This is a genomic window from Pseudomonas sp. 10S5, assembly GCF_035019745.1.
Lineage (GTDB): Bacteria > Pseudomonadota > Gammaproteobacteria > Pseudomonadales > Pseudomonadaceae > Aquipseudomonas.
The window spans coordinates 288,357-340,036 of record NZ_JASJVL010000004.1; the positions used below are offsets into that span (position 1 = coordinate 288,357).

40 protein-coding genes and 2 pseudogenes (1 of these 42 only partly in view) are annotated in these 51,680 nt (G+C 53.8%); 24 read left to right on the forward strand and 18 right to left on the reverse strand.

Annotated features, from left to right (window positions below; all coding sequences use genetic code 11):
- On the forward strand, positions 1-1,067 hold the 3' portion of the coding sequence (locus tag QN378_RS06165; RefSeq protein ID WP_322203428.1) for a glycoside hydrolase family 15 protein. 754 nt of this gene lie to the left of the window's left edge; the window shows 1,067 of its 1,821 coding nt (coding positions 755-1,821); the start codon falls outside the window, past its left edge; its stop codon occupies positions 1,065-1,067.
- A 17-nt stretch (positions 1,068-1,084) separates the two neighbouring features.
- Here the strand turns inward: QN378_RS06165 and alkB are convergent, their stop codons facing one another.
- From alkB to QN378_RS06180, 3 genes are all read right to left on the reverse strand, one after another.
- On the reverse strand, positions 1,085-1,765 hold the full coding sequence (gene alkB, locus QN378_RS06170) for a DNA oxidative demethylase AlkB (RefSeq protein ID WP_322203429.1): 681 nt from the start codon (positions 1,763-1,765) through the stop codon (positions 1,085-1,087).
- A 97-nt stretch (positions 1,766-1,862) separates the two neighbouring features.
- Positions 1,863-2,042 carry a hypothetical protein gene (locus tag QN378_RS06175; RefSeq protein ID WP_322203430.1) on the reverse strand — a complete coding sequence of 60 codons (180 nt, stop codon included), beginning with the start codon at positions 2,040-2,042 and terminating at the stop codon, positions 1,863-1,865.
- A 31-nt stretch (positions 2,043-2,073) separates the two neighbouring features.
- Complete coding sequence (locus QN378_RS06180) at positions 2,074-2,379, reverse strand: DUF1883 domain-containing protein (RefSeq protein ID WP_322203431.1); 306 nt, start codon at positions 2,377-2,379, stop codon at positions 2,074-2,076.
- A gap of 164 nt (positions 2,380-2,543) precedes the next feature.
- Between QN378_RS06180 and QN378_RS06185 the strand changes: the two genes are divergently transcribed.
- On the forward strand, positions 2,544-2,897 hold the full coding sequence (locus tag QN378_RS06185; RefSeq protein ID WP_322203433.1) for a hypothetical protein: 354 nt from the start codon (positions 2,544-2,546) through the stop codon (positions 2,895-2,897).
- Positions 2,898-2,930: 33 nt separating this feature from the next.
- The gene (locus QN378_RS06190; protein WP_322203435.1) at positions 2,931-3,161 is read left to right on the forward strand and encodes a hypothetical protein; all 231 of its coding nucleotides are present in this window, start codon (positions 2,931-2,933) and stop codon (positions 3,159-3,161) included.
- A gap of 73 nt (positions 3,162-3,234) precedes the next feature.
- On the opposite strand, the gene QN378_RS06195 is transcribed toward QN378_RS06190, so the two are convergent.
- Positions 3,235-3,516: a hypothetical protein gene (locus tag QN378_RS06195; protein WP_323546205.1), complete on the reverse strand. Its 282-nt coding sequence runs from the start codon at positions 3,514-3,516 to the stop codon at positions 3,235-3,237.
- Between the two features lie 110 nt (positions 3,517-3,626).
- The gene (locus QN378_RS06200; RefSeq protein ID WP_322203438.1) at positions 3,627-3,818 is read right to left on the reverse strand and encodes a hypothetical protein; all 192 of its coding nucleotides are present in this window, start codon (positions 3,816-3,818) and stop codon (positions 3,627-3,629) included.
- Positions 3,819-4,110: 292 nt separating this feature from the next.
- Between QN378_RS06200 and galU the strand changes: the two genes are divergently transcribed.
- The 3 genes from galU (at position 4,111) to QN378_RS06215 (ending at position 10,134) form a co-directional block, all read left to right on the forward strand.
- Positions 4,111-4,950, forward strand: coding sequence for a UTP--glucose-1-phosphate uridylyltransferase GalU (galU, locus tag QN378_RS06205; RefSeq protein WP_322206863.1), 840 nt, complete (start codon positions 4,111-4,113; stop codon positions 4,948-4,950).
- 119 nt (positions 4,951-5,069) lie between these two features.
- Positions 5,070-6,428: a glutathione-disulfide reductase gene (gene gorA / locus QN378_RS06210; RefSeq protein ID WP_322203439.1), complete on the forward strand. Its 1,359-nt coding sequence runs from the start codon at positions 5,070-5,072 to the stop codon at positions 6,426-6,428.
- 85 nt (positions 6,429-6,513) lie between these two features.
- On the forward strand, positions 6,514-10,134 hold the full coding sequence (locus QN378_RS06215) for a GAF domain-containing protein (RefSeq protein ID WP_322203441.1): 3,621 nt from the start codon (positions 6,514-6,516) through the stop codon (positions 10,132-10,134).
- A gap of 37 nt (positions 10,135-10,171) precedes the next feature.
- Here QN378_RS06215 and QN378_RS06220 read toward each other — a convergent pair whose 3' ends face one another.
- Positions 10,172-11,146, reverse strand: coding sequence for a DNA-binding protein (locus QN378_RS06220; protein ID WP_322203443.1), 975 nt, complete (start codon positions 11,144-11,146; stop codon positions 10,172-10,174).
- 175 nt (positions 11,147-11,321) lie between these two features.
- On the opposite strand from QN378_RS06220, the gene QN378_RS06225 reads away from it, so the two are divergent.
- The 4 genes from QN378_RS06225 to QN378_RS06240 all read left to right on the forward strand — a co-directional run bounded on the left by QN378_RS06225 (position 11,322) and on the right by QN378_RS06240 (position 15,331).
- Positions 11,322-12,281: a site-specific integrase gene (locus QN378_RS06225; RefSeq protein WP_322203445.1), complete on the forward strand. Its 960-nt coding sequence runs from the start codon at positions 11,322-11,324 to the stop codon at positions 12,279-12,281.
- A gap of 100 nt (positions 12,282-12,381) precedes the next feature.
- Complete coding sequence (ahpC, locus tag QN378_RS06230) at positions 12,382-12,945, forward strand: alkyl hydroperoxide reductase subunit C (protein ID WP_322203447.1); 564 nt, start codon at positions 12,382-12,384, stop codon at positions 12,943-12,945.
- A 135-nt stretch (positions 12,946-13,080) separates the two neighbouring features.
- A complete protein-coding gene (ahpF, locus tag QN378_RS06235) occupies positions 13,081-14,643 on the forward strand; it encodes an alkyl hydroperoxide reductase subunit F (RefSeq protein ID WP_323546201.1) in 1,563 nt (520 codons plus the stop codon).
- A gap of 166 nt (positions 14,644-14,809) precedes the next feature.
- Positions 14,810-15,331: a DUF3833 domain-containing protein gene (locus QN378_RS06240; protein WP_322203451.1), complete on the forward strand. Its 522-nt coding sequence runs from the start codon at positions 14,810-14,812 to the stop codon at positions 15,329-15,331.
- A 76-nt stretch (positions 15,332-15,407) separates the two neighbouring features.
- On the opposite strand, the gene gloA is transcribed toward QN378_RS06240, so the two are convergent.
- On the reverse strand, positions 15,408-15,929 hold the full coding sequence (gloA, locus tag QN378_RS06245; RefSeq protein WP_322203453.1) for a lactoylglutathione lyase: 522 nt from the start codon (positions 15,927-15,929) through the stop codon (positions 15,408-15,410).
- 166 nt (positions 15,930-16,095) lie between these two features.
- Here gloA and QN378_RS06250 point away from each other — a divergent pair, with 166 nt between their 5' ends.
- A complete protein-coding gene (locus tag QN378_RS06250; protein ID WP_322203455.1) occupies positions 16,096-16,647 on the forward strand; it encodes a DUF4946 domain-containing protein in 552 nt (183 codons plus the stop codon).
- A 542-nt stretch (positions 16,648-17,189) separates the two neighbouring features.
- On the opposite strand, the gene QN378_RS06255 is transcribed toward QN378_RS06250, so the two are convergent.
- The 6 genes from QN378_RS06255 to QN378_RS06280 form a co-directional block, all read right to left on the reverse strand.
- Positions 17,190-17,552 (reverse strand): histone-like nucleoid-structuring protein, MvaT/MvaU family, encoded by a 363-nt coding sequence (locus QN378_RS06255; protein ID WP_322203457.1) that lies wholly within the window; start codon positions 17,550-17,552, stop codon positions 17,190-17,192.
- Between the two features lie 370 nt (positions 17,553-17,922).
- A complete protein-coding gene (locus tag QN378_RS06260; protein ID WP_323546195.1) occupies positions 17,923-19,026 on the reverse strand; it encodes a tetratricopeptide repeat protein in 1,104 nt (367 codons plus the stop codon).
- Between the two features lie 150 nt (positions 19,027-19,176).
- Entirely contained in the window at positions 19,177-20,580 is a 1,404-nt protein-coding gene (locus tag QN378_RS06265) for a TolC family protein (protein WP_322203461.1), read from the reverse strand.
- A complete protein-coding gene (locus QN378_RS06270) occupies positions 20,577-23,768 on the reverse strand; it encodes an efflux RND transporter permease subunit (RefSeq protein ID WP_322203463.1) in 3,192 nt (1,063 codons plus the stop codon). Before QN378_RS06270 ends, QN378_RS06265 begins: the two co-directional genes overlap by 4 nt.
- A gap of 10 nt (positions 23,769-23,778) precedes the next feature.
- On the reverse strand, positions 23,779-25,011 hold the full coding sequence (gene mexE / locus QN378_RS06275; RefSeq protein ID WP_322203465.1) for a multidrug efflux RND transporter periplasmic adaptor subunit MexE: 1,233 nt from the start codon (positions 25,009-25,011) through the stop codon (positions 23,779-23,781).
- A 120-nt stretch (positions 25,012-25,131) separates the two neighbouring features.
- Positions 25,132-26,049: a LysR family transcriptional regulator gene (locus QN378_RS06280; RefSeq protein ID WP_322203466.1), complete on the reverse strand. Its 918-nt coding sequence runs from the start codon at positions 26,047-26,049 to the stop codon at positions 25,132-25,134.
- Between the two features lie 478 nt (positions 26,050-26,527).
- Between QN378_RS06280 and QN378_RS06285 the strand changes: the two genes are divergently transcribed.
- The 5 genes from QN378_RS06285 to pgm all read left to right on the forward strand — a co-directional run bounded on the left by QN378_RS06285 (position 26,528) and on the right by pgm (position 35,186).
- Complete coding sequence (locus QN378_RS06285; protein ID WP_322203468.1) at positions 26,528-27,550, forward strand: zinc-dependent alcohol dehydrogenase family protein; 1,023 nt, start codon at positions 26,528-26,530, stop codon at positions 27,548-27,550.
- 487 nt (positions 27,551-28,037) lie between these two features.
- The gene (locus tag QN378_RS06290) at positions 28,038-29,534 is read left to right on the forward strand and encodes a hypothetical protein (RefSeq protein ID WP_322203469.1); all 1,497 of its coding nucleotides are present in this window, start codon (positions 28,038-28,040) and stop codon (positions 29,532-29,534) included.
- Positions 29,535-29,599: 65 nt separating this feature from the next.
- The gene (locus tag QN378_RS06295) at positions 29,600-30,988 is read left to right on the forward strand and encodes a PLP-dependent aminotransferase family protein (RefSeq protein WP_322203470.1); all 1,389 of its coding nucleotides are present in this window, start codon (positions 29,600-29,602) and stop codon (positions 30,986-30,988) included.
- 126 nt (positions 30,989-31,114) lie between these two features.
- Entirely contained in the window at positions 31,115-33,391 is a 2,277-nt protein-coding gene (locus QN378_RS06300) for an ATP-dependent DNA helicase (RefSeq protein ID WP_322203472.1), read from the forward strand.
- A gap of 151 nt (positions 33,392-33,542) precedes the next feature.
- The gene (pgm, locus tag QN378_RS06305; RefSeq protein ID WP_322203474.1) at positions 33,543-35,186 is read left to right on the forward strand and encodes a phosphoglucomutase (alpha-D-glucose-1,6-bisphosphate-dependent); all 1,644 of its coding nucleotides are present in this window, start codon (positions 33,543-33,545) and stop codon (positions 35,184-35,186) included.
- 65 nt (positions 35,187-35,251) lie between these two features.
- Here pgm and QN378_RS06310 read toward each other — a convergent pair whose 3' ends face one another.
- On the reverse strand, positions 35,252-35,947 hold the full coding sequence (locus QN378_RS06310; RefSeq protein ID WP_322203476.1) for a pirin family protein: 696 nt from the start codon (positions 35,945-35,947) through the stop codon (positions 35,252-35,254).
- Positions 35,948-36,310: 363 nt separating this feature from the next.
- Between QN378_RS06310 and QN378_RS06315 the strand changes: the two genes are divergently transcribed.
- Positions 36,311-38,707 (forward strand): UvrD-helicase domain-containing protein, encoded by a 2,397-nt coding sequence (locus tag QN378_RS06315; protein ID WP_323546458.1) that lies wholly within the window; start codon positions 36,311-36,313, stop codon positions 38,705-38,707.
- 23 nt (positions 38,708-38,730) lie between these two features.
- Here the strand turns inward: QN378_RS06315 and QN378_RS06320 are convergent, their stop codons facing one another.
- Positions 38,731-38,988, reverse strand: coding sequence for a DUF1652 domain-containing protein (locus QN378_RS06320; RefSeq protein WP_322203478.1), 258 nt, complete (start codon positions 38,986-38,988; stop codon positions 38,731-38,733).
- Positions 38,989-39,657: 669 nt separating this feature from the next.
- Between QN378_RS06320 and QN378_RS23535 the strand changes: the two are divergent.
- The 6 genes and pseudogenes from QN378_RS23535 to QN378_RS06345 all read left to right on the forward strand — a co-directional run.
- Positions 39,658-40,137, forward strand: a pseudogene (locus QN378_RS23535) (MCP four helix bundle domain-containing protein); the annotation flags it as partial.
- A 36-nt stretch (positions 40,138-40,173) separates the two neighbouring features.
- A complete protein-coding gene (locus QN378_RS06325) occupies positions 40,174-41,268 on the forward strand; it encodes a methyl-accepting chemotaxis protein (protein ID WP_407074049.1) in 1,095 nt (364 codons plus the stop codon).
- A gap of 174 nt (positions 41,269-41,442) precedes the next feature.
- Positions 41,443-42,069, forward strand: a complete 627-nt coding sequence (gene lexA, locus QN378_RS06330; RefSeq protein WP_322203481.1) for a transcriptional repressor LexA — start codon at positions 41,443-41,445, stop codon at positions 42,067-42,069.
- On the forward strand, positions 42,069-42,692 hold the full coding sequence (imuA, locus tag QN378_RS06335) for a translesion DNA synthesis-associated protein ImuA (RefSeq protein ID WP_322203483.1): 624 nt from the start codon (positions 42,069-42,071) through the stop codon (positions 42,690-42,692). Before lexA ends, imuA begins: the two co-directional genes overlap by 1 nt.
- A 7-nt stretch (positions 42,693-42,699) precedes the next feature.
- On the forward strand, positions 42,700-44,115 hold the full coding sequence (locus QN378_RS06340) for a DNA polymerase Y family protein (protein ID WP_322203485.1): 1,416 nt from the start codon (positions 42,700-42,702) through the stop codon (positions 44,113-44,115).
- Positions 44,103-47,201 (forward strand): error-prone DNA polymerase, encoded by a 3,099-nt coding sequence (locus QN378_RS06345; RefSeq protein WP_322203486.1) that lies wholly within the window; start codon positions 44,103-44,105, stop codon positions 47,199-47,201. The genes QN378_RS06340 and QN378_RS06345 overlap by 13 nt, the downstream gene beginning before the upstream one ends.
- Positions 47,202-47,359: 158 nt before the next feature.
- Here the strand turns inward: QN378_RS06345 and QN378_RS06350 are convergent, their stop codons facing one another.
- A complete protein-coding gene (locus tag QN378_RS06350; RefSeq protein WP_322203487.1) occupies positions 47,360-47,671 on the reverse strand; it encodes a pentapeptide MXKDX repeat protein in 312 nt (103 codons plus the stop codon).
- A gap of 143 nt (positions 47,672-47,814) precedes the next feature.
- Positions 47,815-48,420, reverse strand: a pseudogene (locus tag QN378_RS23540) (GMC family oxidoreductase N-terminal domain-containing protein); the annotation flags it as partial.
- A 338-nt stretch (positions 48,421-48,758) separates the two neighbouring features.
- On the opposite strand from QN378_RS23540, the gene QN378_RS06365 reads away from it, so the two are divergent.
- The gene (locus tag QN378_RS06365) at positions 48,759-50,339 is read left to right on the forward strand and encodes a glycosyltransferase family 39 protein (protein ID WP_322203494.1); all 1,581 of its coding nucleotides are present in this window, start codon (positions 48,759-48,761) and stop codon (positions 50,337-50,339) included.
- Between the two features lie 97 nt (positions 50,340-50,436).
- On the opposite strand, the gene QN378_RS06370 is transcribed toward QN378_RS06365, so the two are convergent.
- Entirely contained in the window at positions 50,437-51,516 is a 1,080-nt protein-coding gene (locus QN378_RS06370) for an alkene reductase (protein ID WP_322203496.1), read from the reverse strand.
- Positions 51,517-51,680 lie beyond the last annotated feature (164 nt).

Here is a 51,680-nt window from a genome sequence, read left to right on the forward strand (position 1 = left end):
GTGAGCGCAACTGGGATTACCGATTCTGTTGGCTGCGTGACGCTACCATGACCTTATTGGCGCTCATGAACCTTGGTTACTACGAAGAGGCCGATGCCTGGCGCAGCTGGCTGTTACGCGCAGTGGCGGGCAACCCAGAGCAGATCCAGATCATGTACGGCCTGGGTGGTGAACGACGACTGCCAGAGTACGAGCTGCCATGGCTGGCGGGCTACGAAAACTCGGCTCCAGTACGTATCGGCAATGCGGCGGCCACACAAGTGCAGCTGGATGTCTTTGGCGAAGTGGCCGACGCCATGGTCCAGGCCTCGAAAGGTGGTCTGCCCAGGCCGCCGCGCAGCGCTGCGATCATCAAGGTGATCATGCCGTTTCTGGAGACTGTCTGGCACCGTCCGGATAAAGGGATTTGGGAGATGCGTGCTGAGCCTCGGCATTTTACCCACTCCAAAGTCATGGCCTGGGTCGCCTTCGACCGAAATTCACACCTTGCTGAACAGTCTGCTGAAAACGATGAAGACCGTGCCCTGGCAGTCCATTACCGGGCCATCGCTGACGAGATTCATGCTGATGTGTGCCTTAACGGTTTCGATACCCAGCTAGGCAGCTTCGTGCAAACCTATGGTTCAACGTCATTGGACGCGAGCCTGTTGCAGATTGCCTTGACGGGTTTTTTGCCCGCCAACGATCCCAGAGTCTTGGGTACAGTGGCCGCCATCGAGAAGGCCCTGTTGCAGGAGGGTTTATTGCTGCGCTATGACGCTGATCGCACCGTGGATGGAGTGTCGGGCCACGAAGGGACATTCCTCGTGTGTTCGTTCTGGCTGGCCGACGTTTATGTACTTCTGGGCCGCTACGAAGACGCTGTTGCGTTGTTCGAGCGGCTATGCGGACTATGCAACGATGTGGGCCTGCTCGCCGAGCAATATGATCCGCGAGGAAAACGGATGCTGGGCAATTTTCCCCAAGCGTTCAGCCATATTGGCATCATCAATACCGCGCTGAATTTGCATCGCTCAGCGTGTCCGGCGGTGTCGAGGGCCAATGGTCGTAGCGAAACTGCAGCCTGATAGCCAGTAGCGATTAATTACTCGGCTTTACGAAAGGTAAAGTTGATGCGTTGATCGCCTAGCAAGGGGTGGTGGGCTAATTTAAGCGGTAGCACACCGTGATAGCGCAGCCGGTCTTCGCCCCCCCACACAACAACGTCGCCATGGAATAGAGAAATTCGCTGGGCTTTGGCGCTCCGCTCCGGTCCACCGAATAGAAAGGTCGCTGCAATACCCAATGAAACCGAAACGACTGGCCACTGGTAGCTGCGTTCGTTTTTATCTTGATGCAAAGACATTTTCGCGCCGGGCACATAGCGATTGACTAAACAAGCATCGGGGGTGAATCCGGCAAAGCCACATTCCGTCGCTGCAGCCTGAGCCAATTGCATGAATACTTCAGGTAGTGCTGGCCAAGGATTGCCAGTTTCTGGATCGGTTCGGGTATACCGATAACCGTTGCGATCGGTGACCCAGCCAACGTCGCCGCAGTTGCTCAACGCGACCGACATGGTAAAACCACCGGGGGTCGTCATGTGCCTAAAAGGGCATTGCTCGACAACGTGCTGCAACGCCGTTAGCAGTTGGTCTATCAACGGAAGCGCAAAGCCTCTCAGCACAAATGACCGTGGACCAATAGGCTCCGTGCGGGGAGATTGAGCGACATCTTCGGCAAACAGACTTAATGTATGGGGTTCTGAATCGATGCGCTTGAGCATTTCTATCCCCCTGCGAAGCATCCAATACACAGCCCCTGATGGCCGCATCTGTCGACAGTGATCAATAAACGCCCAAGCCTGTGATCGAACCCAGCGCCTAAAGCGCTTTGCTGACTTTTACATCGGTAACCTTATCGTCGCTACCGCTGTGCATCTTTTCAAGGGTGGCGGTGGCTTCTTGCGCAGAAGCTGATTGCAATTGGGCAAACTCAAAACGGCGTTCACCGTTGAGTTTGTAGCTGATGGCATATTTAGTGGTAGGCGTAGGTTTGCTCACTAGCAGTTCCTTTCAGACGGCATTTAACCTGTCAACTCAACCGCGTAGCCGAGCGACGAACGATTTTGATGGTGTGAGTAAACTCGGGCTTGCGTCCGCCACCGGAGTCGGCTTTGCGGCCAGCAGTGTCAATTGTGATATTCCAAAAGCCGGTGCTCGGTGCTGCTATTTTTGCTGGAAATCGGTCAAAAGCGCCGCCGTGATAGGTGTGACGACCGCCGTTTTTAAAACTGCGAAAATTGGCATCGTTCATTAAGCGGATGTTACAGAGCTGGGAGCACTCGATAACGACAATGTCGTCTTCGTTCAAGTGCTCGCGCTGATGTACAAATTTCATGGTGTCTCCGAAAAGGCTTTTTCTACAAAATCAAAAAGATAGCATGGGAGCGGCGGCATTTATCGGTCGTGAGTGGTTTTATTACGGTTATACCCGATAAAAGTGCCTAAATAGGGATCTATTCGGTCATAAGCGTGTCGTAGATCTTTTAGTGGAGTGATTTTATGAAAATAGCGGTGGCGATTTTGGCACTTGCAATGACAGGCTGCGCAACGGTTGCAGACCTTGAGCATTCTCTCCCGACCTTGAGTGTTATTTCCGGCAAAAGCCCCCAGGCTTATGCCGACTGCGTAGCTCACAAGCTAATCGACAGCCGTAAACCGCCTTTGGTTGAACCTCATCATGACGGTTTGCGTATGATTATCGCGCAGAAGTTCAGCTCTGACCCTGCTGCGGTGTTATTGATTGAGAGCCGCAGCAACAATGGCAGCTCCATCAAGCTCTATGAGCACTTTTCTAACGTGCCAATACGGCCAAAAGATGTCCAAAACGCCGCTACTGCCTGCATTTCCGGTTGATGGTCAGCAAACACCCAAATTGATGGAGCGGTAATGAAGCGCGAAGAAGTAAAGCAGCACCATACCGAAGGCCATATTTCGGCTACACACATCATTCAAAACCCAGCAGTAGTCGGCGAGTGGATCGTTTTTTTCAAGAAGAGCGAAGGCAGAAGTTTTTTTTTGGTGGATGACAGTGATGAGGTCGAATCTTTCAGCCAGTTGGACGACCTGGTATTAATCGTTCGTGGATTGGGAATCAAGTTTGCAGAGATCCACCTCTAGCAGTGTGTGCCACTGCACAACGCGGCTTGTGAACTTCATAAGCTCGCCCTATTCAGCGCGCCGCCAGTATTAGTTATTTACACAGCACCACCAAGCTACGGCTTTTATAGTTGCCGACGTCTACCCCAAGGGTCTTATCGCTTTCTTTGGGTTGTGGGGTGCCGTCAGTTGCAACAATGTTATAGCCTTTGTCAGGGCAAGAAATGTCGGCTTTTTGGTAGCAACTGTCCCATGACATCGCTTCACCCGAGCAGTCAATACTGACGCCTTGTTGGCCGTTATTTAGGTAGGTATTTGAGGCTGTAGCGCAACCGGCGATTCCCAATACTGCGACAACCCACAAAATTTTATTCATGATTTCTGTGCTTCACAGTTAAGACGCCGGTGAGTGAGAGGAAACTCAGTAGGGATGGTTCGATCATCCAATGATGTGATCGTTGTTCCTCGCCACAGCGGGTTTTGTCTTTAGGATTTCGGACCTGAGCGACGACGAGTGTGAGCCTTGGGCTGGTCTTGCAATACAGCCGCCACTTCGATTGCAGCGCTTTCAGAATCGAACGGCCCGGCGATTGCTTCGCCGGTGGCGTCCGATACCCACCACTGACCATCTTGAAGTTTATTGATCAGGTACCCGTTTACATTCTTGACTTCAGACATCGTTAAATCCCGCTCATTGGTTCAAACGGCACATAATAGGGCGCATGCCGATACGCTGCACATAAATCCCACGGAGTCGTTGGTGCTCAGCTAGGCTTGGCCGAGCTAATACCATCCATCCGGGCTGCTGTCGGTCAAGGGCTGTCTACCGCGCAATGGAACTATCGTGCCCTAAATCTCTCTATCTACGCAGAGGACGGCCAGTAAGGCATTGTAAGGTGCTCTGTGCCTGATTAGACTGCGCCGCAATCAGCTACAGCCTTTTTTATTAGGGAATTATATGAGCCAGAATGTGATCAAGAAATGCTTGTTCCCAGCAGCCGGATACGGCACGCGCTTTTTGCCAGCGACAAAAGCCATGCCCAAGGAAATGCTGCCAGTGGTTAACAAGCCGCTGATCCAGTACGGCGTTGAAGAGGCACTTGATGCTGGCTTGAAAGAGATATCCATCGTTACCGGTCGTGGCAAGCGTGCTTTAGAAGACCACTTCGATATTAGCTATGAGCTTGAGCATCAGATCAAAGGTACCGACAAAGAAAAATATTTAGTCGGTATTCGTCGAATTTTAGATGAGTGCAGTTTTTCCTACACTCGCCAAACCGAAATGAAAGGTCTTGGCCACGCGATCCTCAGCGGTCGCCCTTTGATTGGTGACGAACCGTTCGCCGTAGTATTGGCAGATGACCTTTGTGTAAACCTTAACGGTGATGGTGTTTTGACCCAAATGGTCAAGCTCTACAACAAATACCGTTGCTGCATCGTTGCCATCCAAGAAGTACCGGCTGATGAAACTCAGAAGTACGGAGTTATCGCGGGGGAAGAAATTCACCCGGGCCTTTACCGTGTCAGCCACATGGTTGAAAAACCAAAGCCTGAAGACGCTCCTTCAAATCTGGCCATTATCGGGCGTTACATCCTGACTCCTGACATCTTCAAAATGATCGAAGACACCCCGCCTGGTAAAGGCGGCGAAATCCAGATCACTGACGCGCTGATGAAGATGGCGGAAGAGGGCAACGTACTGGCTTACAAATTCAAAGGTCAGCGTTTTGACTGTGGCGGCGCCGAAGGCTATATCGACGCGACTAATTTCTGTTTTGAAAATTTCTACAAAACCGGCAAAGCCTACTGAGTTTTTGCCTTATTTTTTGTAGGACAAAGCCACCGCTAGGTGGCTTTGTCGTTTATGGCTGTTGGCGCTGACCCAACTCGCCGAAGCGGTTATGCTGTGTGCCTGATAAGGAGACAGCAATGGCCTACGACTTCGACCTTTTTGTAATTGGTGCCGGTTCCGGCGGTGTAAGGGCTGCACGTTTTGCTGCGGGTTATGGTGCACGAGTGGCGATTGCTGAGAGCCGCTACTTGGGAGGCACGTGTGTCAACGTCGGTTGCGTGCCGAAAAAATTTCTAGTTTACGGGGCGCATTTCTCCGAGGACTTCGAACACGCCAAAAGTTACGGCTGGTCTGCCGGTGAGGCTGAATTCGATTGGTCAACCCTGATCAGCAACAAAGATCGTGAGATTCACCGTCTCAATGAAATTTATCGAAGTCTGTTGACCAACAGCGGCGTTACCTTGTACGAAGGACACGCCAAACTAGTCGATCCACACCGGGTCGAGATCAACGGTCAAACGTACAGTGCTGAACATATTTTGATTGCGACCGGCGGCTGGCCGCAGGTGCCGGAATTTCCTGGTAGCGATTTGGCAATTACATCCCAGGATGCGTTTTTTCTCAACAAACTCCCTAAACGTATTGTGGTCGTCGGTGGCGGCTACATTGCTGTGGAGTTTGCGTCGATCTTCCATGGCTTGGGGGCTGACGTGACCCAGTTGTATCGCGGCGAACTGTTCTTGCGCGGTTTTGATGGCGCTGTTCGCGTTCATCTGAAAGAGGAGCTGGTGAAGCGCGGTATTGATCTGCAATTCAATTCTGATATTGAGCGTATCGACCAAAATGAAGATGGCGCTTTGCGCGTCACGCTTAAAGACGGACGCCTGCTGACTACCGACTGCGTGTTCTACGCGACAGGTCGTCGTCCGATGCTGGATAACCTTGGCCTCGAAAACGTCAAGGTAAAACTGAACAAAGCTGGGTACATCGAGGTTGATGAGCTTTATCAGACCAGCGAACCCTCTATCTTGGCGCTTGGTGACATCATCGGCGGTGTGCAACTGACTCCCGTGGCACTGGCTGAAGGCACCGCGTTGGCGCGTCGACTGTTTAAGCCTGAGCAGTATCGCCCGGTAGACTACCGTCATATCCCAACGGCAGTTTTCAGCCTGCCGAACATAGGTACTGTGGGGTTGACCGAAGAAGACGCTAAGAAAGCTGGTCACACGGTGGTGGTATTCGAAAGCCGCTTCCGCCCCATGAAGTTGTCGCTTACCCAGGATCAAGAGCGCACGCTGATGAAGTTGGTGGTCGATGCTGATACAGATCGGGTGCTCGGTTGTCACATGGTCGGGCCCGAGGCGGGGGAAATCATCCAAGGATTGGCCATTGCGTTGAAAGCGGGTGCAACCAAGCAGATTTTCGACGACACCATTGGCGTGCACCCAACTGCAGCCGAGGAATTTGTCACGCTACGTACACCTGTAGGCGGCTGACCTTCAGTGACCAGCAGGGCGTCACTTGATCGCCAGGGAAGGGGTCGAGGTATATCCAGAAATTTTCAGGACGCGGACACATTTCTTGAACAATCACAACGTTTCGACGTCAACGCCCTGGTGCGAGCAGGATCGGCTTGCCGCCCTTGCTCGACTGGACATACTTGACACTCCCCCAGAGCTGACGTTTGAAGAGCTTGCCAGCCTCGCCGCGTATCTATGTGACGCACCTATGGCGCAAATCAACCTGATCGACATTGATCGGCAATGGTCCCTTGCGCAGTTTGGTTTGGCCGAGGGTGATCAACCCCTTGAATATTCGTTGTGTGCCCATGCCATACGGCAGCCTGATGGGATGATCATTGATGATTTGGCGGCCGACCCACGGTTCGCCACTCATCCGCAGGTTGTTGGAGGTGCTCGGTTACGATTTTATGCCAGCGCGTTGTTGATGTCGCTCGACGGTCCTTTGGGCGCGTTGTGCGTGCTTGATGTGCATCCTCGGCACCTGTCCAAGCGCCAGGTAGCCGCATTGGCAACTTTAGCGAACCAGGTCGTCAGTCAGCTAGAGTTGCGTCGTGCATTGGTGGCTCAGCGCGAAAGCGAGGCTCGGCACCGCCAGCAACAGGCGCGTCAGGCGTTTTTACTGCAACTTAGCGACCGACTGCACGACGCAGTTCGCGCTGAGGACGTCGTATTTAATCTTGGGGATAGTCTGGGGTCTACTCTTGAAATTCAGCGCATAGGCCATGGCCGTTTCGACGCACATGGCGTGTTGACCATCCAAAGCGAGTGGTTGGGAAGCCCTGCACGCAGCAGTCGTGGCGTTCATCAAATCGACGAATATGGCAAAGATTTGTTGGGGCGCTTGACTCAAGGTGAGTTGATCGCTGTCGAGGACGTGACTACTGATCCCCATACATCCGGCTCCTCTCAGCGATACGCCGACTATAACGTACGCAGTATTTTGATTGCGCCCCTGAGCGACGATCAGGGTTTCAATGCACTGCTGTATATAAGCTCCGAGGCACCTAGACGGTGGTCAAGCGAAGACATCGCGCTGGTTCGCGAGGTGGTGGAGCGCACTCAGGCGGCGGATGAAAGCGCTAAAGCGCGTAACGCACTTCTAGAGGCCGAACAGCGCGTCAAGTTAGCCAACTCCATCGCTGCCGTAGGTGTCTGGGAGTACACCATTAGCCGTAATCAATTGCATTTTGATAGCCAGACACGATTGATTGCCGAGATGTCGCCCGAGCAACTTAATCCAACCGTCGAGGATTTTCTTGTCGCCGTCCAGGCCGAAGATAGAAGCGTATTGGTTCAGGCGGTAGCGCAAGCGTTGAGCGATCGCTCAACCGGTGAGATCAGCCTGGACTTTCGGGTCCGTCCACGTGTCAGCGGCCTACCAAGCTGGCTAACCATACGGGGGCGCCGGATGCAGGAGCGCGATGGTACGGTCCGTTTGATTGGCACTGCACGGGACATAACGCTTGAACGCAACGGTGAAGAGAATCTGCGTCGAATCAACGCGGTGCTGGAAAGCCAGATCGTTGAGCGCGCACGTGCCGAGCGCTTCCAGGCAGCTTTATTGATCTTGGGTGATCAGCTGCGAGAAAAAACCGGCTGTACAGAGATTAGACAAGCAGCCGCCAGAGTTCTAGGTATGACTTTGGGAATTGAACGAGTTGCATTTGCCACTGTGAGCCTTGAGCAAGAAAGCATCGTAATCAAGCGCGATTGGGTACTGGATGAAATTCCAAGCCTCGTTGGCGTATACAGCCTCAACAATTTTGGTCCGCTATTTCAGACGCTGCGCCGGGGTGAAGGCCTGGTCATCAACGATACTTTACTTGATGCGCGCACGGCCCTGGGCGGTAGCGAGTTGCAGGCCAGAGGCATGCGAACGCTGATCAATATTCCGCTACTCGAACAGGGCGTAATCACCACTCTGTTGATGCTGCAGGGTCTAAAACCAAGGATATGGAGCGACGAAGAAGTCAGCTTTGTTCGCGATGTCGCTGAGCGAAGTTGGATCGCCATGGAACGATCACGTGCCGAGCGGGCGCTGCGCGAAAGCGAGCTACAATTTCGTACCTTGGCCGACAATATGAGCCAGCTGGCCTGGACAGCTGAGCCTTGCGGAAAAATATATTGGTACAACAAACGTTGGTATGACTACACCGGCATGTCGCTGGAAGCCATGCTGGCTTTGGGATGGCGTTCGGTTCTTGATCCTGCACACTTCGACCGAATTACTGCACGGGCCAAGCATTGTTTCGCGACCGGTTCGGTTTGGGACGATACGTTTTCATTGCGTGGTAAAGACGGAAACTACAGCTGGTTTCTATCCCGTGCCTTACCCATCCGCGATGGTTTGGGTAACGTCACCCATTGGCTGGGCACTCACACTGACATCACCGCACAGGTCAATGCTGAAGAGGCTCTGCGTGAGCTGAACGACAGCCTTGAGCGACGGGTAGCAGAGCGAACCCGCGAAATGGTTACGATCAACGAGCTGCTGCAAGTGGAAATGTCCGAGCGTGAAAGCGCGGAGGAGGCGTTGCGTCATGCGCAAAAAATGGACGCCATCGGCCAGCTCACGGGCGGAATTGCGCATGACTTCAATAACATGCTCACCGGTGTGCTCGGCGCGCTGGATTTGATTCAGCGGCGCGTCGCAGCAGGGCGCGTCGCAGAGGTGGACCGATATATCAATGCCGCGATGACCTCAGCTAATCGCGCCGCCTCATTGACACACCGCTTGCTCGCCTTTGCCAGGCGCCAGTCGCTTAACCCTCAAGCGGTGGACGTGAACGAGATGGTGATGTCCATGGAGGAGTTGTTGCGCCGCACGTTAGGCGAGAGCATCGAGTTGTGCATTGATCTTCAGCCGCGCTTGTGGCAAGCCAATACTGATGAGCATCAGTTGGAAAGCGCGTTGTTGAACCTGGTGATCAATGCCCGTGACGCTATGCCCGAGGGAGGCCGTCTGATGGTCAGCTCTGCGGTCGTTCACGTTGACACTCAACGAGAAGCCATGGCTCCAGGTGAGTATGTACTGCTCAGCGTCGAAGACAGCGGTTTTGGCATGTCGGCAGAGGTGATCCGGCGTGCGTTTGATCCTTTCTTCACCACCAAGCCGATTGGGCAAGGCACGGGCCTGGGGCTTTCAATGGTCTACGGATTCGTTAAGCAGACCGGCGGCCATGTCCAGATCGATAGCGTGGTTCAGCAGGGTACTCGGATTCAGCTGTATCTTCCGCGCCACCATGAGCAGGCAGCGGATCCTATCGCTGAGCCCGAGAGCCTCGGTGCTCCTAGGGCAGTGAAGGGGGAGCAGGTGCTGGTAGTGGAAGACGAGGTTGCGGTGCGCCTGCTGGTGATCGACGTGCTGCGCGAGCTCGGCTATTCGACATTAGAAGCTGGTGACAGCAAGACTGCGCTGCCAGTGCTACAAAGCTCAGAGCGTATCGATCTGCTCATTAGCGATGTAGGCTTACCCGGGTTAAACGGTCGTCAATTGGCAGAGATCGCCCGGCAATTCCGTCCAGATCTGCCAGTGCTGTTCATGACTGGTTACGCGCGAAACGCTGAAGTGAGAGCTGAGTTTCTCGACCCCGGAATGGATATGCTGACCAAACCTTTTAACGTTGATGAACTGGCGCTGAAGGTGCGCTTGATGATCGGAGATGGACAACCGGAGTGACCTTGTGGGCGCCGGCTCAGGCCGATTTCAGTCTTTTCTATGTTTTTATGGTTGACGAGGCCTCAAAGGCCAGCTGGGTTTTGATCAACTCCAGGCGCAGTATTTGCTGACTCTGTGCATGTTCCTCCAGCGTTTGCTTAAGGGCAGCGCTTTCGCTCTGCGCCGAACTCAAGCGCTCTTGCAGCAACGCGCACTGGGTGTGGGCGAGTTGATATCTTTCGTCGAGTCCAATCGCGTCGTGAGTCATTTTTTTTAGCTGTTGCTGGTGCGTTTTCAGCTCACGCAAGCTGCTGCGGCTTTCGCTCAATAAGCGCTCATTGTCTCGATTGAGCTGAGTAAGTTCTTCCTGCCGTACGATCGCGACCTGCTGTGCTTGGCGTAACTCCATCTGCACTTGCTGCAGCTGTCCTTCGTGGCGCCGCTGCTCCTGTTCGCGCTGTTCCTTTATTGAATTGCGGTAGTGCTCAAGTGCATCGCGGGCATGGATATGCTTGTCTTCTAACGAGCGAATTTGTCCGTCTTTGTCTTGCAAACGTACATTTAGATCTTGCTGCGCCTGCTCCAAGCGAGCGTTTGATGTTTGCTGGGCCTGCAAAGCACCGCGAGTGGCGTCTACCACAAGTTTTTTTGCCGCCAGATCAGTATTCAGCACGTCGAGTTGTTGCTGCTGTGCGCTTGCATGCAACTGAGTCCTTGCCAATTCCTCTGACAAGGTTTGCAATTTTTCGTCAAAGGCCGTCTGCGCGAGATCGATACGATCCTGAGCGTGTTCCTGAAGTCGCTGAGCGAGGCGGCTCACCAGTTCCGTCAATTCAGTGCCAATCTCGGCAGCGGGTACAGCATTTCTGAATTCGTGCTCCTCCAATTCCTTTAAGCACCGGTGAATCGTGGTTTTCGAGCCGGTGTTGCCCATCTCGATACGCACGGCGTCGATGCTCGGATTTTCCCCGCGAGCCAGTAACGCTAGGCGCGCCGTTTGAACTAGCGCTTTATTGACCCCACCCCTTGCCATGCCGTACTCCTACTATTTCATACCGTGGTACGTACACTGTAATTACATACTAAAATATTAACAATGGTTTCCATTAATAAGAGGAAATACACATGGGATATTGGGGTATTATCCCGTGTCATTAATTAAAATAGTGTTTCAGCTTGGGTTCAGTACACAAAAGGGTGAGTTCGGCATGAATGAACTGGATCGCTACTTAGCCGCTGCCACACGCGACAACACACGGCGTAGCTACCGAGCGGCTGTTGAGCATTTTGAAGTGACCTGGGGAGGGTTTCTGCCTGCGACCAGCGACAGCGTTGCTCGTTACTTGGTCGCCTTCGCGGGAGTGCTTTCGATCAATACGTTGAAACTGCGCTTGTCAGCGCTCGCGCAATGGCACAGCAGTCAAGGATTTCCGGACCCGACCAAAGCGCCAATGGTGCGCAAAGTATTGAAAGGCATCCGGGCCCTGCATCCCGCACAGGAAAAACAAGCTGAGCCTTTGCAGTTGCAGCATTTAGAGCAAGTGATCGCCAGACTTGATCTGGAGGGTGTGCAGGCGGAGTCAAAGGGCGATCAGCCTACGTCATTGCGCTGCCGTCGTGATGCGGCATTAATTCTGTTGGGTTTTTGGCGGGGCTTTCGCAGTGATGAGCTGTGCCGCCTAGACATCGACAACGTTCAAGCTATCGCAGGGTCGGGCATTACCCTGTACTTGCCTCGCAGTAAAAGTGATCGCGAAAACCTCGGTAAAACCTATCAAACGCCTGCGCTCCTGCGCCTCTGTCCGGTTCAAGCGTATATCGAATGGATAAAATGCTCGGCGCTGGTGCATGGGCCTGTGTTCAGAGCTGTTGATCGCTGGGGTAATCTTGGAAGAGAAGGCTTGCACGCGAATAGCATTATCCCGCTGCTGCGTCAGGCGCTGGAGCGAGCAGGACTTCCTGCCGAACAATTTACCAGTCATTCACTGCGCAGGGGCTTCGCCACTTGGGCCCACCAAAGCGGCTGGGACTTAAAATCGTTGATGGCGTATGTCGGTTGGAAGGATATGAAATCAGCGTTGCGCTACATCGAAGCCGCCCCGTTTTCGGCAATGAATGAAACCCTACATCTGTCACAGATTTCTTCTATTAATACAGATCTCTTATAGTGAAAGGTAATCAGCAGCATGAGCTTTGCCAATGAGCTCATCTCGCTGTTTAGCGTAAGATCCGCCCATTAGTTTTTCCCAACCCTCCGGAGATTTATCGATGCCTATCATCAACAGCCACGTCAAACCATTTAAAGCCACGGCGTTCGCAAACAACGAGTTCGTTGAAGTCTCGGAAGCCAACCTCAAAGGCAAATGGTCTGTCGTTTTCTTCTACCCGGCTGACTTCACCTTCGTTTGCCCTACCGAACTGGGCGACCTGGCTGACAACTACGCTGAGTTCAAGAAATTGGGCGTTGAAATTTATGGTGTGTCTACCGACACCCACTTTGCTCACAAAGCCTGGCACGACACCTCCGACGTGATCGGTAAAGTTAAGTTTCCACTGATTGGTGACCCGACTCACGTGATTTCCCGCAACTTCGACGTGTTGATTGAAGAAGCAGGTCTAGCTGACCGTGGCACTTTCGTAATCAACCCAGAAGGTCAGATTAAAATTGTTGAATTGAATGATGGCGGCGTTGGCCGTGACGCTTCTGAGCTGTTGCGTAAAGTTAAAGCCGCTCAATACGTCGCTGCCCACCCAGGCGAAGTGTGCCCAGCTAAATGGAAAGAAGGCGAAGCCACTCTGGCCCCGTCTCTGGACCTGGTTGGCAAGATCTAAGTCGATATGCGTCGGCTGGGGGCCATGGGCTCTGCTTCCAAGCATTAAGTAATCCGCATCGCCCCCAAAAAACGCCCGGGCGACCATCGCTCGGGCGTTGTTTTTTCTACCGAATGAAGAAAAGGAAATCGCGCCATGTTGGACGCCAATCTTAATACCCAGTTGAAATCGTACCTGGAGCGGGTGACCCGTCCAATCGAGATCGTTGCGTCCCTTGATGACGGCGCGAAATCCCAAGAAATGCTGGAGCTACTTAAAGAAGTAGCCAGCCTTTCGAGCTTTATTACGCTTAAAGACGACGGCTCTGATGTGCGCACCCCATCGTTCTCGTTAGACAGCCCGGGACAAAATATCAGCCTGCGTTTCGCCGGCATCCCCATGGGTCACGAATTTACATCTTTGGTGCTGGCGCTACTGCAAGTGGGTGGCTACCCCTCTAAAGCCAGCGCGGACGCCATTGAACAGGCGAAATTGCTTAAGGGTGATTTCACCTTTGAAACTTACTTTTCTCAGTCCTGCCAGAACTGCCCAGACGTCGTTCAGGCAATAAACCTGATGGCAGTGCTCAACCCGGGCATCAAGCATGTCGCCATCGACGGCGCGCTATTTCAGGCTGAAGTGACTGACCGTCAGATCATGTCAGTGCCTAGCGTCTACCTCAACGGCGAGCTGTTCGGCCAAGGCCGCATGGGTCTGGAAGAAATTCTGGCCAAAATAGACACCAGTGCCGGTGATCGCCAGGCAGAAAAGCTCAACGCTAAAGAAGCATTTGATGTGCTGGTAGTCGGCGGCGGCCCGGCAGGTTCGGCCGCTGCGATTTACGCGGCACGTAAAGGTATTCGCACCGGCGTCGCGGCAGAGCGTTTTGGTGGTCAAGTGCTCGACACCATGGCCATCGAAAACTTCATCTCTGTTCAGCACACCGAAGGCCCTCAACTGGCCGTAGCACTTGAAGAACACGTCAAACAATACGAAGTCGATATCATGAATCTGCAGCGCGCAGACCAATTGATTCCAGGCAAGGCGGGCGAGCTACACGAAGTGAAATTCGCCAACGGAGCCTCACTCAAAGCCCGTACAGTGATCATTGCCACCGGTGCACGATGGCGCGAAATGAACGTGCCGGGCGAGCAGCAATACCGGAACAAGGGTGTTGCGTATTGCCCGCATTGCGACGGTCCGTTGTTCAAGGGCAAGCGCGTTGCTGTCATCGGTGGCGGCAACTCTGGCGTTGAAGCAGCGATCGACTTGGCCGGTATCGTCAAACACGTAACCTTGCTGGAATTCGACGTGCAACTGCGCGCCGATGCGGTATTGCAGCGTAAATTGTTGAGCCTGCCCAACGTGACGGTAATCACCAATGCGCAAACTACTGAAGCGCTGGGCGATGGCCAGAAAATTAACGGCTTGCGTTACAAGAATCGCTTGAACGGCGAAGAAGTTTCCGTCGATCTGGAAGGCATCTTTGTGCAAATCGGCTTGCTACCCAATACCGATTGGCTCAAAGGCACCATTGAGTTATCACCGCGAGGCGAAATTATTGTGGATTCCCGTGGCGAGACCTCGATCCCCGGCATCTTCGCCGCTGGTGACGCCACCACCGTTCCGTTCAAGCAGATCATTATTGCCTTGGGCGAGGGTGCAAAAGCGTCCCTTAGTGCGTTTGATCACCTGATCCGTACGTCAGCGCCAGCGTAAGCCAGGGTTACAACTGAGAGACATAAAAGCCGGGATCTGATTCAGATTCCGGCTTTTTTTGGTCTCTTGTAACTATCCGAGCATCGATTTGCTAAACCTGAGGTCGAAATTTGGTTGCACCCGAAACCTTGTGCGTTTAACGGGGCAGCTTTCACGAGGAAATCACATGTTGAAATCAATTGTATTGGCGTTGTCTCTTGGGCTGGCCGGTTGTGGTGGCGTTCAAGTGTCTCAATATAGCCAGCAGACGCCGAAGCTCGACTTGCGCGATTATTTTTCGGGGCAGGTGCTAGCGTCAGGTATTTTTCAAAAACGCTCCGGTGAGGTGATCAAGCGCTTTCATGTGGTAATAGATAGCCACAGCGAAGGTGACGCGCTCATCATGCATGAGACTTTCAATTACAGCGACGGCACAAAACAGACCCGTGTCTGGACCTTGCGCCCGGATGGTCCAGGACACTGGCGTGGCACCGCAAGTGATGTGGTCGGCGAAGCATTCGGTGAGGTTTCGGGCAATACGTTCCATTGGAACTACGTGCTAAACCTGCCAGTGGATGGCAAAACCTATGAAGTTCGTTTCGATGATTGGATGTACATGCTCGATAATAAAACCTTGGCCAACCGTTCCTACATGAGCAAGCTGGGTGTCGAGCTGGGGCAGGTGACGCTGTTCTTTACCAAGCAATAACGACTCGAACAGCGCTTCTACAATTTAAATACCTATGAGTCGGTAGGCGCTGTGCTGCTGGACGCGGGGAGGCCTATCACAGCGGCGTGGGTTGAATGATTTCAACCCAGTAGCCGTCTGGGTCTTTGATGAATGCGAGGCTGTTCATACGTCCGTCGGCCAGACGTTTTTGAAAAGGCACACCAAGGTTTTCAAAACGTTCGCAGGCTACGTGGACATCGGGGACCGAGATGCAGATGTGCCCAAAGCCGCGTGGATCGGCGTTACCGTTGTGATAGACGACGGCCGGATCGCTCTCGGTCCCGTGGTTATGGGTCAGTTCCAGAATCCCGGGGATAGATTTCATCCACTGGTTACGCACGGTGCTGTCGGCGGGAATCAATGCTTTATCGACCAATGCCAGAAAGTACAAGCTGAATTCGGCTTCTAGAAAATCTCGCTTTTCCACCAGGCTAAAACCTAGCACTCGAGTATAGAAGTCCAATGAGGCGGTGATGTCCTTGACCCTCAGCATGGTGTGGTTGAACACAAAACCTTGTGTCACGGCTTCCGGTACGGCGGTAACGCCGGCAAAGGTGTTCAATTCGTGCAAGCTCATGGGAATCTCCGATTTAAATGGTCGTGCAACTACTAAAGAATAATGGTCAGAACAATCAGCGCCAACCCTAAAGGCGAGAAGCGTTGATTAAATCGGAACCAAAGCCTTGTTCCGAAAGGAGGACAGGCTCAAACTTTCCGGTTCAATCGTTCTGGTGATACCAATCATGATCTACCCGCAATGCAAGTCATCGTTGATAAGCCTGAGCCTGCTGCTAGCCGTCAGCAGCGCTCACGCGGCAGATGCGATGGTGACTTGGCCTGCTGACTGGAAAGTTGAGCCACTGCCCGCGACAACCGCAGCCGAAGGACAGCCATCGGTTCAAATGAGACAGCGAGCGGTGAAGAATGATCAAAATGGAAATCCGATCATGGTTATGGAGCTCACCCAAACTCGACTTCAGCCTGGACATGAAGTGAATATTCAGAGCGTATTGATGGAAATGCGTAAAGCGATACAGATTAACTTCGCTCGTGATGGCTTCCAAAGCGTGTGCAGCAAAGTCCATGAAGGCACCCTTAGCGCACTGCCTACGCTAGAGACTACCTGCAGCATTACCCAGAACGGCGGTCATGTCATGACTCAGACATTGGTCGCGACGGCAACCAGGGACACCGCGTGGTCGTTATCATATGCGGGGTCTGCCGACGGCTATGCGTCTACCAAAGAGGAGGTGCAGCACATTCGTGACAGCCTTCGATTAGTAGTTAAGCAATAAGCTTGTAGTGATGAGGGCGGGGTAAGTGTTTAAGGGCTACGCCAAACAATAGGCAAAAATACGCCCGCCGAAGCGGGCATTGGGGCGCTAATCCTTTAGCAGCCTTTATCCTGAAAGAATCGATGTGAAAAATATGTGAAGAAATAGTGTTCCCGACTAATGGAAACGCTGCGAGTAGAGACTGCATTCATATGAGTTGAAAAATCCCGTATCTGCCTTCCGGCAAATTATACTGAATGCAACCTGCTAACATTGAAACGCCACTAGTTTGGCTCAGATTGAGTATCTAAGCAGCCCATTCATCTGAAGCCACTGTTTTACCTTCTTGATCGTGGAAACATGATGAGATGTTAACTATTATAATTACGGAATAGTCTCGATTGCCTGTAAGAAATTTCACCCTTGCAAGATCATGACTGTTTTTTTAATCTAGCGATTCTTTTCTGTCAGAACGCTGAACGGATTAGTTAATAGTGCGCGAGTAACATTGACAGGCATTAAAAAGCCCTGCTAGGCAGGGCTTTTTAAGTACCGCTGATTGATCAGGCTCGAAGCCATGAATCTACAGCGTCAACGCCGTATTGCTCTTTCCAGGACTTCAAGCCGCGGTGATTACCACCTTTAGTTTCGATCAGTTCACCGGTGTGCGGGTTCTGATAAACCTTTACGACTCGAGCCCTGCGGCGTTTGATTCCCGCTGGAGCGGCCTGTGGAAGCGAGCTCTTCGGGTCGAGAATGGCGACGATGTCGCGCAGGCTCTTGCTGTAGGTGCTCATCAAACCCTGAAGCTTTTGTTCGAATTCAATCTCCTTCTTTAGTCCGGCGTCATTCTTCAAAGTCTCCAGCTGAGCAAGCTGTTCTTGAAGGGCTTTTTCTGCTGCGCGAAACTCGGCAAGTCTGGACAAATATGTTTACTCCGGCAGTGTAGTTGGCTGATTTTAGCCTGACAAAGCGATAAGAAAAAACGTCTAGCCGATTCGATCCTTCAGTTCTCTACCCAACCCCCCAAAGCGTTTTTGTCGGGGGACGAAACTAACGATTTGCTGTCAATTACGTTTGGTGAAAGGGGAAGTTGGTACCAGCGACGGACAAATGATGCACTTTTTTTTCGAGTTAGAAAATAGTCTTATGCAATTGATTAGAGTAAAGGGAAATTTACATTAAACCGGCGGTCGCGATTTCTGTGATATTTGGAGAAGCAGGTTGTAAGTAATTTCCGCGATTAGACTTTCAGTAGAAACCATAAGTGCCCCCTGCAGGCACCTATTTAGAGCTTTAGAGGCCTTGCTGCAAGACGGGGTCGTCGGGATTCTGTTGCTCAAGTTCTGCGAGCAACACCTGGACCTTTTGCAGTTGACCGCTTTCTTGCCAGTAATGAATCAGGAGCACTCGGCTGCGCCGGTTGGCAGGCTGACGTTGCAAAATGTCCTCAAGTTGCTTCTGCGCAGGCTCCAATTGTTCCAAGCCGTGCAGTGCAACTGCCAAGTCATATCGAAAATCATTGTTTTCTGGGTCAAGCTCAATCGCCTTTGTCAGGCTCAGCAGTGCATATTCGCTTTGCCCATGATCGAGCAACCACATGCCCAACGCGTGTTGCAGCATCGACGACGCGGGATTGTGTTCTAGCAGTTGTCCCAGTAGATGCCTGGCCTTTTCCGCTTGCCCATGCTTGTCAAAAAAACCGATCTGAGCCAGCGCGGCGTCGAGGTTATTGGAATCTAGCGCCAGGGACTGCTCCAATGCCTTGCCTGCCAGCGCTTGATCATCGGTGTGAAGGTACAGCTTGGCCAGCTGCAACTGGTCTTGACTGGTCGTCGGCGTTTCGGCGTTAAGCGCCGTTTTATATTCTTCGACTACCTGTTCCAGCGGGGTGAAGTACAATCCTACTTCGTCCGGTGTGAGACCAAGTAACGCTTTCGCCGCTCTGAATCTGGCCTCCGGTGTTTTTTCATCGAGCAAAGGGCCCAGCAATACGCTGCGCTGGCTTCCAGATACGAGCTTGACGATTGCGTCTATTGCCGCTTGCTGAACGATGGTTTCCTCGCTGTACAACGATGCGTCCACCCACTTCAGTGCCTGTGGGCCAGGAAAATTTGACAGTTCAACTAGCAATCTGGCGCGCCGAACTCCTGATAAATCGGTTCGGGCGAATTGTTGATAGAGCACGCGGGCGGCACCGGGTTTACCGTTGTGAGCCTGCGCCAACGCGCGACCGTAGCTAATAGTGTGGACAGCCGGGGGCGGTACCGAGGGACTACTTTGGAACCAAAGTAAACCTATACCTAAAGCGATAGCCATTGCTGCAATGAAATAGCCAAGAGGCCATCGATGACGCGGTTTCGGCTCGGCGGACGAGCCGCTCAAAGGTGGTTTTGGCATACCAGTTTCCATTTCATAACGGCCTGCAGCTTCTGCGAGTGATTGGCAGCTGTCAAACGGCGATCGCGCAGCTTGGTCTTTAACGTGCCCATATTGTGTTCAAAAAAACGCCTCCTATTAAGGAGGCGGTTTAATGGCGTGATCGAGGCCTTAAGACTGGGGTTGCCAGCCGCCGCCCAATGCCTTGTAAATGGCAACAATCCCACGATAGGTATCGATCTCGCCCAAGGCCTGAGAATCTTCGGCCGCCAGGCGCTCACGTTCGGCATCCAGTAGCACGAGGAAGTCAGCAGTGCCTTCGCGGTACTGAATTGAGGCCAACTCCGCTGCTTTGCGGCTCGATTCACTTTGACGAATTAACGAGATCAGGCGCTCTTGACGCTTGTTGTAGTCGCTGAAAGCATTCTCCGATTCTTCCAACGCCAGCAGCACGTGCTGCTCGTAGTTGGCCAGCGCACCTTCAGCATCGGCGTTAGCGCCTCGAATTCTTGCCTGTACGGTGCGCAAGTCCAGCGCTGGCCAAGTGATACTTGGACCCAGCGACCATGCGCTGGCAGCGGATGAGCCAATCTGCGAACCTCGAGCGGCGGTATAACCGAGAAAGCCGGTTAGGCTGACCCGTGGAAACAGGTCCGCGGTGTTCACGCCGATCTGCGCCGTGGCCGAGGCCAATTGACGCTCAGCTGCACGTACGTCGGGGCGATTGCGCAGTAGTTCGGTGGGGTCACCAATCGGTAAAGCCTTGGCAATCGCTGGCAACTTCGCCGGACTCAAATCGACAGTCATTGACTCCGGGCGCTCCCCGAGCAAGGTGGCAATGCGGTTTTTCTCTCGCACTTGCTCGGCTTGTAGCTGCGGCACCGTTGCTTCAACCGCCGCCAGACGTGCATCGGCGCGCACGACGTCGAGCTCGTTGCCGACCCCGGCGTCACGCAGGCTGACAGTCACAGCACGTGACTCTTGCTGGTTTTTAAGGTTGTCCCGGGCAATCCGCTCACGCAGTTGCGCGCCGCGCAATTGGCCGTAGGCATCCACCAGTTCAGCAGTGATGCTGACCTGAAGCTGAAACAGGTCGGCTTCGCTGGCTTGCTGATCGGCATTAGCCGACTCTATCTGACGCTGAATATGACCAAACAGGTCAATCTCCCAGGCCATATCCAGGCCAGCATCATAGCGCTCTGTGTTGACCCGCTGGGTAGTGGTGCCAGGCCGTTGGCCTTTACCTAATTGGCTACTGACGCCGCTAGTGATAATTGGCATCTGGGCATACGCGACTTGATCACGGATCGCACGGGAAGCTTGCAAGCGAGCAAACGACACGCGCAAATCCCGGTTACCGGTCATTGACTGACTGACCAGTTGATTAAGGATTGGGTCTTCGAACTGCGCCCACCAGACCGACTCAGTGTGAGCCCGGTCATAGTTGCCTTGCGCTACCGAAAGAACTTTGGCAGCAGGCGTCACCGGTGCCTTGTAGTCAGGGCCGACGGCGCACGCCGCCAGCGCGATAACTAAAAGGCTTGGGATAAAAAACTTCACTGTCTTGACGCTCATTGTTGCGTCTCCAACTTCAGGGCTTTGTCAGCTTCGCGAGCCTGTTTACGGGCTGCTTTACGACCTACATAGTTACGAATCAGCACGTAGAACACCGGCGTCAGTAACAAACCAAAGAAGGTCACCCCAAGCATCCCGGAGAACACCGCCACGCCCATGGCATGACGCATTTCAGCACCGGCACCGCTGGAAAGAACCAATGGCACAACACCCATAATGAAAGCGAAAGACGTCATCAGGATCGGGCGCAGACGCAAGCGGCAGGCCTCCAGAACAGCCTCCAACGGCGTTTTGCCTTTCTCTTGCTCGTCTTTGGCGAACTCGACGATAAGGATCGCGTTCTTACACGCCAAGCCCACCAGCACGATCAAACCGATCTGGGTGAAGATGTTGTTGTCGCTACCGGCAATAATTACCCCGGCAATGGCTGAGAGCAGGGTCATCGGTACGATCAGGATTACCGCTAGTGGCAGGCTCCAGCTTTCGTACAAGGCAGCCAACACCAGGAACGCCAGCAGTACGCAGAGTGGGAAGACCAACAGCGCCGTGTTACCCGATAAAATCTGCTGATAGGTCAGGTCGGTCCACTCATAGGTCATGCCGTTAGGCAGTTCTTCTTTCAACAGTTTCTCAATGGCTTCCTGGGCTTGGCCTGAGCTATAGCCCGGTGCAGCGGCGCCGTTGATTTCTGCGGTGATGAAACCGTTGTAGTGTTGAACGCGGTCGGGGCCCGAGGTGTTGCTGACCTTGATAAAGGTCGACAGCGGGATCATTTCACCAAGGTTGTTACGCACTTTCAATTGACCGATCTGCTCACCTTCCTGACGGAACTGTTGCTCGGCCTGGACGTTGACCTGATAAGTACGGCCGAAGCGGTTGAAGTCGTTGGCGTATAGCGAACCCAGGTAGATCTGTAAGGTGTCAAAAATGTCATTGATGGCAACGCCATGGGTCTTGGCTTTTTCACGGTCGATGGCAGCATCGACCTGTGGCACGTTTACCGTGTAGCTGGTAAACAGGGCAGCCAATCCTGGCGTCGTGCGGCTCTTGGTGATGATGTTCTGAGTTTCTTTGTAGAGCGCGTCATAACCCAGATTGCCACGGTCTTCGATCTGCACCCGGAAGCCGCCGATGGTGCCCAAGCCTTGTACCGGTGGTGGTGGGAAGATCGCCATGTAGGCTTCTTGGATCGAACCAAACTTGGCGTTCAGCGCACCGGCAATCGCGCCGGCCGATTCGCTGGCGTCCTTACGTTCGTCAAACGGCTTGAGTGTTACGAACACGATGCCAGCGTTCGGGCTGTTGGTGAAACCGTTGATCGACAGGCCGGGGAACGCCACTGCACTGTCCACGCCTGGCTGCTTGAGCGCAATGTCCGACATGCGTTTAATCACGTCTTCAGTACGGTCAAGACTGGAAGCATCCGGCAATTGCGCGAAGGCCACCAGGTACTGCTTATCCTGGGTAGGTACGAAACCGGTCGGGGTGTTGGCGAAACCGAACCAAGTCAGCACGATCAGGCCGGCATACAGAAACAACGCGATGCCGCTGCTGCGGATGACTCGGCCAACGGTGCCCACATAACCATGGCTGGCTTTGTCGAAGAAGCGGTTGAATGGACGGAACAACCAACTGCCCAACAGCTTGTCGAGCAAGCGAGAGAAGCCATCTTTCGGTGCGTCATGCGCTCTGAGCAATACCGCCGACAGGGCAGGGGATAACGTCAGGGAGTTGAACGCCGAAATCACGGTGGAGATAGCGATGGTCAGGGCGAACTGCTTATAAAACTGACCTGTCAGGCCTGAGATAAAGGCTGCCGGGATAAACACCGCACACAATACCAGCGCGGTGGCGATGATCGGGCCAGTGACTTCACTCATGGCTTTTTTGGTGGCTTCGATCGGACTGAGTCCTAACTCGATATTTCGCTCGACGTTCTCCACCACCACAATCGCGTCATCCACCACGATCCCGATGGCTAGCACCAATCCAAACAGTGACAGTGCGTTGAGCGAGAAGCCAAACAGGTGCATCACGGCAAACGTACCGATCAATGACACCGGTACCGCCACCAATGGAATGATCGACGCACGCCAGGTTTGCAAGAATAGGATAACGACCAGTACCACCAGAATCAGGGCTTCAAACAGGGTATGAACCACTGCTTCGATGGAACCACGGACGAAAATGGTTGGGTCGTAGACGATGGAGAAGTCCATGCCTTCGGGAAAGCTCTTCTTCAGTTCAGCCATTTTTGCCCGAACTTCGTTAGAGATTTCGATGGCGTTGGAGCCAGGGCGCTGAAAGATTGGAATCGCTACTGCGGGTTGATTATTCAGCAGCGAGCGCAGTGCGTATTGGCTGGAGCCGAGTTCTATTCGCGCGATGTCCTTGAGTCGCGTGATTTCACCATTAGGGCCCGCACGGACGATGATGTTCTCGAACTCTTCCTCGGTGACCAAACGGCCTTGGGTGTTAACCGACATCTGGAAGCTGGTGGCATCCGGCGAAGGCGGTGAGCCCAGAGAACCGGCTGCAACTTGACGGTTCTGTTCGCGAATCGCGTTTACTACATCGATGGCAGTCAGATTGCGTGAAGCCGTCTTGTTTGGATCAAGCCATACCCGCAGCGAGTAATCACCCATGCCGAACAGTTGTACGTCACCGACGCCACCCAGTCGCGCCAGTTCATCCTTGATATTGAGGATGGCGTAGTTGGACAGGTAGAGCATGTCGTAACGTTTGTCCGGGGAGGTCAAGTGGACCACCATCGTCAAATCGGGTGAGGCCTTGTCTACGGTGATACCTATGCGCGTCACTTCTACTGGAAGCTTGGGCTCGGTGCGGGTCACACGGTTTTGAACTTGTACCTGTGCGTTATCCAGGTTAGTGCCCAGCGCAAAGGTGATCGTCAACGTGATCTTGCCATCAGCGGTGGACTGCGAGGACATGTACAGCATGTTCTCGACCCCGGTAATAGCTTGTTCCAGAGGAGCAGCAACGGTTTCGCCGATCACTTTGGGGTTAGCGCCAGGGAAGTTGGCACGTACAACCACGGTTGGCGGTACAACTTCCGGATATTCACTGATCGGTAGCTGAAACAGTGAAATGGCCCCTGCGATCAGGATCATCAGCGACAGCACCGCAGCGAAGATCGGTCGCGATATGAAGAATTGAGAGAAATTCATGAGTTATCCCTTAACCGCGTGGGGAAGCGTTGCTTGCCAGTTTGGCTGCTGCTTGCTGGACATTGCTGGCTTCAAGCGCCTCGCGCTGTTTAGCAAGAGCAGCAAGGGTCTCGGCGCTGGCCATCTGAGTGACTTCAGGGTCTACCAGGGTGCCCGGGCGAACGCGCTGCAAGCCCTTGACTACGATGGTGTCGTCTTTGGTCAATCCGCTACGAACGATACGTAAACCTTCGAGTTTTGGACCCAGTTCGACGCTGCGATAAGCCGGCTTGTTATCAGCACCCACCACCAGTACGAATTTTTTACCCAAATCAGTACCAACAGCTTCATCGCTGATCAGCACAGCCGAGTAAGTACCGCTTCCCACTAGTTTGAGGCGGGCGTAGAGCCCCGGCGTAAACTGGCCATCGGCGTTATCAAACACTGCGCGGCCACGGATGGTGCCGGTTTTCGGATTAACCTGGTTGTCGACGAAATTCATCGTGCCTTGGTGGGTGTTGCCTTCCTCATTGGACAGACCAAGGAATACTGGGGTGGCCTGACCGCGCTTACCTTTGCGTGCCAGCTCTTTGTATTTCAGAAAAACACGCTCGTCCGCGTCGAAGTAGGCGTATACCTTGTCGGTGGAAACCACACTGGTCAGCGCTGTTACGTCGGCGGTCACAATGTTGCCGGCGGTTATCTCCGCACGGCTGACGCGGCCACTGATCGGCGACGTCACGCGGGTGAAGCTCAGGTTGAGGCGAGCCAGATCCAGTTGAGCCTGGATGGCATCGACACCGGCTTTAGCTTCTTGAGCGGAGGTATTACGAGTGTCGGCCAGTTCTGCAGAGATAGCGTTACTGCTCAACAGGCGCTGGCCACGTTGCGCTTCATTTCCGGTACGGATCAACGTAGCGCGTGCTTGCGCCAATTGGGCTTCTAGACGATGAACTTCGGAGAGGAATGGGCGAGGATCGATCTGATACAACGTCTCGCCTTTCTTAACCAAAGCACCGTCAGTGAACGAGACCTGATCAATCTGGCCAGAAACCCGTGGGCGGATTTCAACGGTTTCCGGTGCCTCCAAGCGGCCGGTAAATTCGTCCCATTCGTTGACGGGTTGTTCCAGTACCTTGGCAACGGTCACTTTCGCGGCAGCGGGTGCCGCCGCTGCTGCGGGACCGTGTTGACCACACGCGCTGATCATGACCAAGGCCAGTGCAGCAATGGGGTAGCGCAAGTGATTGAATGACTGTGCCATGGGAAAAATCCGCCAATATTCGTTAAGTTGGCGGATTCTGTTCTGGCAGCTGGTATTGCACGAATCGAATGAACCGAAGGTTAATATCATTGAGAATGATGTATGAGTTCCTCCCAGGCTCTAGATCAAGCTATCAGGGTCACCGAAGAACATTTGTATGCGAGAACGTAACCAGCGTTCACCGGGGTCGTTGTCCTGGGAACCACGCCACGCCATGTGCAGCTCAAAAGTACGGGTTTCGATAGGAACATCTTCAGAGCGCACGCCTCCCGCAGCTGTTAGCACTTCAGCCGCATAGTCGGGAACCGTTGCGACGATATCGGTGCCCGCGATCAATGTCGCAAGGCCATTGAATTGCGGCACAGCTAAAACGACATGGCGCTTACGGCCCACTTTCTCCAAATATTCATCGATAAACCCACCCAAGTCGCCGGCAAACGATACCAAAGCATGGGGACGTGCACAGAAATCATCCAGACTCAAGGGTCCGGGTACGGTGTCAGCCCGTAATAACTTGGCTTTACTGCGGCGCAGTACCTTGCGTTTGGCGTTGGCGGGTAGGTCAGTGGTGTAGCTGACTCCGATGGAAATTTCACCTGATGCCAACAGCGCCGGCATCAGAATGTAGTTCACACGACGCACCACTACCACGATACCGGGCGCCTCAGAACGTAAACGTTTGAGCAGTGAGGGCAGTAATGCAAACTCCGCGTCATCGGACAATCCAATGCGAAACACCGTAGTGCTGGTCGCCGGATCAAATTCCGAGGCCCGACTGACAGCCGTCGAGATGGAATCAAGTGCCGGGGAAAGCAGCGCAAATATCTCAACCGCGCGTGCAGTAGGTTCCATGCTGCGGCCGGTGCGCACAAAAAGCGGATCATCGAATAACCCACGCAACCGAGACAGCGCGGCGCTGATTGCCGGTTGTCCGAGGAAAAGCTTTTCTGCGGCACGAGTGACACTTCGCTCATGCATGAGGGTTTCAAACACAATTAGCAAGTTGAGGTCGACGCGACGCAGGTCGTTGCGATTCATAAACAGATGATCTCGGGCCGTTTGTCGATGCGATGGTCTATGCCAACACGGGGCTTGCGATCTTTCTGCTCAGGCCCGCGGCCTGGGTGAGAAATCGCCGAACTGAATAATACGAGGAATCCGTTACTGGGGCATCGAAAAGTTGAACACTGCCGGATTTATCATCATCACCAGTGATAGTTGCCTATAAAAACCCTACCGTTAGGCGTTTGCCCGGAACGCTCTGCGCTGGATATACACCAATCAGAAATGCCGCTGGCTGAGCGAATTTTGCAGGCGGGTTGCATTGTCGCGCCGACATGCTATTCAATGCCCTCAGAAATGGCAGGATTCCAGCGGTTATTTGCCGATGGTTTTGTTGACCTAAAAAAGCTCCAGAATCAATGACAGACATGTCGACTATTAACATCCACTTGTAGTCTTCCCGGATAACCCCGGATAAAGTCATGGCATTAAGGTTCATTAGACGAGGTTCGAAATGTCCCGCACGATCCGTTTTCATCAGTTTGGTCCGGCAGAGGTTCTCAAAATTGAGGAGCACCCTGTCGAGCAACCGGCATCCGGTGAGGTGCAAGTGCGCGTGGAAGCGATCGGCATAAGTTGGTATGACGTTCTATGGCGACAGAATCTAGCGCCCTCGCAGGCTTGTTTGCCCGCCGGGCTTGGTCAGGAAATGGCCGGGGTTGTTTGCGCACTAGGCGACGGCGTCACTGACTTGGCAGTGGGTGACAAAGTGGCGAGTTTTCCAGCAGCCACCGCCAACAAACACCCGGTTTATGGCGAATTGATCGTACTGCCTCGATCAGCGCTGACTCGCTACCCAGAACTGTTGACACCGGTTGAAGCCTGCGTCCATTACACACCGTTCTTGATTGCCTATTTTGCATACGTTGATCTGGCGCGCGTAAAACCGGGACAAACTGCACTTATCACTGATGCAAGCCATTGTGCTGGCCCTGCTTTCGTTCAATTGGGCAAGGCATTAGGTGTCAAAGTAATCGCAGCAGCCAAGACTTCCGCGCAACGTGAATACTTACTGGCCCTTGGGGCTGACAAAGTGATTGTTACTGAAGAACAAGATTTGCTGATCGCCATTAACAAATACACGGATAACCGTGGTGTAGATGTGGTTTTTGATGGTTTGGGCGGTCCGCAGATGTCGATTTTAGGTGATGTTTTGGCTCCACGCGGCAGTTTGATTCTGTATGGATTGCAGGGGGGTAATCAAACCCCCTTTCCGGCCTGCGCTGCATTTCAAAAAAACATCCAGTTTTTTGTCCATTGTCTGGGCAACTTCACCGGAAAACCAGAATTGGGTATTACTCAAGACGAAGCTGCTTTGCAACGTGCGTTGCGTGAAATAAATCAACTGACGGCTGATAGGGTATTACTTCCTCAGGTAACACGATCTTTTGCATTTGATGATGTTATTGCGGCCCACCGCTACATGGACCAATGCCCAACCACCGGGCGAGCGGTATTAGTGATTGGTCCAGCTTAATATTGTGATTTGTGCGGCACCGTCGTTCAGGTGCCGCCAATGACCAAGCCATTACGCTGCAATGCAGCTTTATCTAATTGAAATCTTGTCGTCATTCGACAGAATTCTTTTAGTCTCTACGGTGTAAGAAAATCTGGAAATCACCCCATCCTGTTTGCGCAAGGAGCAGGGGTTATAAAAATAAACAAAAACAGCGGCGCTCCGATTAATAAACGCTTTCCGTATAAACAATAAACACGGGGCGAATAATCGAAAGTTTAATAGTCACTGACCTGCTTTTTCTGAGTTTTCTGTACCTTGTAATCTTTGTGCAAATACCGATAATACTCCGGTAATTATTGCTCAAGGAATGAGTCATGGTCCAACAACAATACCCTTCCAGTCCGTCATCCCGCCCCCAACTTCTCTCCTCTAACATGCGCCGTGGGTGCAGGACGGGCACTCTCTATAGCTTGAAAACTGGTTATTATTGCAACGGTATTGCGCTATGAGTTCTATTCATGAACAGGCAATGAATTACGTTTATCAACAAGTATTGCAGCGGTTGACCAGTTACTTCTCCCGCGCCGAGCGAACAGCTCTGCAATTGTTTATCCAACGTTTAATCGTGTCCGCTGGCGGTGTTGAACGTATCGGCACTTATAAAGTAATGGTTGCATTCAGCGGTGGAAAGGACAGCGCCTACACCGTGGCATTTTTACGTGCCGCTCAATTGAGTATCGCCAACCGGTCGCCAACTACCTTCTCCCTTCGGGTTGCAACCCTGCGCCACGCTGGCATGACGTCGGCGGTGATTGAAAATATTCACCGCAGTTATTCGGCCCTGTTTCTTTATGACGACCCACGTGTCGAAGTGCTGATGGTGGACCAACAACTCGTCAGGCCCTTTAATGTCGAGACCTCATTTTCTGCAGCGGGCCGCGAGCGTAACCGTGCGGATATGTTACTAACCGGCCACATGACGGCTGGCGATGGCCGCGCAACCTTCTGCAATAGTTGTTACCTGGGGCTGGCGGATTTTTTTGGGCGCGCTGCCTGCTGGGGAACCGGCATCGATTCGTTGGTCAGCGGCGATTCTCGCAAGGAGCAAAAACAATACATGGCCTGGGTCATGCGCTTGGCTGAGGGGCTTGAACTTCCTGCCTCGGATTGGCGCAACCAAAGTTTCAACGGCGTGCTTAAAACCGTTAGCGCAGTAGGGCAAGCTTATTATCAAGAGCTCTACGGCGAGGGCGATGAGGCCGGTAGTCGAACTTGGGCTTACCCCAATAAGGCCATTGTTCCCGCGTTCCTCACCCTGTTTGATCTGGTGAGCTGTAATGCCGAGGATCACTGGCCGTTATTGACTGAGTTTCTGAACTTCCGGTTTGACGATCTCTCATTTAATTTCAGTGAGTCAGATTGCGCTAACCCGATGCTGATGGCGCATATGCGCGGCCTGCAGGCCCAGTATGTGAGTGATCTCACTTACCAAGAAGGCGTCAAGCAATACCTGATAATTGCGAAAGCCATGATGCGCAGCAAAAGAATGCCCGAGCAGTTAATTGACCAAGCGATGGCCGCTTATGACAACTCTGCAAAAATTGAGGCGCGGCGGGTGCTTTCAGCGTCCCATGCTTTAGATGCATTTGGCCTGAACGAAGCTCAGCTGGTATGCCTGCTATTCGCCCCCTTTGTCGATTCGGGTTTTTCCCTTGAAGCCTTTCTACGTCGTTGCCATCCCGGGATGCTTGTTGCTTTGCCCGACCTGCACAAAGCCCTCATGGGGTTGCCTGTACCGGAGCACGTTACTCAATGGCTGATCGACATCAGCGGCTTGAGCAAGGTCGGCTTGCAATCGCTGTATGGCAAATCGCGGGTGAATTTTAGTGATTCATCCTCGTTGATTGCGAGGGTTCGTGCAGGCGATCCGGACAAGCGTCGACTCATTACGGTGGATGCCGAAACGGGTGAGCTACTGGCTGAAACAGTGTCCGGGCGCTGAGTGGAATTGATTTCCATAAAGGCCACCCGCCCCCGGTCACCCGCTATCGAGGAGATCTTTTGATCGTGAAAACCGTGCCTCACTTTGCGTATCAGGCGGTGTACCAATACCTCAATCGCCTGATCGACAATGTGCAGTGCGGCACTACGGCCAAATTGCCCTCGTTGCGGCACCTTTCCGGACGCCTGAAAGTTTCAGTTTCCACGGTTCAGTATGCTTACTGCCTGCTAGAAAAGGAGGGCCGGGTGTGCTCGGTACCCAAATCCGGGTATTTCACGCTGCCGCGCGTTGATCGTCACGTCCTCCACAATGGCGGGGATCTGCTGGAGACGTTGTATGCCTATTCCCGGAGCCCTGGCATGCTTGTGCTGAGCCATGACGCCCCGACAGTGCTGTCGTCATTGGAGAATCCGCTGCTGATGGTTGAGCGTGAGTTGATTCGGCATTACCCACGCCGCACCAATCCGTTGTTTCAGCCTTTTGGTGAAATTGAGCTGCGTACTGCGCTGGCGGACCGTTACACCAACTGCGCGGCGCATTTCTGGTGCTCAGAAGATGTCTATGTTGGTGCGGATATGAGCGCGATACTAAAAATGGTCCTCAGCGTATTGGCACTTCGCGGCGGGGTGGTGTTGGTGGAATCACCATGCTCATGGACTATTTTGCGCGTGCTGCAGTCATTCAACATCCGCGTAATCGAGATGCCTCTTGACCGTAACAGCTGCGTCGATCTGGACTGGTTTAAGACCCTTCTCAGTAACAATACTATTGGTTTGGCATTGCTGCCATCACGTGTCAGCACGCTAACCGGGCTGACTGCGGTGGAGAATCGTCGACAACTGGCCGACCTATTGAATCAGTACGGCATATGGGTGCTGGAGAATGATAGTCATGGCGAACTCTGCTTCGATCCATCAGCGAGCCGATTGCGCGATTGGATCAATCCCCAAAAATTGATGGTGTTTTCAGCCTTCGAAAAGATCATCGGGCCGGAAGCACCCTATGGATATTTATTATGTAAATACCTTGGAGCTGAATTACAGCGGCACTTTCTTATTCGCTCATTTCGGCTGTCGCCTATTCGTCAAAAGGCCATCGCCCGACTGTACAGTACCGGTCGTATTGACCCGCACATTACGGGGCTGAAGCGCCTATTGGAGGATCGGATGATGATGATGGCAACGCTACTCAAAGAGCACGTTGGTGGCAACTTGCGATTTAACTTGCCCGCAGGTGGGGCAGGTATCTGGGCCGAAAGCGTTCAGCCGGTGGATATGCGCCAAGTGTTTGATCGTCTTCTCAAACAGCGGATCTCTATTGCGCCCGGCGAAATCTTCAGTCTCCAAGGGTTGCATCAACAAAACCTAAGAATAAGCTTCGCCTTCGACTGGACCGAAGACATCGCTATGGCGTTGGATACGTTAAATCATGCGCTGCGTGTTGAGCGTCTATAGAAAGCAGGTCAAACGAGTCGGGGCATGCCTACGGCCGCCATCGATCCAAATTTATTTGCCAGCATCGGGCGTTAACTGTTATCTGTACGCCTATCCAGTATTGGCAGCAATGGCCGTCTTTCTCCAGTGATCATCAATCCTACCGACGACACTCGCTATACAGTCGCTGTTCGTACCTTGTGCGAGTTCACGGCTAAGGTAGGCGACCTCGACTTGCGCTTTACACCAGCGCCGACGGCTCTGGAAGGTATGGCTGGCCACCGTACGGTCGTGGCGAGACGCGGCGATGGTTATGAATCGGAAATTGCTCTCAGTGGCGAGTACCTGCACCTCAAGGTCCGGGGTAGGGCAGACGGCTATAACCCCGCGTTGAATCAGCTTGAAGAAATCAAGACTTACCGCGGTGACTTGAGTGCCATGCGCGCTAACCATCGGCAATTGCATTGGGCCCAGGCAAAGATGTATGGCTGGCTGCTCTGCCAACAGCTTGAGCTCAATGAAGTCCGCGTCGCACTGGTTTACTTCAACGTCGTCAGCGAGGAAGAAACCACATTTCGCGAACAGCACACGGCGCTTTCACTGCAAACGTTTTTCAACGAGCAGTGCGCAGTGTTTCTGCGTTGGGCGCGTCAGGAAATGGCGCACACTCAGGCGCGCAATGAGTTACTGGGAACGATGGCGTTTCCTCATCCGACGTTTCGGACTGGGCAACGGGCATTGGCCGAATCGGTTTACAAGGCCGTCAGCACCGGGCGCTGCCTGATGGCGCAAGCGCCGACGGGCATTGGTAAGACCGTAGGCACGTTGTTCCCGATGCTCAAAGCTGCCCCCGGACAGAAGCTCGACAAAATATTCTTCCTCACCGCCAAAACCCCAGGCCGCAAGTTGGCGCTGGACGCCTTGAAAGTCATTCGCCACAGCGCACCAGAACTGACCTTGCGCGTGCTGGAAATGGTGGCGCGTGACAAAGCGTGTGAGCACCCGGACAAAGCGTGCAATGGCGATTCCTGCCCGTTGGCCAAAGGTTTTTACGATCGATTACCGGCAGCTCGAAGCGCGGCGTTGACTAACCCTTGGCTCGATCAGGCCGGATTACGTGACGTTGCGCTACAGCATCAAGTCTGCCCGTATTACCTGAGTCAGGAGATGGCACGTTGGGCCGACGTGGTCATCGCCGACTACAACTATTATTTCGACCTCAGCGCCTTGTTGTTCGGGCTCTGCCAGCTCAATCAATGGCAAGTGGCAGTGCTGGTCGACGAAGCGCACAACATGGTTGAACGCTCAAGGCAGATGTACAGCGCCAGCCTCGACCAGCAGAGCCTGAACGCCATTCGACCCAGCGCCCCCACATCGGTGGGAAAAACTCTGGAGCGACTCGACCGCGATTGGAGTGCCCTACATAAAGAGCAGGACTCAGGCTATCAAGCCTACCCGGACACGCCGGGCAGATTTCTGCAAAGCCTAAGCCTGTGCATCGCAGCCATCGGCGATTACTTCAATGAGCACCCGCATGCGGTCGACGGGGTTTTACAGAGCTTCTACTTCGAAGCGATCCAGTTTTCGCGAATCGCCGAGCTGTTTGATGACCACTTCGTCTTCGACATCAATAAACGTGAGCTGAAGGACACCCGCAGCCTGTCGCAATTGAACTTGCGTAACGTAGTGCCGGCGGCGTTTATCCGTCCTCGTCTCACCACCGCGCGCAGTACGGTGTTGTTCTCGGCAACCTTGAGTCCGCGGCATTACTACGCCGACCTGTTAGGGCTGCCACCGAGTACCGCGTGGGTCGATGTCGAGTCACCGTTCTCCCGTGAGCAGTTGGACGTGCGCATCATCAATCAAATTTCAACCCGTTTTGTCCATCGCAAGGCGTCCCTCGCGCCCATCGTCGAATTGATCGCCGAGCAGTTTCTCAAACAACCTGGAAATTACCTGGCGTTCTTCAGCAGCTTCGAATATTTGCAGCAAGTTGCCGACTTAATGCGCGAACGCCATCCACACCTGACCCTATGGCTGCAATCGCGAGGCATGGCGGAAGCTGAACGACAGGCCTTTCTCGATAAATTCACCGTGAGCAGCCAAGGCATTGGTTTCGCCGTATTGGGCGGGGCCTTTGGTGAAGGCATTGACCTGCCGGGCACTCGCTTGATTGGGGCGTTTATCGCGACCTTGGGTCTGGCCCAACTGAACCCGGTCAATGAACAACTTAAGCAGCGCATGTCGGTGCTATTCGGCGCGGGTTACGATTACACCTACCTTTATCCCGGTCTGCAAAAAGTTGTGCAGGCCGCCGGCCGAGTAATTCGAGGGATAGAGGATCGCGGCGTCGTGATGCTAATAGATGACCGATTTGCCGAGCGCAAGGTGCAGAAACTACTCCCCGCATGGTGGCAGTTGTAAATCCCCTCAAGAGCTTGCGGATAGATAGCTAAGCATTGCGGTCAAACTGCCAGTAAACTGCCGCGCCACGACCTGTTTCGTCATTTGTTTATGCGGATTGCGTTTAGCAGGCCCACTCATTTTGTAATGGTTTCATCCATGGAGGTTTCGTATGAGTCTCAGTCCATTTGCCGGCAAACCAGCGCCCGCAGAACTGTTGGTCGATCTTCCACGATTGGTGACGGCCTATTACACCGGCCAGCCTGACGCATCGGTTTCCACCCAGCGCGTTTCTTTCGGTACGTCTGGCCATCGCGGCAGCTCGTTTGAATTGAGCTTCAACGAATGGCATGTGTTGGCAATCAGTCAGGCGATCTGTCTGTACCGACAGGCAAACGGCATTGACGGTCCATTGTTCCTCGGCTTCGACACCCACGCGTTGTCGACCCCGGCCAGCGTCACGGCACTAGAGGTGTTGGCTGCCAATGGCGTGCAGGTCATGATCGCCGAAAACGACGAATACACTCCCACACCAGCGATATCCCACGCCATCATTTGCTACAACCGTGGCCGCACCCATGGGCTTGCGGACGGCATCGTGATCACTCCTTCACACAACCCGCCTGAAAGTGGCGGTTTTAAGTACAACCCGCCCAATGGCGGCCCGGCTGACACTCACATCACTAAGTGGATCGAGGCCAAGGCTAACGAGCTGTTGGCTGAGAAAGTGCTGGGCGTTACGCGGATGACCTATGAAAAAGCCCTCCTCGCTGACACCACTCACCGCCACGATTACCTGAATACCTACGTCGCTGACTTGAAAAATGTGATCGACATGGACGCTATTCGCGGTGCCAACCTGCGTTTGGGTGTTGACCCTCTGGGCGGCGCCGGCGTGCATTACTGGTCGGCCATCGGCGAGCACTACAACCTGAACCTGGAAGTGGTGAATAAAGAAGTCGATCCGACGTTCCGCTTTATGTGTGTCGATTGGGACGGTCGTATTCGGATGGACCCGTCGTCGAGTTTTGCCATGCAAGGCTTGATCGGTCTTAAAGATCGTTTCCAGGTGGCTTTCGCCTGCGACCCGGACCATGACCGCCACGGCATCGTGACTCCGACCGGGGGCTTGCTGGCGCCGAACAACTACCTGGCTGTCAGCATCGATTACCTGTTTCAGAACCGTCCGCAATGGCGCGCCGATGCAGCCATCGGCAAAACCGTGGTCAGCAGCGGCATGATTGATCGCGTGGCCAAACGTTTAGGCCGCCGCTTGTATGAAGTGCCGGTGGGCTTTAAATGGTTTGCTGACGGTTTGTTCGATGGCTCTCTCGGCTTTGGCGGAGAAGAAAGTGCCGGAGCATCGTTCTTGCGCAAAGACGGCAGTGTTTGGACGACGGATAAAGATGGCCTGATCCCAGCGCTGTTGGCCGCAGAAATAACCGCGCGCAAAGGCCGTGACCCGAGCGAAATTTACCATGCGTTGACTGAAGAGCTGGGCGACCCGTTTTCGACCCGGGTCGAAGCCAAGGCTAGTCCGGAGCAAAAAGCATTGCTGGGTAAACTGTCTCCTGGTCAGGTGAAATCTACGGAGCTGGCTGGTGAAACCATTCAGAGCATCCTCAGCCACGCACCAGGGAACGATCAAGCTATTGGCGGTTTGAAAGTTATGACCGAAAACGGCTGGTTTGCGGCACGCCCCTCGGGCACCGAAGATATTTACAAAATCTACGCGGAAAGCTTTCTCGGTGAAGACCACCTCAAACGCTTGGTGGCCGAAGCTCAAGTGCTGGTGGACGCAGCCATCGCGGTTTAAGCGACACGAGCTAGCGCGGATGAAAAGGGACGGCGGATGCCGTCCCTTTTTGCGTTTACACACGATTACGCCACATCCACCAGGATCACTTCGCTGTCCTCAATGGCCGTTACGGTCAAAATACGTTCATGTTCTACCGCCACGCCGTCCCGTGCCACCGCCCGCAGTCCATTGACTTCAACAACACCGGTCGCTGGCACCAAATACGCACGACGGCCTGCATCCAAGCTGTATTCAGCGGTCTCACCCGCCTTCAGGTTGGCCGCTACCAATCGAGCGTCAGCACGAATACGCAAGCTTTGGTCATCGCCAACCTTACCGCTGGCCAGCGTCACGAAACCTTCACGGTCGCCCTTGGGAAAAGGTTTGGCACCCCAGGACGGCGCTGAGCCGGTCTCGTCGGGCACGATCCATATCTGAAAGATCCGGGTCTCTGTGGACTCCTTGTTGTACTCGCTGTGGGCAATTCCGGTGCCTGCGCTCATCACCTGAACATCGCCGGCTTCGGTGCGGCCTTTATTACCAAGGCTGTCTTCGTGGGTGATCGCACCTTCACGCACATAAGTGATGATCTCCATGTCGCGGTGCGGGTGTTTTGGAAACCCGGTGCCTGCCGCAATCACGTCATCATTCCACACCCGCAATTGACCCCAGTTCATGCGTTTAGGGTCGTAATACTCAGCAAACGAGAAATGGTGATGGGCGTTCAGCCAGCCGTGGTCGGCGCCGCCCAAAGTGTTGAAAGGTCTTAATTCGAGCATGGTTATGGCCTCCACAGCAGAACCGGGCTATTGGCATCAGTGCTGCTGAACGTTGGTGTGGATGATGGCAAGCATCATCTATCAACTTACGGTCGTTAAACAGCGTGAATTTCGCACCAAAACAATCTATTAATTCGATTAAATGAATAGGGACTATTGACCTCATCTCTCGACTTTACCTATGGTTGATCCGCTAACGCGCTGATCACAAAGCATTTCACTAGAAGTCGCCGCTAAATGGGACCACCATAGCCGCTCATTAGCTCACAACTGACACCTGGAGCCCGCGTGCCGCATCAATTGCCTGCTGATCTTTCTCCTCCCGATAAACTTCCCTGGACCAAACGCCTGCTGGCGCGACTCATGGGCCGCAGCCTGAGTCAGCTGAGCGCGCAACACGTGCCGTCCTGGTCACAAGGGCATGCCGATGGCTACCTCAACGGCCATGCTCAAGGCATGACTGAAGGTTACGCGGAGGGCCGGCTGGATGGCGAGGAAGAAGGGCGGCAGGTTTTGCTGATCCGCGACACTCGGCCCACCGAACACCGTGGGCCGCGCATTGATGATCACCTGTTTGATGACTGGCGCCTGGCCCTGACGCCGGAGCTGAAAAAACGCATCAAAGCCGATGTGGTGCTGAAGCTTCCACATCAAGTTCAGCCCAGTGCCGCGCAATGGAAGATGATCTTCAGCGATACGCCGTCCACCTATGTAATTGCCGGTGCCGGCGCGGGGAAATCAACGTCGTTGGTATTGCGCATCCTGCTATTGAGCCACTACCTGGGCTTTGAACTCAGTTCGATGACGGTGGTGACCTTCACCCGTGAGTCGCGCAAAGACTTCATTAATAAGCTGATCGAGATTATGGGACTCTGGGGTCACACCCTCAGCGTGAAAGAAGGCCGGGACCTGGTGCGGACTTTTCACTCCCGGATTTTGCCGCTGGTGCGCAGCATGCCGGGTTTCAGTCAATTGCGGGCTTTCGAGAATCTCAGTAACCAAGCGGTGTCGGCAGGCCAGGAAGAAGGCGCAGACAGCAACCCCTTCGATTTGCGAATCAATGACGCCCAACGCCAGCAATTGAACCTGTGCTATCGAGATCTGTACGCGATTAACGAACGGTTTCGGGAGGTCATGGCACAGCTGCTTCGCCACGCCCTGCAACTCAAGGAACTCGACCGTGAGCATCCCGACGTGCAAAAACGCGTCGTTGTGACCGAACTCTCCGCGAAGCGCGACGAAGCGCTGTGCGACACCATTGAAGACCTGTGGATCCACGCCAACGCATGGCCTATAAACGGCATTGAGCCTATGCGTCAAACCGTTGAAATAAATGGCTTTTCGTTTCATTTCCATGGCTACATTGCCGAACTTGACGCCTGGGTGGTGCTCGGGTTTGACCCGTCTGAAAACCAGCAGATGAAGCGGTCGTCGGCAAAGTTGCCGATCTGGGCTGAATGGCTGATCAAGCGCACACTGTTTCAAGCTTTCTGTCGCAAGCCTGTGATATGGCTAGAGAATTACGATGCCGCCACACGCGTTTTACAGTCATTGGCGGGGGCGGCAGTGGCCGGCCCGGGTTTCGACTACAAGGTGAAAGGTGAATTGAGCGCGGCCCCCGTGCTGGATGGATTTGTCGCCGCTGCCAGCTTTATTGAGAACCTGGGCCTGGATGTACCCGCCGCCGTGGCACAGATGAGCTTTGCCGCCAATGACCCGGATCGGTATTTCTTTGAAGCCCTGAGTCTGTTTTGGAAAGCATTCGAAGGGCACCTGCTGGCGCAAACACCACCGGTCATGACCTACAACAGAATGTTTGCCTTGTTCGGCGAGACGTCACCGGAGAATCTCAAACAGATTAGCGATGAGCTGCTGCGGCCGCTGTCGCACTTAATGATCGATGAGTTCCAAGACGTTTCGCCACAAATCGTTTCCTGGATTCGTGCCAGCCTGCGGGAGATACGCAGTCGTGGTCCGGCGCTGCACGTGGGCCGGGTGGCGCAACGTTCGTCGTTACTCTGTGTAGGCGATGATTGGCAGTCGATTTACGGATGGCGCGGCAGTTCTCCAAAATACTTCATGGAGTTCGCCAAGGAGTTCGCATCGCCTGCCACGACAAAGGTGATGCTCATTGATAACTTCCGCAGTCATCAGCACATTATTGACGCCGCTGAGCACATCGTCCGTAGCGCTCCAGCAATTGCCGGCAAAAAAGCCAAGGCGGGTGGCGTGGTTCAAGAACTGTTGCCAGTCACAGTGCTGGACCGTGATGACGACGAACTTACCGAACGTTTGATCCAACATTACAACGACGGGGACTCTATTTTGTTGCTGTACCGGAAAAGTAATGAAAAAGCCAAGTTCTCCGACGCCTTACAGTCGCTGGTTAATTACGATTCTGGGTTACCGGCTGCGTCGCGACGCTTCAAACAATTGACCTATCACAGCTCCAAAGGCTTGCAGGCTGACGCTGTATTTTTACTCGGAGATTGCCAGCATTTGACGCAATCACCGTTCAAAAACCAAGCCTATCGCTTGGCGGGATTGGGTAAGGAGGGCGATGCAGATCCTTTCGATTCCGCCCAGAAGGACGAAATACTGCGACTTGCATACGTTGCCATTACCCGCGCCGTGAGACATTGCTATTGGTATATCGAAAAGAACAGCAGCGCGGGCGCCGCAGACAAAGCGATGATTCCCAAAGCGTCCGACAAAATTACGGGTAACAAGCCTTTTTTCGACGACAGGAGAGAAGGTTAATCTTCAGAAAGCGTGAAGCCGCTTCAGGACACTTTTAACGTCTGAGGGGGTACGAAGAATTCAAGTTCGTACTCAATGGCCTCGATCATGCGCTCGACCTCAGTAACGTCCATGACGGTTGCGCAGGGAATGGCAGCGATCGCAATGATCGTTTCACCTGTGGCGCGATGAAATAGGCGGGCGACCATGCTGCTGGGTGAGTCCATGCTGGCTTCAAACCCGACGGGGTGAAAGTGCCAGCGCATCAGTTGACAGGCATTAGGGAACGTTACTTTGTTCATACGGCCCACCTATTCAATCGAGCAAGTCTCTAGCCCAATGCAAAGGCTACGCATCCGCTGCGCCGATCCGTCAGGTCACTAAAAATAGCACTCCGATAAGCTGGCCGAAACGATTTTTTTGCAGGACTGAAATTACTTTTTCGATTCTATGACGCGGGTCAAATCTCTGACGTTTTCTCATGAGTATTCTTCACTGCAAGCGTCAATAAAAACATTGGCTGTCATTCATATGGGTTGAATTATATTTCTAAGGTTTGTTTTGGCATTCAAATGACTGCTTCTGGCCGCTGGATATTCGTTATGAAAGCACTCCCAATCGATTCGCTCTCCCGGTTAGACCCTTGCGCGGGGTGGCTTAGAACACCTCGGGACGCTCAGGTTTAAGGGCGGAATATAAATCGGTGGCGCGACTCGATAAAAGTCGCTACAAGTAATGTTGTTGGAAAGCTTGAAGTCCGCCGCTCACTGCTTTTTCGTTGTATTTATATCAGCGTGCGCAACACTCATCACGCGATAAACCGTTAGGTTTATGCGGATACATTCAAACGAATAGTCCGCAAGCAATAGAGAGTTAAAAACAACTAGAACGGAACGGGCTCATTAATGACCCGTGCATAAAACGTTTCTGATTTCTTACCTTATCGAGAACTGCCCGTGACAATAAGAAATATGAACATCGCACCACGCGCGTTTCTCGGATTTGCTTTTATAGCTGTATTGCTCATAGGTCTCGGAGTGTTTGCGCTGAACCGCATGACCGTGATTCGCCAGGCGGCCACCGAAATGCAATTCAACATTCTGCCCAGCGTTACGTTGCTCGGTGATGTGACGGAGAACGTACTCCGCCTGCGCGTTACTTCCTTTCGAATGCTGCTCAATCGCGAACCGGCTATGTTACAAGAAAGCACCGGTCGCATTGACGATCTGGTGCGTAAACTGCAACGGTCTAAAACCGACTACGCCGCCTTGCCGATGACTTCCGAGGAGGCTGCTTTATATAAAGCTTTTAGCGCCACGTTAGACAGCTATCTCCATGCCCAAACTCAAATGATAGAACTGTCGCGTGCTGAAAAACTTGAAGAAGCGCGCAGCGTTATCAACTCGCGGATGAAAGCCGATTCAGATTTAATTGGCGATCAACTCAAACAGTTGATCGGCATGAATAAAAACTCGTCGAAGCAAACTATGGAAACCGCAACGGCTGAGTACAATAATGCGAATATCATGGTGATTGTCGTAGCGGTCGGCGCCGCGCTGTTAACCGTTTTACTGGCGTTGTTGTTGACCCGTAGCATTGTCGTCCCGTTGACGCGGGCATTGCAGGTGGCTGAAGACATTGCGGGCGGTAACCTGACCAAGACCGTACTCATCGACGGCCACGACGAACCAGCCCGTCTACTGACTGCATTGCAAGTCATGCAGCAGAACCTGCGTAAAACCATTCAGCACATTTCCGGCTCTGCGACCCAACTAGCTTCGGCTGCCGAGGAACTAAGTGTGGTCACGGACGAGGCCTCCCGTGGCTTGCAACAGCAGAACAACGAAATCGAGCAGGCGGCCACTGCGGTTAATGAAATGACTGCCGCAGTTGAAGAGGTTGCACGCAACGCAGTCTCCACGTCTGAAGCCTCGCAGCAATCCAATCAGACCGCTTGCGTAGGCCGCGATCGTGTAGTGGAAACGGTCTCGGCGATACAAGCTATGACCCAGGACGTGCAAACCACGACGTTGTTGGTCGAAGGCTTGGCGGTGCAAGGGCGCGATATTGGCAAGGTGCTTGACGTCATTCGTTCAATTGCCGAGCAAACCAATTTACTGGCTTTGAACGCGGCCATCGAAGCGGCGCGTGCTGGTGAAGCGGGTAGGGGATTTGCGGTGGTGGCTGACGAAGTACGCGCATTGGCTCATCGGACTGCGCAGTCGACCCAGGAAATTGAGCAGATGGTCGCCGGGATTCAAAACGGTACCACTGAAGCCGTGCAATCGATGCTGGTAAATACCGATCGCACCCAGTCAACGTTAGAGCTGGCTCGTGCTGCTGGCGTGGCGCTGGAACAGATTACGGTTGCAATATCGCACATTAATGAACGCAACCTTGTTATCGCCAGCGCCTCCGAAGAACAGGCTCAAGTCTCGCGTGAAGTTGACCGCAATTTGGTGAACATCCGTGATCTCGCCACCCAATCCGCTGCCGGTGCTCACCAGACCAGCGCAGCCAGCAACGAATTGTCCCGATTGGCGCTTGACCTGAACGGGATGGTGGCGAAGTTTGTGATTTGATGCCGTCGTTAAACTCTGTGTGTATCGGGCATGTGGGGTTGCTGATTTGCGCCATGCTGCAATGGATTGGAGTAAATTTTGGCTAAGGCTTGAACAACAGGTCGCCGATTTGCCCGGTCTGAATGGTCGTCACCGATAAGAGGTGCTAGCAAGAAAATCACGAAAGGAGTACAAATGTACTCCATGAACTTATCCCCCCGACGCACCGCCATTCTGACCTTTATCCGCGAGCGTATCGTGCAGCAAGGTCAGTCCCCGAGCCTGGCTGAAATCGCCGAAGCCTTTGGCTTTGCCTCACGTAGCGTAGCGCGCAAACATATTGTGGCCCTGACTGAAGCCGGTTTGATTGAGGTTGCCCCTAATCAAGCTCGCGGTATTCGGCTGGTCTTACATCACGCGGGCACTCGCCAACGCCCCGAGATGATCGAAATTCCAGTGTTGGGCCGGGTGGCGGCGGGTGCGCCAATAGGGCCGGACATCGGCCTGCATGACACGTTGGTGCTGGAGCGCGGGACATTTCAGCGGGTGCCGGACTATCTGTTGCGGGTGCAGGGTGATTCGATGATCGAAGACGGCATTCTCGACGGTGATCTGGTGGGTGTTCTACGCAGTGCTGAGGCCAAGGATGGGCAAATCGTCGTTGCTCGGCTGGACGGAGAAGTGACCATCAAGCGCCTGGAAACCCGTGCCGGGACGTTTCGTTTGCTACCGCGCAACCCCGCATATCAACCCATTGTGGTTTCGCCGACCCAGGACTTCGCCATCGAAGGCGTTTACTGCGGTCTGGTCAGGCGCGAATGATGGGCGCAGTGGTCAGTCTCGATGCGCTGCTGGACGACCGTCGGGTCTGGAAAGGCCGGTCCATCACGCCTCCCATCAGCTCACAACCCACCGGGCACGCTGCACTGGATGCAGCGCTTCCAACTGGCGGCTGGCCAGCTTCGGCCCTGAGCGAAATTCTGGTAGTCGCCGACGGCAGCGGCGAATTGCAACTACTGTGGCCAACCCTCAAGCGGTTGGCGGACAAAGGCGAACGCATTGTGTTGATAGCGCCGCCCTATGTGCCATATCCCCATGCCTGGCAAGCGGCGGGTATTGATTTGCGTTGGCTGACGATGGTCGATACCAGTCCTCGCGATGCGTTGTGGGCGACCGAGCAATGTTTGCGTTCCGGCAGCTGTGGCGCTGTGGTGTGCTGGCCGCCGCAAAAGCAGGCGGATGATCGTGCATTGCGTCGACTGCAAGTCGCTGCTGAAACCGGCCAGACACTGGCTTTCGCATGTCGACCTGCTCACGCAGCATTAAACCCGTCCCCGGCGGCGTTACGAGTTGCCATAGATGTGCGACCTCGGCAGTTGCGCGTTCTCAAATGCCGGGGCGGACTAACGCCAACGTCACCCATCCCGTTCTCCATCGATTATTGAGGTTCATATGCTCTGGGCCTGTGTCTTGCTGCCACAGTTGGCGCTCGACGGCGTGATGCGCCGTCGCGCCGATCCTGACCAACCGTTGGCGCTGCTGACCGGTAGCCCCCAACGTCGCATGTTGCAGACCGTCAATCCGTCTGCGCGGGCGTTGGGCCTGCGTGCCGGACAATCGTTGGCGGCCGCGCAGGCATTGGTCCGCGATTTTGCGACGGTGGAATATGAGCCGGCCGATATCGACCGTTGGCAACGGTTATTGGCGGCCTGGGCCTACCGGTTCAGTTCCCAGGTCAGCTTGAAATACCCTCGGGTATTGATGATGGAAATCGAATCCAGTCTGGGCCTGTTTGGACCGTGGACGGTGTTCGAAAAGCGTCTGCGGGACGAGTTGAATGCCCTGGGTTTTCATCATCGAATCGTGGTCGCACCCAACCCAGCGGCGGCGCGGATGTTGACCAATGTGCATGATGGTCTTGCCGTGACCACCCGCGAATCGCTGTACGAAGCCTTGGCGCCGATGCCGATCGACCGCGTTGGCCTCAGTCGGGAAGTGTCCACCGCTTTTTCGCGCATGGGTTTGCGCACACTGCAGAGCGTGCTGGCCTTGCCTCGTAATACCTTGGCGCGGCGCTTCCCGGTTCAGGTGTTACAGCATCTGGACACTCTGCTGGGCGAGCGAGCCTTGACGCTGGAGTGTTACCGGCCACCCGATTTTTTTGATACCCGTATCGAGCTGAATTTCGATGTCGAATCCCATCAGGCACTGTTGTTCCCGCTAAAGCGTCTGATTTCTGATCTTGCGGTGTTCCTTGCCGGACGTGACAGCGGCGTTCAGCGCTTTGCGATTCATCTTGAGCACGTTGAGGGTCAAGACACGGTGGTGCCGGTCGGGTTGCTCAGCGCCGAGCGTGATACCGCAATGCTGTTTGAGTTGGCCCGGGAGCGGCTAGAGCGAATACAAGTCCCATCACCCGTACGTGCGGTGCGTTTACTGGCCCGTGATCTACCGGGCTTTATACCGGCACGCCGTGAGCTATTCGATGAGCGTGCTCAGCAGGCAATGCCTTGGGAGCAACTGCGCGAACGGTTGCGAGCGCGATTGGGTGATGAAGCGGTCAACGGTTTGCGTGCCCATGCCGATCACCGTCCCGAATGCGCTTGGCAACCGAGCATTGAAACCAAATCCTCTGGACCGCTGCTGATGGCTCTGCGTCCGGGTTGGTTATTGCGTGAGCCGGTGCCGCTGAGCGAGTCGGACGTGCGTATTCTCGCGGGCCCCGAGCGTATCGAGTCCGGTTGGTGGGATGGTGGCGATGTACGGCGCGATTATTTTCTGGTGGAAACCCGCTCCGGTCAGCGTGCCTGGGTCTATCAAACGGTAGGGGAAAACGGCACCTTGCAATTACAGGGATGGTTTGCATGACGACCGTGACCACTGAATATGTCGAGCTGCATTGCCTGAGTAACTTCAGTTTTCAACGTGGAGCTTCCAGCGCCAAGGAATTGTTCGAACGTGCCCAGCGCCACAGTTACCAAGCGCTGGCGATTACCGACGAATGCACGTTGGCCGGTATTGTCCGCGCCTGGCAAGCGTCGCGGAAAACCGGTTTGCCAATGATCATCGGTAGCGAAATGCGCGTCGAAAATGGCCCCGCAGTGGTGCTGCTGGTAGAAAACCTCAGCGGCTATCAGGCCCTTTGCCGGTTGATCACTGTCGGTCGGCGTCGCGCCAAGAAGGGCGAGTATCGCCTGTTGCGTGAAGATTTCTACGAGCCGTTAAAGGGCTTATTGGCGCTCTGGCTACCGGATTTACTCAGTGAAACCTGTCTAGAGCATGGTCATTGGCTGAACAGCGTGTTTCCCGAGCGGTTATGGCTCGCCGTTGAATTGCATCGCGGCCCTGATGATGCTCAGCGCCTGAACGATCTCTTGGCATTAGCCGAGTTAATGAACATTCCAGCTGTGGCCAGTGGCGATGTCCACATGCACGCTCGTGGTCGACGCGCCCTGCAAGACACCATGACGGCGATTCGTCATCACACCACCGTGGCTGAAGCCGGGCATCGCTTATTTCCCAACGGCGAACGGCATTTACGTTCACTACCGCAATTGGCAGAGCTGTACCCGGCGCAATTGTTGGCAGAAACAACGCGCATTGCCCAGCGCTGCAACTTCGATCTGGGCCAGCTGCATTATGAATACCCTCATGAACTAGTGCCCAAAGACCATACTGCGGCCACTTGGCTACGGCAGATGACAGAAGAGGGTGTGCTTCGCCGCTGGCCCGGCGGTATGCCCGAAAAAGCGCGCACGCTCATCGAGCGCGAATTGAGCCTGATCAGTGAAATGGGTTACGAAAGCTACTTCCTGACCGTGCACGATATCGTCCGCTTCGCCCGTAGCCAATCCATTCTGTGTCAGGGCCGGGGTTCAGCCGCTAATTCAGCCGTGTGTTTTGCCTTAGGCATCACCGAGTTAAACCCATCGGTGAGCCACATGCTGTTCGAGCGCTTTATGTCCAAAGAGCGCAACGAACCGCCGGATATCGATGTCGATTTTGAGCACGAGCGTCGCGAAGAAGTCTTGCAGTATGTGTTTCAACGCTATGGCCGAGGCAGAGCAGCGCTGACTGCCGTGGCCAGCACCTATCACGGTTCCGGGGCAGTTCGAGATGTAGCCAAAGTACTGGGTTTGCCACCCGACCAGATTAATGCACTGGCTGATTGTTTTGGCCGTTGGAGCGATAACCTGCCGCCGCCCGAACGCCTGCGTGAATGTGGTTTCGAGCCCGACAGCCCGATCCTGCGCCGGGTCTTGGCTCTGACCGGAGAATTGATCGGTTTTCCTCGGCATTTGTCCCAGCATCCGGGCGGTTTCGTCATTTCCGAACACCCGTTAGAAACCCTGGTGCCCGTGGAAAACGCAGCCATGGCTGACCGCACTATTATTCAGTGGGACAAGGATGATCTGGATTTGGTTGGGCTACTAAAAATCGACATTTTGGCACTGGGCATGCTCAGCGCCTTGCGACGAACGTTCGATCTAGTGCGCCGCTACCGGGGTTATGACTTGACATTGGCGACCATTGAACAAGACGACGTCGCCACCTACGACATGATCAGCCGTGCTGACACGGTGGGCGTGTTCCAGATCGAATCTCGGGCGCAAATGGCCATGCTGCCACGCTTGAAACCCAAAAAATTCTACGATTTGGTTATCGAAGTGGCCATCGTTCGACCGGGACCGATTCAGGGAAACATGGTGCATCCGTACTTGCGGCGGCGTAATAAAGAAGAACCAATCACCTATCCCTCTGAACAACTGAAAGCGGTGTTCGAACGCACCCTTGGCGTGCCGCTGTTTCAGGAGCAGGTGATGGAATTGGCGGTGGTCGCTGCCGATTACACGCCGGGGGAGGCGGACCAATTGCGCCGTTCCATGGCTGCCTGGAAACGCCACGGCGGGCTTGAACCGCATCAAAAGCGCTTGACCGAAGGCATGCTCAAGAATGGCTACACCCTGGAATTCGCCAACCATATCTTCGAGCAGATCAAAGGCTTTGGCAGCTATGGTTTTCCGGAGTCCCATGCCGCTAGTTTTGCCTTGCTGACGTACGCCAGTTGCTGGCTCAAGTGCCATGAACCAGCGGCCTTTGCCTGCGCCCTGATCAACAGTTGGCCCATGGGTTTCTACAGCCCCGATCAAATATTGCAGGACGCACGTCGTCATCAAATTGAAATACGGCCGGTGGATGTGCGTTACAGCGAATGGGATTGTTCACTTGAACCCTGCACAGGGGACTTGGCAATTCGCCTTGGCCTGCGCATGGTTCGAGGATTTCGTGAGGAAGACGCGCAGCGTATCCAACACACTCGAACACAGCGGGCGTTTGTCGATGCCAGCGACCTGTGCGGACGCGCCCGTTTAGACCTTCATGCCCGAGAATTATTGGCCGACTCCGGGGCGTTACGCGGTTTGCTCGGTCATCGGCATCGGGCGCGCTGGGAGGTGGCTGGTGTGGAAGCGCAACGACCACTGTTCGCCGAGCAAGCGGCCACCGAAGAACCTCAGGTGCTGTTGCCGTTACCCACCGTGGGCGAAGACCTTTACGCCGATTACAATACGCTCGGAACCACACTCGGCCCGCATCCATTGGCTTTGCTGCGGATTCAACTCACTACTAGACGATGCCGCAGCTCAAGAGAGCTGATCAGTATTGAGCACGGCTGCAGCATCAATGCCGCAGGACTGGTGACGGGTCGACAGCGTCCTCAAACCGCCAGCGGGGTGATTTTTGTCACTCTTGAAGATGAACACGGGATGATCAACGTGGTGGTCTGGCACGACCTTGCCGAACGCCAACGTCGTGTGTTGGTGAACTCACGCTTGTTGCAGGTCTATGGTCGCCTGGAAACCAAAGACGGTGTTCGTCACTTGATCGCCCAACGCTTGCAGGATCTGACACCGCTATTAACTGGGCTGGAGGTGCGTAGTCGGGATTTCAAATAACGCTAAATTCTAATACTGAGTACCGTGTTGCCCTGTACAAAAAGGAGTTGATGTCCACTGTGCAATCACATTTATTTGCAGGAACCAACTTAATCTAGGGGAGGCTCACTGAACCTGATTAAGCCTGCTCCCCAACACGTTGGCTCCTGCATAACAAATCAGTGGGACATTGGGTCTTTGGCTTCGTCCTTGCTCATGTTGTCTTTCTTCATGGCGTCTTTGGACATGCTGTCTTTGCTCATGTTGTCTTTTTTCATAGCGTCTTTGGACATGCTGTCCTTGCTCATGTTGTCTTTTTTCATAGCGTCTTTGGACATGCTGTCCTTGCTCATGTTGTCTTTTTTCATGGCGTCTTTGGACATACTGTCCTTGCTCATCGCATCGCCGCTGGTGGTATCGGCTGCGAAGGCGCTACCAACAGCACCTAAAGCCATGCACATGGACAATACGACTACGGATAATTTTTTCATGAGAACTTCCTTTCGAACGTTGGGTTTGAGCAGCGTACAACGTGGGTTGCACGCCGTTAGTTATTCGCTAACTGGTCTCCATTGTTGAGCGCTCGCCGTAACGAAGTCCTCACGCATTCTTAAATTAAACGTGATAACTAAGTACGCCCCAACGCCATTAGATCCGCCGCCTTGTATACCGCTTCGCCGTGGGTGAACGCATGCTCGCGCATGGCCAGATCATTCGGGTGATCGTCGTAATGGACATTGGCCACCGGCATGCCGAACTGGTCTTTGGATTGGTCATTAACGGTGACACGGTTGCTGGCATGGCATTACCTGCCACTGCAACCACCCGTGCTTTTTGCCGATGCAGTTGACCTTTGGCGTCGGCGTAGACCACCGCGCTGGCTAAGCCCTTGTCGTCTTGCTCAATGCGTAGCACTTGGGCCTGGGTACGCATTCAAGTTTGTCGGTGGCTTCAGCGGCGGGGATTTCGGTGTAAAGCGTTGACCACTTCGCGCCCATTTTGCAGCCCTGGAAGCAGAAGCCCAACTGCTGGCATGAGGCTCGACCGGCCCGAGGTGCGTTGTTGATCGCCATGTGCCCAGTGGAACATTCGGTGTAGCAGAGTTTTTTCGCACCGTTGTACAGCACTTTGAAATTGTTGTTGCCAGGCAAACCCGGAACGTCGTTGGTGCGTGTCACGCCCATCTTGTCTTCGGCGCGGCGTAATAGGGTTCAAGCTCGGCCAACGTGACAGGCCAATCTGCGCTACCTCACATTAGGCGGACCGGCTCGATAAAGGTACCTACGCTTAGTCGGACTGGAAATAAGCTTGTTTACGTATGGGATCGCGCATGTTCGATGGATTTGCTCGGAACTTGTTCCGAAATTAAGCCTCAATAGCGCATTACGTGTGACCTGGACGGGTTAAATCTATTCTCAGTTGGACGTTGGAATAACTGCGCAGGTACCATCGCGGCAAAGCCAGCAGAGACGTTGTCGGTGACGATTACCTGCGCATTTGCTATGCGCAGCGCCGTGCCTTGAATCCTTGATATGGCGAGTATGGCAGTACCATTTTGATGGCTTGGGTGGAGGGCGGATGAAGCTACAACGAAATTATGAGCTAGGGGAGGCCCTCTATAGCCATCAGCTAGAAGGAACCAGACGCTCGTCACTATCGACCCATAGCCTGTGGATACATGCGTTATGGCTCGTCCCGATTTTGGCATTGGCATCTATCGCGCGCTTTTACGGTTTAATCCAGACGGCTATCTGGTGTGACGAAGGCTCCAGCCTGCTAATGAGTCAGTACTCACCTGCGCAGACTTGGTATCACAGCGCGCACGACGTTCACCCTCCTTTGTATTACTTGATACTGCATGCCTGGATGAATATCTTCGGCAACGGTATTTTTTCGATTCGCGCCATGAGCGCTTTACCCGGTATCGCCACCGTAGGACTCGCGGTCTGGTTGATGCGCTTAATCACAACCCCCAGGGCGGCGGTGCTAGGTGGAATGTTATTGGCCTTGATGCCCATTGCCGTGCGCTACAGCCAAGAAGTGCGGATGTACTCTCTGATGGGTTTCTGGTTGATGGGCGCGACCGTGGCCTTGGTTTATTGGGTCAAAAATCCCAATCGGCACCGTTATTTGGTCATCTATGCGCTGCTGATGACTGCCAGCTTCTATACGCATTACTTTACCTGCCTATGCGTACTGGCCCACTGGTTCTATCTGTTAGCACTGCGCTGTAAGTCTGAGGACAAACTCAAGTTGATCTCGCGGCCAGCATGGTGGGTGACAAACATCGCAATTGTGGTGTTGTATGCGCCGTGGATTCCTAGTTTGCTCGGGCAGTTGACTCACCTCGATCAGTTGCGCGTAGGCGGCGATGTAGGCTGGATTCCGCCTGTCACCTTGGACTCTTTACCGTCTGCAATCTGGCAATTTCTGACGTTAAAGGACGGTACTGACGTTTGGTTTGCGCTGTATGTATTAGTGCCGCTGGCAATCGCGGCAATCGCCATCATGGTTGTCGTGCAAGACCGCAGTCACTACCGGTTTAACGGGTTACTGGTGGCGTATACCTTTCTACCGCTGCTAGTGATTTTTGCGGTGTCTTTCGTTACACCACTGCTGGTCGAGCGCTACTTAATGTTTTCTGCTATTGGCTTACCTTTGGTGCTGGCGGTTGCTATTGATCAGCTCGAACGACGCTTTCGCTTTCTGGCGATTGGCCTGTTGGTCGCGGTATTGGGCATTGAAATGGTCGGCCTAAAGAACGATTACAGCGTAGACAACGATCAGTTCGACGTTCTGGTCAGCTATGTCAATCAAAACTTCGTTGCGGGGGACCGCATTGTGGTTAGCGATCTGTTCTGGTATTTCGGCTACGTTTATTACAACAAGACCGGCGTACAGCCCTTGCTCTATACGCCTTCGCTGCCGGACGGTACTTCAGGACGTCCAAATGCCTACGGCTTCGGTACATTGGTCGACGAGCACGCGGATAAAATCTACGTTGATCGCCTGCAGGTTATGCCCAAGGGTACGGGGCGAGTATGGCTGGTCAGTGGAAGCTACCAACCCGATGAATTTCGCTCGATCCCAAGCGACTGGAGCAAAGAACAAGAATTAAAGGTAGGTGATACCGAGGTTCGCTTGTACTCGATTCAATGAGTTCTATCGACGGCGTGTGGGGTGCAATACAAAATTCACAGGCAAAAAAGCGAGCGGTTTAAGACAGCACGGCTCGCTTTTTCTTACTGCGACTGGCTCAATCTTCGGCTGTAGGATAGTCGACGTAGCCTTCAGGCCCTTGGCTATACCAGGTCTGCATGACGTCAGCATTCAGTGGCAAGCCGTTGGCGAACCGATACGGCAAGTCAGGGTTGGCAAGAAACGGACGTCCGAAAGCAATGCCATCGGCTTCGCCTGCTGCCAGCGCAGCCTGGGCGCGTTCAAAGCTGTAATCAGAGTTCAAAAACAGCGCGCGGCTAAAGGCTTTGCGAATCACCGGATGAATAGGTGGTTGATCAGCTTTGCCAAAGGTGCCATTGAATGGCGGCTCGCGCAGCTCTAGATAAGCGATACCAATTTTGTCGAGGGCAGACGCTGCGGCACCAAACAGGGCTTGCGGATTGCTGTCATTGACACCCTGGGAGTCCCCGTTGGGCGACAACCGCACTCCAGTGCGCTCGGCGCCAATTGTGTCGGCGACTCGCTGAGTAACTTCAACCAAAAGACGAATGCGGTTCTCTATCGACCCGCCGTATTCATCCTCTCGAAAATTAGTGTTATCACGTAGAAATTGGTCAATCAGGTAGCCATTAGCAGCGTGCACTTGCACACCATCAAACCCTGCCGCCATAGCATTTTTAGCAGCCTGGGCGTAGTCATCAAGTAGGCGGTTGATTTCCTCAATACTCAACGGCCGGGCCAATGCGTAGGGTTGTTTGCCGTTATAGGTATGTGCGCTGCCCGGCGCCGTTGTAGCCGACGATGAAACTGGCTGAGCACCGTCGAGAAAGCTTGGATGGACGATGCGACCCATGTGCCACAATTGCAGATCAATATGCCCGCCCGCCTGATGAACAGCGTCTGTAACTTGCTTCCAAGCATGAACCTGCTCGTCGTTCCAGATTCCTGGCGCATACGGCCAGCCTAAACCTTCCTGACTGATGCCAGTTGCTTCGGTGATGATTAAACCGGCGCTGGCTCGCTGGGAGTAATACTCAATCATCAATTCGGTGGGTACGTGCTCACGGGTCGCACGACCACGAGTTAGCGGTGCCATCAATATGCGATTTGGCGCGCAGACGGTGCCGATGTTTAACGGATCAAAAAGAGATGGCATTGGATTTCCTTATAAAAAAATTTTAGAAGGCGGTCGTCGAGACAAGAATGGGGCAACTGAATAGGACTCTGAACTGCGCCCCAAATGTTGGACAGTGATTGAATAAGCTACGCGGCCTGAGTTCTGTATGCCACTGGACTCAAGCCGTTGAGCTTCATTTTGAT

Excerpts from the sequence above, each read along its gene's own strand:
- alkB (WP_322203429.1), bottom strand. The coding sequence starts at position 1,765 with ATGCTCAAGCGCATCGATTCAGAACCCCATACATTAAGTCTGTTTGCC.
- QN378_RS06180 (WP_322203431.1), bottom strand. The coding sequence starts at position 2,379 with ATGAAATTTGTACATCAGCGCGAGCACTTGAACGAAGACGACATTGTC.
- QN378_RS06185 (WP_322203433.1), top strand. The coding sequence starts at position 2,544 with ATGAAAATAGCGGTGGCGATTTTGGCACTTGCAATGACAGGCTGCGCA.
- QN378_RS06190 (WP_322203435.1), top strand. The coding sequence starts at position 2,931 with ATGAAGCGCGAAGAAGTAAAGCAGCACCATACCGAAGGCCATATTTCG.
- QN378_RS06195 (WP_323546205.1), bottom strand. The coding sequence starts at position 3,516 with ATGAATAAAATTTTGTGGGTTGTCGCAGTATTGGGAATCGCCGGTTGC.
- QN378_RS06200 (WP_322203438.1), bottom strand. The coding sequence starts at position 3,818 with ATGTCTGAAGTCAAGAATGTAAACGGGTACCTGATCAATAAACTTCAA.
- gorA (WP_322203439.1), top strand. The coding sequence starts at position 5,070 with ATGGCCTACGACTTCGACCTTTTTGTAATTGGTGCCGGTTCCGGCGGT.
- QN378_RS06220 (WP_322203443.1), bottom strand. The coding sequence starts at position 11,146 with ATGGCAAGGGGTGGGGTCAATAAAGCGCTAGTTCAAACGGCGCGCCTA.
- QN378_RS06225 (WP_322203445.1), top strand. The coding sequence starts at position 11,322 with ATGAATGAACTGGATCGCTACTTAGCCGCTGCCACACGCGACAACACA.
- ahpC (WP_322203447.1), top strand. The coding sequence starts at position 12,382 with ATGCCTATCATCAACAGCCACGTCAAACCATTTAAAGCCACGGCGTTC.
- ahpF (WP_323546201.1), top strand. The coding sequence starts at position 13,081 with ATGTTGGACGCCAATCTTAATACCCAGTTGAAATCGTACCTGGAGCGG.
- QN378_RS06240 (WP_322203451.1), top strand. The coding sequence starts at position 14,810 with ATGTTGAAATCAATTGTATTGGCGTTGTCTCTTGGGCTGGCCGGTTGT.
- gloA (WP_322203453.1), bottom strand. The coding sequence starts at position 15,929 with ATGAGCTTGCACGAATTGAACACCTTTGCCGGCGTTACCGCCGTACCG.
- QN378_RS06250 (WP_322203455.1), top strand. The coding sequence starts at position 16,096 with ATGATCTACCCGCAATGCAAGTCATCGTTGATAAGCCTGAGCCTGCTG.
- QN378_RS06260 (WP_323546195.1), bottom strand. The coding sequence starts at position 19,026 with ATGCCAAAACCACCTTTGAGCGGCTCGTCCGCCGAGCCGAAACCGCGT.
- QN378_RS06265 (WP_322203461.1), bottom strand. The coding sequence starts at position 20,580 with ATGAGCGTCAAGACAGTGAAGTTTTTTATCCCAAGCCTTTTAGTTATC.
- QN378_RS06270 (WP_322203463.1), bottom strand. The coding sequence starts at position 23,768 with ATGAATTTCTCTCAATTCTTCATATCGCGACCGATCTTCGCTGCGGTG.
- mexE (WP_322203465.1), bottom strand. The coding sequence starts at position 25,011 with ATGGCACAGTCATTCAATCACTTGCGCTACCCCATTGCTGCACTGGCC.
- QN378_RS06280 (WP_322203466.1), bottom strand. The coding sequence starts at position 26,049 with ATGAATCGCAACGACCTGCGTCGCGTCGACCTCAACTTGCTAATTGTG.
- QN378_RS06285 (WP_322203468.1), top strand. The coding sequence starts at position 26,528 with ATGTCCCGCACGATCCGTTTTCATCAGTTTGGTCCGGCAGAGGTTCTC.
- QN378_RS06290 (WP_322203469.1), top strand. The coding sequence starts at position 28,038 with ATGAGTTCTATTCATGAACAGGCAATGAATTACGTTTATCAACAAGTA.
- pgm (WP_322203474.1), top strand. The coding sequence starts at position 33,543 with ATGAGTCTCAGTCCATTTGCCGGCAAACCAGCGCCCGCAGAACTGTTG.
- QN378_RS06310 (WP_322203476.1), bottom strand. The coding sequence starts at position 35,947 with ATGCTCGAATTAAGACCTTTCAACACTTTGGGCGGCGCCGACCACGGC.
- QN378_RS06315 (WP_323546458.1), top strand. The coding sequence starts at position 36,311 with ATGGGCCGCAGCCTGAGTCAGCTGAGCGCGCAACACGTGCCGTCCTGG.
- QN378_RS06320 (WP_322203478.1), bottom strand. The coding sequence starts at position 38,988 with ATGAACAAAGTAACGTTCCCTAATGCCTGTCAACTGATGCGCTGGCAC.
- QN378_RS06325 (WP_407074049.1), top strand. The coding sequence starts at position 40,174 with ATGGAAACCGCAACGGCTGAGTACAATAATGCGAATATCATGGTGATT.
- lexA (WP_322203481.1), top strand. The coding sequence starts at position 41,443 with ATGTACTCCATGAACTTATCCCCCCGACGCACCGCCATTCTGACCTTT.
- imuA (WP_322203483.1), top strand. The coding sequence starts at position 42,069 with ATGGGCGCAGTGGTCAGTCTCGATGCGCTGCTGGACGACCGTCGGGTC.
- QN378_RS06340 (WP_322203485.1), top strand. The coding sequence starts at position 42,700 with ATGCTCTGGGCCTGTGTCTTGCTGCCACAGTTGGCGCTCGACGGCGTG.
- QN378_RS06345 (WP_322203486.1), top strand. The coding sequence starts at position 44,103 with ATGGTTTGCATGACGACCGTGACCACTGAATATGTCGAGCTGCATTGC.
- QN378_RS06350 (WP_322203487.1), bottom strand. The coding sequence starts at position 47,671 with ATGAAAAAATTATCCGTAGTCGTATTGTCCATGTGCATGGCTTTAGGT.
- QN378_RS06365 (WP_322203494.1), top strand. The coding sequence starts at position 48,759 with ATGAAGCTACAACGAAATTATGAGCTAGGGGAGGCCCTCTATAGCCAT.
- QN378_RS06370 (WP_322203496.1), bottom strand. The coding sequence starts at position 51,516 with ATGCCATCTCTTTTTGATCCGTTAAACATCGGCACCGTCTGCGCGCCA.